This is a genomic window from Prevotella sp. lc2012, from assembly GCF_900107065.1.
Taxonomy (GTDB): Bacteria; Bacteroidota; Bacteroidia; order Bacteroidales; family Bacteroidaceae; genus Prevotella.
Genome location: NZ_FNUF01000002.1, coordinates 519044 through 576714, shown reverse-complemented (window position 1 = coordinate 576714; position 57671 = coordinate 519044). Strand labels below are relative to the sequence as shown.

Genomic DNA, 57671 nt, shown 5'->3' with positions numbered 1-57671 from the left:
ATGACCACGATCAAGGGCTATCTGTTCAATCATCTTACCCATCTTGCCGTAGCCGATCAAAGCTATTTTCATATTCCCATCTAATTAAAACGCTGCAAAGATAGTGCTTTTCGCTTACAAAACATATGAATTACGACATAAAAAAACAAAAACAGCATTAAAATCACATATCTTAAAAGCACCAAGCAGGATTTTTTCGAAAAGTCCTGCTTGGTGTATGGGAGTACAACAAAGAAAGAAGTATGCCGTGACTACACCCTTCCTTTTTCATTTCAGCAGATGATACATCCCCCCGGCAAGAGAGCGCACCACCCCTTTCATCTCTAGTTGGAATAACAGTCCTGTGAGTTGGCCGATGGAGATGCCTGTCTTCACGCTGAGAGTATTCAATTGTAAATCGTTGATTTTCTGTAGAAGGAAAACAATCTGTTGTTCCTCCGGTGATAGGTCCGGAAAGAGATTCCGTTCAATACCATCGACAGTAGCCTGTCGGCAGTGCGCCTCATCCTGCCAATCCATAGCCATGATAAAATCGTTAGCACAGGTAATCAAAGACGCACCATTATCACGGATGAGATTATTACAGCCCTCGGAACACGGTTGACCAATATTACCAGGAAAAGCAAAGACTCCACGGTTGTAGCTCTGCGCAATTTCACAAGTGATCAACCCCCCGCCTTTGGCGGCACTCTCCACAAGGATCGTCGCATCAGCCATACCTGCCACGATACGGTTACGACGGACGAAATTCGGTTTGTCGGCATTGGTTTGCGTCATGAACTCCGTGAGCAAACCACCATAATCACACATCTGTGCAGCAGTCTCCCTATGTCGGTAGGGATAAATCTGATCGAGGCCATGCGCCAATACGCCGATGGTCTCATAGCCACACTCTAATGCCTGACGATGAGCCATGATATCAATGCCATAGGCGAGTCCACTGACAATGAGCACTTGTGGACAATATCGACGCAGGTCGCTGACAAACCGACGAATAAGATCTTGTCCATAGATGGTTGCCTGCCGGGTGCCCACCATGCTGATGATCCGCATCTGGTTTAGGTCTGCACACCCTTTATAATAGAGAACAAGCGGTGCATCCGGACATTCCGTGAGTCGACGCGGGTAATCATCGTCGGCAAGGGTCAAGGCTCGGATGCCGTGCTCCTGGATCCAGGTCATCTCATGCTCCGCACGTCGCATCGGCTCGTCCCAATCTTTCAGTGCCTCTATCAGTCGAGGCGAACAGTCATCCACTACATCACCTATATCATGGCGATGTTCATAAATCTTCAAGGCACTACCAACCATCCGGTAGAGTTCCAGCGCCTGTTGGTAGTTGAAGTTTGTCAGGCGCGTCAACGCCATGGTGTAAAAAATTTCTTCTTCCATTTTTTAGGTTTATTTTCTCTTCAAATATTCATAGCCAAAGCGGCAGCGGAGACAGTCTTTCCTGTCGCAATATGCCTTCTTCAGTTGAATAAGGGCCTGTGAATCACCGGCCGTCTCAACAGGTAATCCTACTTGCTGCCACATCCGAATGATATAATTGTTCTCTGCCTTCAACTGTTCTAAAAAGTCGAAGGCACGATTACAGAGAGCCTTCTTCGAACTATGACGGCCATAGGCGAATAGCATGGGGATGGCGGTATTGATCATCAACAGATTCAGTGATCCATAGGCGAGGTGTTTCTCGTTGCGACTACTGACAGACCCAAAAGTGTAGTGTGTTTCCCAATATGGGGTGACTTGTGAGCTGAGTTGTTCCATCAGTTGTTCGACAGTCTCGCATGTTACGAGTTGCTCCAAACCTGTCTTCTGTTGGTAATAGAGGTTTGCCAACTGGGATAGGCGGATATGCGGGAAGTTTTGAGGGCGAAGCCTGAGGAAGCGCCAGAGACGGAAATCCATTGGCTGCATGGAGAATTTATGAGCCAAATAGAGATACTCATTACGCAGCTTGGAGAAATATCCCTCGTTGAGCGCTTCTTTCTGATAATAGTCGGGGATTGCCTCTAGTTCCAACAGACCTGCCTGTCCCAAAAAGATTGCCTCGATTTGAAAAAGATTATCGCAGTGATGGGCGACGGTGCCGTGTGGAATATGCTGTGCCCACCGCTCAAATACATCTCCATTGATACCAAAGCCGTAGTTTCTAGCCAAGGTCATAAAATAAGCGTCCTCCCATGAGCCGTCACACAGCTCCACACGTTGTCGTATGGCTTCCGTTTTCTGTTCCAAGCGTTCTGTCTGGAGTGCCGCCATCCACGCATGGACAGTCAATCGCGTCAGTTCTGGAATCACCTTGTAACAGGGCGGATAGCTATCGGTCTTCAGCAATTCCGTATAATGTGCCTTGACGACATCGGGAACGTCGAGTTGCATCTGTCGGACAAACTCCCCATGGGTGTTCATCACCTCCGCGTCAAGCACCCCCGCCACATGTAGAATAACATTATCGTAACGTTGATCCTTGTCGTGACCATGGACATACCAGTCGGACGACTTATCGTGGATCTCCACATTTCCCACCCATAGTGTCCGTCCTATCCTCACCTTCGCATTAAAAAAATCTGGGCCTGCGTTATGGTTGTGCAGTCCAGGGTCAATTACTTCGACGGTCTGACCGTCGCTTGTCAACAGTTCCTTCAACGGGAACAGCCTATGATTCCACACATAATGAAGCAGTTGTTCCATAGTGTCAATTTAAGATTTGTAATTAGTTGTGCAAAGATAACAAATGGAATCCGAATCTCCAAGAAAAAACGAAAAATTTGATTGTTTTACATTAATTTCATTCTTATCTGTCTAAAGCCATAAATATTTTTGTATCTTTGCAACCAAGATGAAGATTGGAAATGTGGAATTTGGTCCTCGCCCAGTGTTCTTGGCTCCTATGGAGGACGTGACGGATATCGGTTTCCGACTGTTGTGCAAGCGGTTTGGGGCTTCCATGGTATATACGGAGTTCGTGAGTGCCGAGGCACTAATCCGCGACGTAAAATCGACCATTCAGAAATTGACTATCAGTGACGAAGAACGCCCCGTAGGTATCCAAATCTACGGTCGAGATGTCGACGCCATGGTAGAAGCCGCCCAAATCGTGGAACAGGCAGGTCCCAATGTGATTGACCTGAATTTCGGTTGTCCGGTAAAGAAAGTCGCAGGCAAGGGTGCTGGGGCAGGAATGCTACAGAATATTCCGAAAATGTTGGAGATTACCCGGAAGGTGGTGGATGCCGTGAAGTTGCCCGTGACAGTGAAGACTCGGCTAGGTTGGAATCATGAACAACTGATTATCACCGAACTAGCGGAACAACTGCAGGACTGCGGTATCCAAGCGCTGACCATCCATGGTCGCACACGTTCACAAATGTATACGGGCAGTGCCGACTGGACCCTTATCGGATCCGTGAAGCGCAACCCTAGAATTCATATTCCCATTATCGGCAATGGTGATATCACCTCACCACAAGAAGCACAGAAAGCTTTTGAGGACTTTGGTGTCGATGCCATCATGATTGGCAGGGCTACTTTTGGACGCCCTTGGATCTTCAAAGAGGTACGCGACGTATTGGACAACTGCAACACCATTCCCCTTGACTTCAACCAAAAACTCGACATCCTGGAAGAATTGTTGCACATTAACGTTGAGCGTATCGACGAGAAGCGCGGCATCCTTCACACTAGAAGACATCTAGCCGCCACGCCAATCTTCAAAGGTATTCCTGACTTCCGACAGACACGTATCGCCATGTTACGCGCAGAAACGACCGACGAGTTGCTGCAGATACTTGAAGACACGAGAACCCTTCTCGGGTCAACATTATAAACCCTAAAAATGTATTATCACATGAAGAAAATTAGTTTGAAAGTAATGGCATGCCTCATGGCTGGTAGTCTTCTATCCAGTTCATGCATCGGCTCTTTCAGTTTATTCAACAAGTACGCCCACTGGCAAAAAACCATGACTAGCAACAAGTATGTGAACGCAATTGTAGGTTTCTTCCTGATGCCTATCGTAGGCGGTATCACATTATTTGTCGATGCCGTTGTCCTCAACACGATCGAGTTCTGGAGCGGTGACAACCCCATGGCCTCAAACATTGGTAAGACCCGGAATGTACTTGGTGAAGACGGCAAGTTCTATGCTGTAAAGACCTTGAAGAACGGCTATGAGGTGACGGCTCCTGATGGAGAGGTGACCCTGCTGACCTATGACAAGGCTTCCAACAGTTGGGCAATCTCCCAAAATGGCGTCACAAAAGAGTTGTTCCGCTTCAACGCCGATGGTCAGAGTATCAGTATAGACGTGAACGGGGAACAAAAGAACTTCACGCTGAATAAACAAGGTGTTTTCGAAGCACAGATGACCGCTAACGATGGTCTGTTCTTTGCTCAGCGCTAAGCGTCAAAACCAGTTCATCAATGAACTCAAAAAGGCAGTCAATTCGGCTGCCATTTTTTGATGCTGCAAGAGGCTTGGATGCCAATCGCTACCATAGCCGAGGTCACCCGTCTGCGGGGTGAAATCAAAGCGGTACAATTGCATGTCACCACTCTTTCGCGCCTCGACTGTCACCTCATCAAGTAGCTGGCGAGCAATCTCCAATTCCTTCCCGTCAAGCATAGAACCGCAAAGGAACACAATCTTAGCCTTAGGATTATGTTGTCGAACCTTTGTAAGTAGCCTATGGTAGCCCTGCTTCAGCAGCGTTGTGTCATAGTTATTAGTCGAGAGATCATTGGTACCGAGATTGATGCATATCACATCAGGACGGCAACGGGAAAAATCCCATCTTTCCCCATCAATGCCACCGTTCTTCCGTAAATCTGACTTCAACGCATAGCCGGTATACTCATACTGTACTGGCATATTTGAATCGGGCGTGCCTGCTCTTGGACCACCATAATTCCGATAGGCTCCGATACCGCTACGTGCCACCACCCAATGTTGCGCGTCAAGAGTTCGCGCCGTCAAAGAAGCATATGAATAATAATGATTCTCTGTTTCATACTCGAAATGTTCACGCTCACTCTCTCCCTCAATACCATAACCACAAGTAATTGAATTACCGATGAATTCTATCTTTCTTTCCGGTAGAGCCGGTGCCTTGAGAAGGCGGCATCCCGGATCAATCACAAAGCCCCAAAACTCAGGGTAGAGTTCGTAGCCTTCGATGGCATACATCAAACGGACGGTATGTTGAGCATTGGGCAGTGCCGTTGCCAGCGTCACTACTGAGTCTTTCTTACCCATGAACGAGACCTTGAACGGTTCCGCCTGATCGATCTGTGCCATAAAATAGCCACTGCCCGGCTTTGCCTTCATCTTCAACGACGTACCTTCAAAGGATGCCGTGATCTGAATACCAGGATAGTTGAATGCTGGACGCTCCGGATTAGCAAAACATATACGCCCCACATACTGGATATGTGGGTCAGCAGGACTCACGACTGTTTCCTGAAGAGAAGCCGTCGTAGCAATGACGCCCTGGCAGACAATAGTCAGCAGCGCCACGAATAATTGTTTTCTCATCTTTTGTATGTTTTATTAGTAATGGCTACAGTTAGGGACATGTGTATTGCGTCTGCAAATATACAAATTATAATCTTAAATCTGCATGATTCTGAAGAAGAACTTAAAAATCAGTTCGAAAAGGATTCTTTCTATCGAAAAAGCAAAGAAAAAAACGTTTTTTCTTTGCTTTTCAATCACTTCTTCGTATCTTTGCCGCCAAAGAACCATATTATTAATATTATGACAGTACTAATTATTATCATCGTTTTGGCGGTTATCGTCATTGGTTATTTTATCTCTACCCAGCGCACGCTGGTTGGTCTTGATGAATTGTGCAAAAATGCCCTCAGTCAGATTGAGGTACAACTTAACTCCCGTTTCGACGCGGTGATTGCTCTGGCAAAGACGGCAGCACAGTATGCTAAGCATGAATCGGAAACCATTATCCAAGCTGTTCAAGCCCGTGGCGGTAATAGTGGAGCAACTGCCAACACACCTGCCGCTATCAACGAACAGGCCAACTTGCTCGGAGAAATGATGGGTAAGTTGAATGTGGTATTTGAACGCTATCCAGAACTGAAAGCCAGTGACCTCTACAACGAGGCTCAGCAAGGCATGAAGCAATATGAGGAGAATGTACGTATGTCACGCATGATCTACAACGACACAGCCACAAAGATGAACCGCATGGTGCGCCAGTGGCCGTCTAGTATCGTCGCCTCCATGCTTCATTTCGACCAGAAAGAATACCTGAAAGTCGACGAAGAGCAAAAGAAGAGCTATCCTAATCTCGATGAAGCATTTAAGAAGTAAAAGAATAAAAAGGTAAAAACGTAAAGACGAAAATGAATTTCTCTCCATTATTTAAAAAGGTAATTATTGTTTTACCCTTTTACCTTTTTACCTTTTTTTCTTTAAGCGCCCGCCCTCAGCTTCACGACCTGAGCATCTGCGTGATACTGAGCAAGAACGGTGATGCCCATATCACCGAGACCCGCCAGATGAGCATCGAGTCTGAGGGGACTGAGTGTTATATCATTGTCGGTCATCTGAACGGCAGTGAGATACGTGATCTGCAGGTAACTGACGAGACCGGAGCAAAATACACTAATATAGGTGACTGGGATACCGAACAAAGCCGTAGTTGGAAAGCCGGGAAATGCGGTATTGTCACTAAACACGACGGTTACGAACTTTGTTGGGGACTCGGTGAGAGCGGCAGTCGTACCTATACGACGAGCTACACCGTCAGCCAACTGTTGAGAGGCTTCAGCGATGCCGACGGGTTTAATTATACGTTCGTGGCACAGGGAATATCACCCTATCCCAACCATGTTAAGTTGATTATACAAGCAGAAAACGGCCTGTCTTTCAGTGCCGAGAACGCAGGCATCTGGGGCTTCCGTTATCAAGGCGAAGTGCGTTTCGACAATAACCAAATCGTGGCAGAGACCAGTGAGCCATTCGGCAGTAATAGTGCAATGATTGTCATGGCACGTTTCAACAAAGGACTGTTCGAACCTGCCATCGTTAACGACGGCAGTTTTGAAGAGCTCAAGGAGCGTGCCTTCGAGGGTAGTGATTATAACAGTGATGACGAGTGGACGATGGAAGACACCATTATCTTTGTCGTCTTTGTCCTTAGTTTCTTGGTTGTGCCTATCCTCGGCGGTCTTTGGTACCTCTTTTATGTTTGGCGCGCACGCAAAAAAGCATTCAAGGATCTACTCTGGTATCGCGATATCCCCTTGAAGGGGAACCTCCAGCAAGCTAACGATATGCTGAACGCTTACCGGTATTTCGGTACCGACTACAACAACCTGCTTTCAGCCTGCATCCTGAAGCTTATCAACATGGGCGCCATCAGTATCGAACAGAGTCTGAATGCCAAAGGAAAGAGCGTTCAGAATTTCGTCATTCACGAGTTGAAGCACTACGACCAGCAACCACTCCTACTGCGGAAGGTACACCAAATCTTCAAGATGGCGGCAGGCAAAGACACAGTCCTCGAGCCGAGAGAGTTGAAATCGTTCATGAAAAGCAGCTATAACGAGAGCCTCACCGACTCGTTTATCAATACCCTGCATACGAAGACAAATATCAGAGCCTATAAAAAGCGATCTGACAAAGTACGACAAGTATTCGGACTGAAGAAATTCCTCAAGGAATTCTCACTGCTTGACGAGCGCCATGTGCAAGAGGTATCGCTGTGGAAAGACTATATGATATTTGCTACGCTCTTCGGCATTGCCGACCAGGTAATCAAAGACATGAAGAAGATCAACCCTGAATACTTCAATATGGATCAGGTGGCTGGTCAGATGGCCGACGACATGACCCTACCATTGATCTACTCAACGATGCACTCCAGTACCACCCGTGCTGCCATGAGCAAGGCCGAACGGGAGGCCCGCGCCGCGGGAGGCGGTGGTCATGCCTCATGGGGCGGAGGCGGAGGCTCTTCCGGAGGAGGTTTCGGCGGAGGCATCAGATAAACGAAGAAGTGTCAGACAGTCAGTCTGGCATTTTTCGTTCATCCCATTTCTGGAAAAGACCTGCCAGAATGGTACCGCTGACGCTATGCCAAGCACAAGAAATGGCACAGGGCAGGATGGAGAGTGGCTGTACAGCAAAGAACGTGCTGGCCAGTACCGTGGCAAGGCCAGCATTCTGCATGCCAACCTCAATGGAGATTGTCCGTTTCTTGGCTGTATTGAACTTGGCCAGGTAGCCCGAGGTCCATCCCAACAGATAACCCAATGAGTTATGGCAGAACACCACAGCAAAGGTCCATATAAAAAGTAACAGTCCGCGGGCAATCAAGGCATCGTGAACCGTAGAGATGACACCGCCGACGATACAGGCAAGACAGATAACACTCACCCCGGGCATTAGTGACTGGACGGTCGGGAAACTCTTCCGATGAGAATAGGTATAGTTCAGGAAGCAACCGATTCCAACGGGAATAATCGTCACAATTAAGATATTCAAGAACATCCCAATGGCATCAATTTCAATGATTGCTCCGGCTGTCAGCTCCATCAATAAAGGGGTCATTACCGGCGCTAATAATGTAGAGGCACAAGTCATACCTACCGAGAAAGCCACATCGCCATGACAGAGATACGACATAATATTACTCGACACCCCACCCGGACAGCAACCTACAAGTAGAATACCTAATGCTAGCGCCGGTTCCAGACGGAATACGCGCACCAACAACCATGCCACACAAGGCATAATCAGGAATTGTGCACAGGCACCGACAAGGATATCCAACGGGCGCCGGGCAAGTATCCTAAAGTCGTCGGTGGTCAGTGTCAAACCCATCGTCAGCATAATCATACCGAGGATTATCGTCTGGGTATTCCCTCTCACCCATCCAAACACACCCGGTATCAAAAAGGTGAATACAGCTACTGCAATTATGAAGAAAGAGGCATTGGAAGCCAGCCAACGACTTGTCTGCTGTAAAATCTTAAGCATATCATTCTGTATTAATTCATTTCAATAGGCAAAATTAGGAAAAGTCGGAAACATGACAAAAGAAAAGAATCTCTTTTTTGTTGAGGCAGCGTGATTTTGGCGAATCGGGAAAGTCTTTGTACATGGTATTTGTGAGCTGTATGGCATAAAGGTTATTATTTGGCGCGGTCAACCTAAAATTGTGATAACACATCCGCAAAAAACACAAGTAAAATAACATGGTTTGCGGATTATTTTGTACTTTTGCAAGCGATAGCAAGTGATTCATATGATGGACGAGGATTTTGACATACGCGAAGAACGGTTCTCCCAAGGCGAGAAAGACTTCGAGAACGCGCTGCGCCCTCTAAGTTTCTCTGACTTCAGTGGCCAGAAAAAGGTCGTGGAGAATCTGGAAGTGTTTGTCGAGGCCGCCAAATACCGTGGCGAACCCCTTGACCATACCTTGCTGCACGGCCCTCCCGGATTGGGCAAGACCACCCTCAGCAACATCATCGCCAACGAGTTAGGTGTGGGCTTCAAGATTACATCTGGTCCAGTATTGGACAAGCCAGGTGATCTCGCTGGAATTCTCACCTCTCTGGAGAAGAATGACGTACTCTTCATTGATGAGATCCACCGTTTGTCACCCGTCGTAGAGGAATACCTTTATTCAGCCATGGAGGACTACCGCATTGATATCATGATCGACAAGGGACCGTCAGCTCGTTCGATTCAAATAGATCTAAACCCTTTCACACTCGTTGGCGCCACGACTCGTAGTGGTCTGCTGACAGCTCCTCTCCGTGCCCGTTTCGGCATCAATATGCACTTGGAGTATTACGACCCAGAAACCCTACAAGCAATTATCGAACGCTCGGCTAGTATCCTTGGTGTACCCATTACAGAAGATGCGGCCCTAGAGATCGCAGGTCGCAGTCGTGGTACGCCCCGTATCGCTAACGCTCTGTTGCGCCGTGTACGGGACTTCGCCCAAGTAAAAGGAAACGGAAAGATTGACACGAAGATCTCGAAGGTGGCTCTGACGGCCTTGAATATCGACCAATACGGTCTCGATGAAATCGACAATAAGATTCTGCTTACTATCATCGATAAATTCCGTGGCGGCCCCGTCGGCATCACGACGATTGCTACAGCCATCGGTGAAGATGCAGGTACTGTCGAGGAAGTGTATGAACCATTCCTCATCATGGAAGGTTTCATCAAACGTACTCCGCGGGGGCGTATGGTGACAGAATTAGCTTACCGCCATTTCGGGCGTAATCCTTATGGTGGAAACATTATGGAACCCAATTTGTTTGAATAATTAATCGTTGACAGTGATGAAAATAGGAGTATTTGTCGGGAGTTTCGACCCGTTTACGATTGGTCACGATTCTATCGTGCGTCGGGCTTTACCGCTATTCGACCGTCTGGTCATCGGTGTGGTGGGCGACAACGTGCACAAGCCCAGTATGCGGGCAGCAGAAGAACGGATGAAGGTCATTCAAGATCTCTATGCCGACGACCAGCGTGTAGTAGTAAAGCCGTTCCACGGTCTGGCCATGGACTTTGCTAAGGCCGAAAATGCCCGTTTCATCGTGAAAGGTGTCCGTACCGTCAGCGATTTCGAGTATGAGCAGTGGCAGGCAGACTTCAACCGTAAGTTGGGAGGTATTGAGACTATTCTTCTCTATACAGAACCCGAGTTGTCCAGTGTTTCGTCAAGTGCTCTCCGAGAGTTGTCACACTTTGGTGTGGACATTAGTTCCTACCTGCCAAAGAAATAGTTTTTCACCATATTAGAATTGTACTGATATGATTACGTATAGTACTGAAGGGGTGAAGTTCCCCAATATCAAAAAACGTGAAACATCCGCATGGATTCGTCGGGTAGCAGAGTCGTATGGAAAAAAAGTCGGTGAAATCGGCTATTTATTTGTCGATGATGAGAAGATTCTAGAGGTGAACAATGAATACCTCGGTCACGACTACTACACCGACATCATCACCTTCGACTACACCGAGGGGGATACACTAAACGGTGATTTAGTCATCTCACTCGATACAGTCTTCACCAATGCCAATAAGTTTAACAAGTCCTATGATGAAGAGTTACATCGAGTGATTATTCATGGAATTCTTCACCTCTGTGGCCTTAATGACAAGGGGCCCGGCGAACGAGAAATCATGGAGGCTGCAGAAGATAAAGCGTTGGACATGCAATAAGAAATATCCCCCACAATCGTGGGGGATATTTTTCTTCTTAGGATTTATTTGACAACGAAATCGATACTCTGCAGATCCTTGTCGAGCGACGAGGTGCCATAGAGTATCTGATAACGACCAGCACGGGTGGACAGTTCGTCAATACTCTCATCATAGTACTCGAAAGCCTCACCGTCGAGCGAAATTGTTGCAGCTTTCGTCTCACCAGCCTTCAAGGACAGTTTCTGGAAACCCTTCAGAGCCTTGATGGGTGCGCCAGCATCATCGAGTGCCTTCACATAGACTTGAAGGGTCTCCGTACCCTCACGTTTACCCGTATTGGTAACGGGTACTGTCAACGTCACCTGACCGTTCTTCTTCATCGCTTTCTTCGACAGTTTTCCTTGTCCAACAACAAAGGTGGTATAGCTTAGGCCATATCCAAAGGCATACTGAGGCACACCTGTAAAGTAACGATAGGTTCGGTTTTTCATCGAGTAATCAAGGAAATCTGGAAGATCGCTATTTGAGCGATAGAACGTAACGGGCAGTTTACCGCCAGGGTTATAGTCGCCAAAGAGAATCTCAGCCAGAGCTTTCGCTCCACCCTGACCAGCATACCAGGCCTGCAACAGGGCATCGTACTCGCCTTCGACACTACCAAAGGCAATGGCAGAACCAGAGCAATTCACGAAGATTACCGGACGCCCCGTCTGATGCATTGCCTTCATGAGCATCTGTTGTACCTTTGGCAATTCTATATCCTGCTTGTCGCCGCCTTCACCCTCCATCTGAGCAGAGATACCTCCGATGATGATGATCGCATCAGCATCTTTCACCTCATTGGCCAGAGCCGTGAAGTCTACAAGGTTACGCTCGCAGATATCACCACGCAGCATCGCAAACTGCCCATTACCATGACGATATTCAATCACGATATCATAGGTCTTACCCTCTTCCACAGGGAAAGACTTGTATTCAGTGCGACGGCCGAAGAAGCCGCGGAAGCCAGCCGGTTTTGCATCTTCTATAACCTCGTCATTCACCTTCAGCAAATACCCATTGTCTGTCATCAGCGTGTATTTCATCTCACCTGTAAAGGTAGCAGTATAACGACCACTGACACGTACAGAGAGCGTGTCGCGATTGACTCCCTGCGCAAATCCCCAGGCGCCGAACGTCGAGAAGTTCAACTCATTGTAGTAATCGATCTTGGCAGGTTGCCCACTCAGATCTTTATTATTATAGAACTCTACAAGAGCGCCCTTTCCATCATTAAAATCCTGCAGATGGTGGATAGTTTCATACTCATCGTTTAGTTCACAAGCTTTCTGATAGATAACCTTGGCACCAGGAACAGCCGCCTTGATGCCAGCCAAGAGAGACTGCTTATGATTCTCAGTAGGTGTCCCACCATAGTTACCGTTTAATAGTTCTACATCATCGGCATTGGGACCTACTACGGCAATGGTCTTAATACCCTTCGACAGCGGTAGCACAGCACCCTTGTTCTCCAACAATACCATCGACTCACGAGCAGCTTGAACAGCCATATCATGATTTGCCTCACTGCTGATAATCTCAGGACCTAGTCGTGCCCAAGGCAGTCTGTCGGCAGGATCGAACATGCCGAGTTCAAAACGGCCTTTCAGTGTCTTACGCAGATGTTCGTCTAGATCACTCTCTTTGACAAGACCCTTCTTTAGGCCTTCCGTAAGCGACATAAAGACCTTACCACACTCCAGGTCCGTACCATTCAGCACGGCATCGACAGAGGCAGACAATGGGTCCTTGTGAGTCTCGTGCTGACCACGGTTATAGAAATTGTTAATGGCATCGCAATCGGTAACGACGATACCATCATAGCCCCACTTATTACGCAAGATATCTATCAACAGACGGTCACTCGTACAACAGGGTTTCCCCTCAAAACGCTGATAGGCACACATCACCTCACGCACATTTCCCTTCTTCACCAGAGCCTTAAATGCAGGCAGATAGGTTTCCCAAAGGTCACGGTTCGTAGGTTCCACGTTCATCGAGTGTCTGAGTGGTTCCGGACCACTGTGTACAGCATAATGTTTGGCACAAGCATGAGTCTTGAAATAATATGGATCATTACCTTGCATTCCCAGTACGGTCTGTACACCGAAAACGGCATTCAGATAAGGGTCCTCACCACAGGTCTCCTGACCACGTCCCCACCGCGGATCACGGAAGATATTCACATTTGGACACCAATAGGTCAGCTCAGGATTCCCCGGATAGTATGTGACCCCCATCGGTACGTTAAAGATGTTGTGATCGGAACGGTTCCAATTAGCACGAGCCTCATCACTCACCTGCGAGAACACATCATAGAACAGTTGTGCATTAAAGGCTGCCGCCATTCCGATAGGTTGCGGATAAACGGTGTAACCACCTTGGCGCACACCATGGCAGGCCTCATTCCACCAGTTGTACGACGGGATACCAAGTCGGTCGACAGAGACAGACTTATTCATCATCAGTCCAACCTTCTCCTCAGGGGTCAACATCTGCAATAAACTCTCCACACGCTGTTCAATTGGCACGTCTGGGTTCTGCCACGGATATTTCGTCTGGGCATAAACATGGGATAGCGGCAAGCAACTAGATGCCAGTCCCATCCACATAACAAAAGTAATGATTCTTTTTTTACTCATAAGTTAGATAATAAATGATTTGGATAATTATAGTTTCATATCAATAAGAGTTCGGAACTGCCAAATACCTTGATGGTTTTTATCAAGTTCTTCCACCTCTTCTAGATAGTCAAGTGCCTTGTCATGATCACCCAAGCCATAGTAGCCGAGGGCAAGCATATACTTACAGTGGATCTCGTTTCTCGCATCGAGTGAATCCTCCCAGATGAGTAGGTCGGGCAGCGATACTGCAAAATAATCCATTACCTGCTTTTCAAAGAGATGTTGCTTACCGTAGTTGACAAGCTTATAGAAACGACCATGAGCCTGATCCTCACGTCCCAACTTGCTAAGAGCTAATCCCTGATAAAAAATCTTATCTGGCTTTGCATCATTGTAATACATCGCAGCAACAGGCTGTTGTGGTCCTTGGGTTGCCTCTTCCCAACATTCACGAGCATGCTCTTTCTTCCCCATGGCATCATAGGCGACGCCAAGGAAGTAATAAATGTCGTTCTCCTGCGCCCCATAGAGTTTCCCTTCGCCAAGATGAGAGGGATAGTCGAGACATTCTTCAAGCAACCTAACAGCTTCTTCATATTGTCTTGCAACAAGCGCCTTTTTCGCAAGTTCCACACGACAAAACTGATACTGTGCAGGAACCTTACCTTCACCGCCCTCCCATGGGTGGAACTGATGTCCATCAAGCTTTGCCATAGCCTCCTTATAATGTCCCAACTGATTGAGCAAAGTAATCTCTTCGAGCATAAGGTCTTCGCGTTGACTGATTAAATGAGGGTATTTCTGTAGGAAGTCGAGGCGTTCCTGATGCGGATGTTGCAAACGCTTGTAAAGCTGATCAAGTTCCATTAGGACACGTGCATCGGCCTTGTCGAGGTGGAAGGCTTTTTCCATATACTCCACGGCCTTTTCTTTTTCGTCTTCCAAGGCAGAGTCGAAAGAAGGAATATACTGGCTCTTGTTAAAGTAGGCCAAGGCGAGGTTGCGCCACACGGTGGGAAATTTGGGATCAGCCTTTACCGACTGCTCCCAGTACTTGACAGCCAAGTCGTATTGGCGTTTATCATAGTAGAGACAACCAAGATAGTATGACATACGGGCATCCTCCCCCATCGTCAGCATCTGCATCTGTTGGAACATTTGGGCATCCTCGAGACGGTTTGGAAAGCAATAGTCTGGACTGATCTTCGAAGCCGTTCTCATGTCTTTTATACTCTCAAATATATCGTCTGAGTAGAAGGACAAATAATACCATGTGAGCGGCGATTTCTCTACCCCTTTTTCAATTGCAGTCTCCAGCACGAGACGTGTCTCGTCCTCAAGTCCTGCCTGCGCATAGTCGAGAGCTGTCTCATGATAGTTATAGATATTACCATGCATCAGTTCTACCATCCTTTCCAGAGGCTCATCACTACCTGTGAGCAGATGTTCCTCCACCATCGAAACATAGTTGAACGGATCAATCCTGTAATTCTCATGAATCCAAGCTAAGGCTTCCTGCTGACGTCCAAGTTTACGTAGAACAACTGCCTTCATGGCACGAGCCTTATGATTGTGACTATTGCTGATCAGTGAAAGCTCCAGTTCGTTGAGGGCACTCTCCCAACATTCGCCATCCATACTGATACAAGCTGCCTCGAAATAGCCTGCATCAGCCCATGCCTTATTCCATGTAGCTTTCCAAAAATATTCATATGCAGGCTCCATGTTACCTAAGAACTTATTGACGATACCCAAATAGAAAAGAGATTCACCATCATAAGGGTTTGGATTTCGCTTCTTCAACACCTTGACTGCCGTCTGCAGGTACTCTTTAGCCTTATCAATACGGGCCCGTCGTAGGTACCATAGTCCCAGCTGCGTGTTACAACGATAATCAAGCGGATCTCTGCGAAGTGCTTCCTCATAATAGTCGAGAGCGCTCCATGTCGCATGACGATATTGTTCCAGATGGAGTCCCGTCAGATAGAGTTGGTCGACGGTTTTTGTGTCCTGCGGTGAAAGGGCTGCTTCAGCAGCATCTGGAATTGGGCGAATCTCGTCATACTCGGGGTTCCATTGGAACATTGGAAGGCGGCGTGGACTGTCGGCACGGTCAATCTGAAAATAAAGGTCGACAAGCGATGACCCGCGTGTATCTACGGTCTCCTCGAATATGGCGTCGGGTGTCAACGTAACCACTTTGTCATAGAGTGTCTTATCATCTTCGTCACCAAGGAACATATGTACTTTCTGCTCACTGGTAGCCAAAATCTTGAAACATACACGTCCCTGCCCCACCTCTTCTATGTTGAACACAAAGTCTTTTGATGCCTGTTTAACGATGCCTATCTCACGATAAGGCATAAAATACTGCACGAACTGTTTCTCCTCATAGGGCATCAACCATGCGAAATCAGGCTGGTTTTCCGTATAGACACCAGCCATCAGTTCGATATATGGACGGAAACCCATACGAGTAATCTTGTATTTTTCAGCTTCCTCTGGTGTGGTCTCGTCTGTGAGATTACGGTCCCAGGCACGTCCGAAGTCGCCATTACCCCACGTCCATTGTTTCTTTCCGGGTGAGAGATAATGACTAGCCACATGTAGCATTCCGGCTCTTGTGTCGTTCTCGTAGCCCCCTTCGAAGTCGTATTTCGAATTGACAGCCATATAGGATGTCGGCACCTTGATATTCTTATAGTTCGAGATGTCGACACCAGCCGAGTAATCCATCTTATAATAGATACCTGTTGCAACAGGGAAACTGGAGACGGCCCGTTTGCCATGATCAAATACCGCGTTGACATCAGGAGGGAACACACTCTGATAGTCATCATTCACCTCGACAGCAGGGTTTGCCCACCATAGGAAGGTTTGCGGCAGGTTCGTACGGTTAAACACCCTACCCTGTATCTCCAGATAAGCACAACCAGGACGCAAGGTGAAGCCAGCCATTCCTTTCTGGTGGAACATCCGTTCCATCTCGTTCACCCAAACCGTCACACTGCCATCCTCGTTCTCTACGATTGTAGCATCGATAGGTAGATAGGTCGAAGGACGGTGATGCTGCGGCCAGTTGAACTCAATGCCACCACTAATCCAAGGACCGGTAAGTCCAACAAGTGCAGGCTTGATCACATGATTATAATATACGAAATGCCGTTGCTTGATCTTGTCATAGGCCATCTGAACACGTCCGCCTAACTCAGGAAGAATCATAATCTTAATATACTCATTCTCAAGCCATATGGCCTTCCACTGCTTATCAATCTTCTCGTCTGAGATAGACTCGATGACAGGATACGGGTAGATTACACCACTTGATCCTTGATAGACTCTCTTTTCTAGGAAGATTGGATTCTTCTCGGGCTTACCCACCTCATAGGTTGGGATCGTCACCATTTCTCTCCATGCTTTTACCATTGTTTTGGTTATTGGTTATTAACTATTGAAACATTTTTATTTAATTAACTCCTTTTCTAACGCTTCAAGACTCTTTCCTTTTGTCTCCGGACAACGGTTCCATAAAAACACAAAGGCACAAATACAGATACCACCATAGATCCAGAACGTGCCACAACTTCCCAAGACCGCATTCATAGAGGGGAACGAGAATGTCAGCGTACAGCAACCCACCCAGAGGGCAAATGTACATGTTGCCATCGCAATACCTCTCACACGATGAGGAAATATCTCAGCCAAGAGCGTCCAAGTGACTGGACCCAACGTCATCGCATAGACAGAAATCGCGGCTACTACTAGCATCACCATCAACATGCCTTTCATTCCCATGAAATAACAAGTGCCTAGCGTTAGATAGATAAGTCCTAAGCCACCTGCACCTATCAGGATCAATGTCCTGCGTCCCCATTTCTCAATAGTATATAGAGCGACAAACGTAAAAAGCACGTTGGCAATACCTGTTATTACGATATTGATAAACATGTCATCTACATCGAAACCTGCACCCACAAAAATCTCCTGAGCATAGTTGAAAATGACATTTGTGCCACACCACTGTTGGAATACAGCTATTACCAAGCCTAACAATAGTACCTTTCCATATTTTGCCTGCAGAAGTTCCCTGAGGTCTGCTTCCTTCCCTGTAGAGATTGTTTTTTGCTTCATACTCAGGAACACCGGGCTCTCTGGAATAAAGAAACTCATCACAAGGAACAATGCGGCTGGCAGCGTCTCGGCCCAGAACATCCACCGCCATCCCCACTCCGTATTCCATGATTGATTAACAGCAATAGTTGTATCACGGGCCAAAAGCATATTGACGACCTGAGCCAAAAGGATGCCAAGCACTATAGTCATTTGATTGAGGCTAACCATACGTCCACGGATTCCCGCAGGACTCACCTCTGCGATATACATCGGAGCCAACGCTGAGGCCACACCGATGCCCACACCTCCAATGAAACGGGCTATATTAAATAAGGTAAAATTGTCAAACAGTCCTGTGGCAATTGCCGATACAGTGAACAGTATTGCCGATGTTGTCAATAATGGTTTACGACCATACCTGTCGGCTGCCGAACCTGCCACCATCGCTCCCACTAGACAACCTATCAAGGCTGTCGTCATAGCCACACCTTGAAGTAGTGGGGAGTCGGTGATGCAAAAAAATATCTCGTAGAACGGTTTGGCGCCACCAATCACAACCCAGTCGTACCCAAAGAGCAACCCACCCATGGCCGATACGGCACAAATAAAGAAAAGGTATCCTTTGCTGAGACTATTCATATTTCTATTAGTTATTGGTTGATCTATTTTCTTTGTTAGTCATCACTCCCGACTGGTTATTGTCACTTGATAGACCTGTTCTCCTGGTGTGAGGTCTGCCTCACGAGGGAAGTAGATCGGCATATCCTTTTGTAAGGGAAGAATACGGAGTTCCAACCGCCGGCATCCATTTGGCAATCGCCAGAGTGCATATTGAAAAGGTCGACCATGATAAAAATTATCGTCTATCAGTTTCCCATCGGCATAGAGACGAGCCACATCCCCACGATAGTCAATATTCAGTAACAGTTCGGCTCGCTCTTGTTCCGGCAAATCGATGATATAAACAGCCGCCTGCTCGAAATCCTCGTCTGAGGGTTCTTCCGCGACTTTGTTCACACCTTTGGTGATCGTACGCCATACACTGGCCTCTCTCATCTTATTAACAATAGGAGTTTGATCGTCTACGTCTTGATGATCTTTCTCTACAAGGAATAGTCTTTCAGCCTGTCGAGATGTCAGCAGATAGATATTCTTATAGACCGGAACGTCAATCCCCTTTGCCTTTAGGTTTCTTAGCACCTTATCTCCAACGGCGATAGTGGTTGGGATTCCGTCAATCTGCTCCATATAAATCTTCCCTTCCCGCTTGGCTACCAATTGCGCCGTGGCATAACGGATACCGTCGATATTTACAGGCAGGATACATATCGTACCTGCAGGTACATCCATCTTCGGCAGTTCCACACCACAGACGGTCAATTGCACGTTGCGCTTTGCCGAAAGTTGTTGCAGTCGCTCATAGTTATTGATAAAGATAAATCCCTTACCGTCTTTCGAACGATATGCCCAACGAAGGAAAGAATCATCACCTTTAGTGATATCCTGCGCACAAGGGAAACTTGCCCCCATCGGTGCCAGAACATTTCCCCAATCCTGCATAAACAGATGAAGCTTGCGCAACATATAGTAGTGTGGATTTTTCTGTCCAAACTCATTAAGCGGAGCCTGAAAGTCGTATGTCTTCACTGGCAGGTCGTTATAATTCGTCGCAATGGTGCGCTGTGTCTCGTTCAGGCATGTCTGTCCATCGGGATTAGTTCCACCATGATACATATAATAACCCAACAAGTTTGACCCGCTACCTAACTTTACGACAGCCATCGAATAGGCATCTTCTGGATAAAGATATGGTCGTCTATGATAAGCCGTCATCATGCCGCCTCCTAATTCACAAGTGAAGTAAGGATATCCCCCTCCCGACCTCATTAAAGGAGAAGAATGCCTAACGGAGTGCTGTGATAATGAGGCATCCATAGCCCCCATATTCTCTCCCCCTTCGAGGGAGTTGGAGGGATTTCTAAAGTTAAAAGCCTTGTAATAGTTACCAGCCGTTTCTTCTAGACTACGCTCCCAGAAACCGTCAGCATAATCGCCATAAAGAGGCAGCATCTCGCCAAACGGCACAGGCGTAGCCAGTTCGGGCCACCCCGTACGCGTATAAAACGGCAGATCAAAGCCTATGGAAAGGGCGATTCTCTTCAAGGCCATCAAATATTCACCACGTCCTCGGTATTCATTGTCGAATTGTGCTGCTATCACCGGACCGCCGTCTTTCCACTGTAGCCCCTGCACCTGTGTGAAGATCTGACGATACAAACGTTCCACAAAACCGAGGAACATAGGATTGTCATCACGTGTCTTACAACCTTTCAAGAAGATCCAATCGGGAATGCCACCATTCCGTGCCTCACCATGACAGAAGGGGCCAAGACGAAGCACAACAGGCATCTGCTGTTCTTTGCATATCTCGATGAAATGGCGTAGATGACGTTGACCGTCCCATCTGAATACTCCCTCCTGCTCTTCCACATGGTTCCAGAACACATACGTGGCGATGATTGTCACACCACCATCCTTCATTTTCCGTATCTCGTCAGTCCACTCGTTGACAGGAATGCGAGAGTAATGAATCTCACCCATCACAGGACAGACCCGCTGTCCATCAATGATCAGACTATGTCGATCCCATTCCACAGACGGATTCTGCGCACGGGCACTTAGACAAGTCATCAGACCCGTAAGGAAAACCGACAATATCATGATCTTCATATCCTGTATTACATTATCTCTGTACAATCTCCAGTGCCTTCTTGACCATCTCACTATTCTCGTTGAACACGGAGAAATACTCGCTCATATCCCACAAATCACGGGCAATAAGCGCCTTCAGTTGTACCTGAAGATAAGGAATCGTCTTATTTCTCTCTTCCTCATCCCGTGGTTTAATGCCCTGCTTTTCACCCTCAATAATAATAGCATCAACCAGACTCTGAGGCACCTCATAGTTCTGTTTAAAATCTGCAAACGAGGTCCACTTTTCTTTCAGTTCCTTACGATGGCTATCGACATAGCGGAGATTCTGTTGGATAATTATACTCTTTGCAGCCAATTCACGATGGAATCGGGTATATATTGTAGTGTCAAGCGGAACGAACTCATCGGGCATAATACCGCCACCGCCATAGACCGTGCGATGCTGACGGAGTGTCTCGTATTTTAAGGAGTCAGAGAAATGAACACTATCAGCATTCGTCAGTTCCCCACTCTTCAGACGGTTCAACATGTCCATTGCATAGTCCTTGGCACCGCCTTTGGTATATGGTTTCTGAATACAACGACCAGACGGCGTATAATAATGTGCTATCGTCAGACGTATCATCGACCCGTCGGGCAAGTCGACTGGACGTTGTACAAGACCCTTTCCGAAAGTACGACGACCAACAACCGTTCCACGATCCTGATCCTGAATAGCTCCTGTAACAATCTCTGCAGCCGAGGCCGTATAACCATCGACAAGAACCACGATCTTCCCCTGTTGGAAAGATCCTTCTCCGTCAGCAGTATAATCCATACGTGGAACTTTTCTTCCCTCCGTATAAACGATCAAGTCGCCTTTTGTCAGGAACTCATTAGCGATGTCAACAGCCGCTTTCAAGTAGCCGCCGCCATTCTCTTGAAGGTCAAGCAGCAGATGGCGCATCCCCTGTTTACGTAAACTCCTCATGCTCTCAAGGAACTCTTCGTACGTCGTAGCACCAAAACCACTGATTCGGATATAACCAATACCTGGACGTATCATATAGGTGGCATCGATTGATTTCACCGGGATCTTCGCACGAACGACAGTAAATGTCAGACGGTCGCTGATCCCCTGGCGTACGACACCAAGATTAACTTTCGTTCCTTTCGGACCGCGAAGGCGTCTCATAATCTCTTCTTTCGACATCTTCACACCTGCGATGGAAGTATCATTCACAGAGACAATACGGTCACCAGCGATGATTCCTACCTTCTCAGAAGGACCATTAATAACTGGTTGGATAACCAATAGCGTGTCCTCTATCATATTGAACTGCACGCCAATTCCCTCAAAACTTCCATTGAGTGGCTCGTTAAGAGCCTTCACCTCCTTGGGAGTGAGATAGCTAGAATGAGGATCTAACTTATCAAGCATACCACGAATAGCATCCTCTACCAGTTTCTTCTCATCAACACTATCTACATAGAGGTTGTCGATGGCCAACTCTGCTAACTGCAACTTACGCAAAGGTGAGCCCTCACTATTATTGATGCGGAACTGGGCGTAGAGGCTCTGAACACACAACAAAAGCGCTAGGACAGGGAGACTGTATCGTTTATTCATTCGTAAATATCTTCTTCAGGGCGGTCTTCCTCAACCACCAGATTATCAATAATAAAGTTTTGTCGCTCCATGGTGTTCTTTCCCATGTAATATTCCAATAGTTTCTGCACCTGATCAGTTTTGTGAAGCGTCACCTGCTCCAGACGGATATCCGGACCGATAAAAGCAGCAAACTCGTCGGGTGATATTTCACCAAGTCCTTTGAAACGGGTTATCTCTGGATCTGGTCCCAGTTCAGTAATGGCAGCAAGACGTTCTTCTTCACTATAACAATAACGTGTTATAAAATCGCTTTTCTTGTCCGCCTTTGCATCAGCATCAGCAATGACCTTCTTGCTTTTAATCTTCGTACGACGATTACGTACTCGGAAAAGCGGTGTCTGCAACACATAGACATGTCCCTTCTTAATCAGCTCGGGGAAGAACTGAAGAAAGAATGTAATAATGAGCAGACGGATATGCATGCCGTCGACATCTGCATCGGTGGCCACAATCACCTTGTTATAGCGGAGCGTGTCAAGACCATCCTCAATATCAAGGGCTGCCTGTAACAGATTAAACTCCTCGTTCTCATACACGACCTTCTTTGTAAGACCGAATGAGTTCAACGGCTTGCCACGAAGAGAAAAGACAGCCTGCGTGTTCACGTCGCGGCTCTTCGTTATACTTCCACTGGCAGAATCGCCCTCGGTGATAAATATACAACTTTCTTCCTTCCTATCGTTCTTCACGTCACTGAAGTGAATACGACAGTCACGAAGCTTCCGGTTATGAAGATTCGCCTTCTTACTACGTTCACGTGCCAGTTTGGTGATACCGGCCATCGCCTTACGCTCACGTTCGCTCTCTTTGATTTTGTTCTCCAATACCTCTGCCACATCGGTATGGATATGCAGGTAGTTATCAACCTCCTGTTTGATAAAGTCACCAACGTATTTATTGATGCTCACACCATTGGGAGCCATGGTCAAAGAGCCCAACTTAATCTTTGTCTGACTCTCAAACATCGGCTCTTCCACATTGATGGCAATCGCCGCGACAATTCCCGTACGGATGTCACCATATTCGTACTTACCGAAGAATTCCTTGACAGTACGGGCGATATGCTCCTTAAAGGCACTCTGATGAGTTCCGCCCTGTGTGGTATGCTGACCGTTCACAAAGGAGTAGTATTCCTCACCATACTGATTTGAATGTGTAAAAGCGACCTCGATGTCCTCAGCCTGCAAGTGGATGATAGGATAAAGAGGTTCGTTGGTCATACGATCTTTCAACAGGTCCTCCAGTCCGCGACGAGAAAGGATGCGCCTATCATTATACATGATTGTCAGTCCCGTATTCAGGTAAGTATAATTGCGGAGCATATTCTCCACGATATCATCATGGAAGGAGTAGTTGAGAAACAAGGTGTTGTCGGGTTCGAAGAAGATATACGTTCCACTTTCGTCTTGTGACTTCTCCGTGATATCGCTCGTCATCACGCCCCGTTCAAATGTGGTTTTACGGACCATTCCACCGCGATAGCTACGTACCTCAAAGTGCGAGCTTAAGGCATTGACGGCCTTCACACCGACACCGTTCAATCCGACAGACTTCTTAAAAGCCTTGGAATCATATTTGCCACCAGTATTCAAAACCGACACTGCCTCAATCATCTTTCCTTGAGGAATACCACGACCATAGTCACGTACAGAGACGCGGAGGTTCTCGTCGATATTAACTTCGATCCGATCACCTGACTTCATCTTGAACTCATCGATGGAGTTATCGATGACCTCTTTCAATAGTACATAGATACCGTCTTCCGGCAACGAACCGTCACCCAAACGACCAATATACATACCTGGTCGGGTACGCACATGCTCCATGTCACTCAGATGACGAATGTTCTCGTCGTCATACTGCACCTGCTCGTTTTGCTGTCCGATGATGTTATCTTCTTCTATCATAAGCTTTTCTTATAGCATCTTCTACGTTTGTGCAACTCGTGCTCTAGATAGGCCCACTGTCCCTGCACCTGATTGTTTGTCTCCATCTCGACATGCGATTCTCCCCACTTGAAACCATACTTCTGATAGATGGGTATCAGATGATAGAACAACAAGGCATTAGCGCCTTTTGCGCGGTATTCAGGCAAGATACCCACCAACAACAGGTCGACAATGTCTGTTTTATGGAATTTCAACGCCCGGATGACATGCCACCATCCGAAGGGGAAAAGACGTCCTTTACGACATTTCTGGAGAGCCTTCGACAATGATGGGATTGTAACGCCCACACCTACGATAGGGTGGTCAGAAAGAGTCCAATCCTCTATCACGCACAATAGGTTCATATCAAGAGCCTTGAAATACATCTTCACATACTCATCTATCTGGCGTTGTGTCATCTGCGAATAGCCATACAGATGGCCGAAGGTCTTGTTGATTACATCAAGGACCTTCTGTCCTACCTGTTCCGGACCAAACACCTGACTGCGCTTAAGATGGGCCACATGCAGATTATAACGTTTCATCGTCATCTCCGCCACCCTTTTAAACTTGTCGGGCATTCCCTCCTTGGGTACAAAGATTTTATACTCCACATAGTCGTTATCTTTCTCCCAACCACCTATTTGCTCCATATGCTTCGGGTAGTATGGATAATTGTAGATCGTGGCCATTGTTCCTAGCTGATCAAATCCTTCGATGAGCATGCCCTCCGGATCCATGTCTGTGAATCCCAACGGACCCACGATTTCCGTCATGCCCTTTTGGCGTCCCCAGTCGGCTACAGCATCCAACAACGCCTTCGACACCTCCATGTCGTCAATGAAGTCTATCCACCCAAAACGAACAGAATTCCTTTGCCATCCTTTATTGGCTCTATGGTTGATAATAGCAGCAACACGCCCCACCAGTTTCCCTTCTTTGTAAGCCAAAAAATACTCTGCCTCACAAAACTCAAAGGCAGCATTCTGGTCCTTACTCAATGTATGGAGCTCATCGCTATACAGATTGGGCGCGTCATACGGATCTCCCTGATACAAATCATAATGAAACTCTATGAAGGTCTTAAGTCCCTCCTTGTCCGTGACTTTCCTAATTTCTACAGATGACATTACGTATAGTTTTTAAATTGCCGCCAAAGTTACGAAAAATCGAGCGCAATACAAAAGAATTCATTCTTTTTTATGCAGAGAAAGAGTAACTTTGCGATTTCTATCGCAAAGTTACGAAAAACCGAACGAAAAGCCAAATATATTTGCGCTTTTCTGAAGTGGGGGCATGTCCCGCGAAACCAAAGTCAGGAAAAAAGAACAGGAAACTGGTATCATTCAGTTTTCCGACAAACAAACAACTGATGTCCACGTCTCTCTACCGTCGTCGCAAAAAGATACACGTCGCCACCGTCCTTTAGTTTCAGTCGACGTCTAAGTTCAGCCACGGACATCGGGAAATTCCTCACGGAGATGTTTGCTCTAGAGACATCTTTCAAAGCCTTTTTCACCTCACGTTTGTTCATCGACGCGATATTGTCAATAACAAAACTACGTCCAGGAAAAGACTGCAGAGGCGTATCAGATACGAACAGATGACTGTTCTTTCCGACCTGGGTTATCCCGAATCGGTTGGCAACGAGATCAAAAGCACCGGCCTTCATGATGGAAGCATTGGGTTCATATAGATAGTGTGGAGACCGCTCTACGGATAGAAACTCTGTCGCCAGATGGTTGCCGGCCTCAAAGTCGAACACATCTGTATCGTTCACACAAAAGACATGCACAGGCGTCGCCTCTTTAGAAACGACCAACAGCAGTTCCTTACACTCGTTGTTGACCGACACGATGTGAACCTCGTTTACATTAGCCTGATGGTCTCCAATATCATCAACCGCCTTCCGCCAGTCGAGCATAGGTGAGAGTTTGATCATCACCCGAGAGGCCTTTTCTATCATCTCATCGATAATCTCCAGCACATTCGGAGAACAGTCGGCAATACCATAGGTCCGTCCACCATGTTCATCGCGCCGTGCCGGGTCTATGAACAACAAATCGGCATGATTCATCTGATGTAGATAGTCGACCCCGTCACCACATATCACCTTGACATGCTTCAATCCCAATCGGCTGAAATTCTCCGATGAAATCGCACATAACGAGGCATTCTGCTCTACAGAAACAGCATGTCTGAAGTTGGGAGATACAAACGCCATATCGACGCCAAAGCCGGCCGTAAGGTCTACGAGCAGATCGCCTGTCCCTGCAATACTGGCTTTATATCGAGCCGTCGCCTCACTCGAGCACTGTTCCATCGATAGGTGGGATGGATAAATGATACCATCCAACACGGCCCATGAGGGTAGTTTTACGCGTGCCTTCTGTCTGCCTGCAATCTGCTCAAGAGCGTACGTCAAGTCAACCTCAGGATATCTACCTCCCTGAAGTGCCAGTTGCCGCACATTGTCGTTCGCATGCTGACGAATAAAGTCAATGGTTGCTTGATTCACCTGACTGCTTATATCTTTTAAAAGCCCAACCCAAAGTTCAGTCCAATCATGGAAAGTGTTTCTTTCGTTCCATCACCATGATACTGTATATCCATCAATCCCAGATCATAGGAAAGGCCAATTGTGAAAATCAAGAGTCGGACGCTCGTTCGAAAGGAAAGACCCGCATTCCACCGCCCAAATCCATCAGTCCCAATGGCACTACCTCCAAGACCGTAGCTGACAAACGGTCCTGCGCCCAGATCCAAGACAAACAAATTGTAGAAGTTCAGACGATAGTCGGCCACCACAGGCAGATGGAGCTGTTCATAGCGAAACGCTTGAGAACGAGGAACCCAACCATGATTATCATATCGGAAAGAAGAATACGACAGTTCTGGTACTATATAGAAGTTACAATCTTCGTCAGACAGTGGGATATAACACCCTGCACCTACCCGAAATGCAGAACCAGCATCCAAATCGTCAAACTTATCGTGTAGGAGAACGGTATTGCTTCCTAACGACAGATAGGGATGAACACGCGTCTGGGCACAGAGTCCTAAAGTCCATAGGGCCAGACATGTCAAGAGAACTCTTCTCATGATAACTATTCACATTTTGATTCGTGCTGCAAAAATACAAAAAAACCAGGGAATCGCACCATTTCTGATAGAAAATGATTAACTTTGCGCCATCAACAAACCTTTACTCTTATGAAGAAATTTCTTTTTGCCGTCGTATTTGCGATAATAGCACTACCTGTCGGCGCACAGACCAATCCACCAGTCGAGACACCAAAGATGGAGTTCGTGATGCAATTGAAAGTCACTCTGGGTGAAGCCTACACCATTGGAGAGACGGCTCACGGCAAACGACTTGTCATCCCCATTACCGGTGGAACATTTGAAGGTCCGATGCTGAAAGGAACCATCCTTAATGGCGGAGCAGACTACCAGATGGCCGATACAAAAGCTAACCACACGGAACTAGAAGCCATCTACAGTATCAAGACGGATGACGGCACTTATATTCATGTGCGCAATAAAGGTATCATCTACCAAGGAAAAGACGAACAAGGGAAACCCTCATTCTATTTCAAGGCTGCCCCAAAGTTTGAAGCGCCCTACGACAGCAACTATGCATGGTTGAACCATGCCATCTATGTCTGCTCGCCTGATTTCTCTTCGTCATTCAAGGGTATCGTCCTGAATGTCTGGATGGTCAGATAACTGACACTCCGTCTTCTGACAACGACGACCGCATCCACATGCTTCGCTCCTTGTCCGACATCTTCTCTATAGCATAGCGAAGTGTCGTACGCGCCATCTCATGAGCATGCTGACGCAGGAATTCGCGTAGCAGATCCATGCTGACACGCTTGCCCATCTCACGAAGCATCCATCCCACTGCTTTGTGCATCAGGTCATGTGGGTGGTGCAGATGGATTTCCGCATAACGTAGGCACCATGAGGGATCGCCCAACTGAGATGTCTTCCATGAGCAGACCATACTCATACGCTGTTTCCATAGACATGGGCTTTTGGCTAACTCGTCGAGCAACTGACGTTTATAGTCTGTATGCAATCCCACCTCACCTCCTCCGAGAGCAGTAGGCAGCAACAGCCAGTGCCCAAGAATCTTATGTACAGACAGATCGACCAGATCCCAGTTGTTTGCCCGCTCAGCATATCGCAGATACAATTCAACGATTTCATCGCGTTTCCTGATGGCCTCAGCATTGTGTTCCAAACGCTTCGTCGATAGCTTCTCGAACTGACCGACAAGAATCAGAAAACCACATAATCTTACCTCATGCCAGGGCGACATCAACAACTCCGGCACTTCTGCCATTCCCACATTTTTTCCTACGGCTTTCACCACCTCACGAGTCTGTGGAACCTTCAATCCAAGGAACTCATCACCGAAGCCATACTCTCCTGGTCCCGTCTTAAAGAAACGCATCAGAATCTTTCGTTGCTTCTCATTCTTCAGCGACTCCATATACTCGATTATCTCTTTCGCTTTCGTCATTTCCTCTCTCCTTACAAGTAAATACCTGAATCTAAAATGTATTTGTAAATTCAATCTGAGTACCCTCCCTCGTCACTCTCATATGCACCACACAGCCTTCGACCATCGGCAGGTTCTGCTGACTGTGATGTCCTACAGGAAAATCGTAACACACGGGGATATCATAATGCTGTAGATACTCATGGAGCATCTCGTACATATCGGCAAAGTCGTTCTCCGGATACTTATATTTAGAGAAATGCCCCACGATAATCCCCTTTAACTTGGAAAGGACACCCCGTATCTCAAGCTGATGAAGCATGCGATCGACCTTGGTCATCGACTCATGCGTATCCTCCATGAACAAGATTAGTCCTTCATCGGCACGATTCAGGAAATCATAGTCAGACCCAGCCAGTCCACAGAACACAGAGAGATTGCCTCCCACCAGAATACCCTTGGCCTCGCCCTGCTGATCGTACGGATGGGAAGGAACCTCATAACGAGGCAGTCTTCCTTCAAGCAAACGACGCATGATGATGTTCACGGAGTCGCGCTCACCTCTCATGGAGATACCATCGCACATCGAACCGTGGATACTCATCCCTCCTGCCGCCACCACTGCGCTATGCAAGGCCGTTGCATCGCTAAAACCAATCAACCATTTGGGGTGCTGGGCGAACACCTCCAGAGGAATGCGTTTCAGAACCTGCACGGCACCATCGCCACCACGAGAACACATTACGGCACGAACAGACGGATCTCCTAACGCCCACAACAAATCGGCAGCCCGTTCATCAGCCGTTCCGGCAAAGCCGTGATAGCTTTTGAGAGCATGCGGTCCCACCACAGGCACATACCCCCACCCCCGTAGTGTCGCACACCCTCTTGCCACCGTCGCACTGTCGGGCGAGCTCGAGGGCGAGACAACAGCAATCGTATCACCCGCCTTCAGATATGGAGGCATCACCTGTCCCTGCTGAGCTACCACAACTCCTGTCAGGCACAGTAGTACGATAACGATAACGGTTCTTCTCATCTGCTGCAAAGATAATACAATTTCACGAGAAAAAGCGCATCATACCTCCCAAATATATGATGGTCCTTGAAAAAACACAGAAGACCTCCACCAATAGAAAAGCCTGAGCATGAGAGCCCAGGCTTTATAATAGTTATACTGAAAATTGTGCTTAGAAATTGTAGAACAATCCAAAGGTCAGGTTAGTACTGCTCAGGTCGAGGCCAAAGGATGTAATGTTGTTTTTGTCACCATCGGGATTAAAGTTGTCATAGCCAAAGAATCCCAGATGAGACACGAAACTGAGTTTGTCAGTTAGATTGACGGCCAGTCCGGGCTTAACACCAATGGTCACCTCTGTCCAGTCAGCATCAGAAGCTGTCGTGAAGCCAACGCCACCATCAAGGAAAAAGTTTACCTTACCGGTCTTCAGGAAAGTGTAACGTGCATAAGGACTGAAAGTGAATGCGCTTTCGCTCAAACCTTCCACGCCACTCCATTTGTTGTTCTCGTACCCGAAAACGGTACCAATAGCCCACTTGTCGTTCAAGTTATAGCCAATCTCAGGAAGGAGCTTGAATACGGTCTCACTTCTGTCACCTGCATTCTCGCCAGTGCTCCAAGCCGTAATATTCACACTACCACCCAGATATACCTGTGCGTTAACACTCATGGCAACAAAAGCAGTTGCCATTAACAAAAATAACTTTTTCATCTCTTTTTACCTTTATTTTGTTGTTAAACATATACCAACACCACTTATATGCAGTAGTTGGTGTTATCTGAAAAGATAGTGCAAAACTATTAAATAATTTGATACCAGCAAATTATTTTCTGCTTTTTTTGCATTTTCAAATGATATTTATGACAAGCATCGCACATAGGGTCATGGGAGGGCTTCGAGAGCCTTTTTCGCTGTCTCCTGTAGTCGGGTGTTAAGCTCACGACTATCAGAGAGCAGATTCCAGATACCGTCTTCCGAGAGAACACCTCGCTTAAGATCCTTAGGCAACAGACCCGCCTCATCATCGGCAAAGTCCTGCCGCCACTCGTCACTGCCATAATAACGACTGAGAGCCGAAATCGCCTTTTGGGCATCCTCGTACTTGTCGAGAGCTGCCGAAAGTTCCATCACGGCCGTCGAAGCGCGATCCAGATAGCGCTCCATCTTCTTAATACGTTCTGTCTGTTTCATTTATCTATTCCCAGCAAACTATTTCATGTTCTATCTCCGGCAACTGACTACGATGGAAGACGGGTTCCTTAATACCTCGCCGCTTCTGTTGACGATAATCGTCAAGCAGTCGGAATGCATAACGACCCAACAGAATGATTGCTACGAGGTTACAAGCCGTCAACAATGCCATGAAGAAATCCACGATATTCCACACCAACTCAAAACTGGCAAGGGCACCAAAGAGTACCATAAGACCACCCGAACAGAGACGATAAACAGTCATCACAGTAGCATTAGGTGTGATAAATCGGATATTTGCCTCACCATAATAATAGTTGCCGATGATACTGGAGAAGGCGAAGAGGAAGATGGCGACAGCCACGAAGATGGGACCTGCACTGCCTACCTCAGACTGAAGAGCCGACTGCGTGAGGGCGATGCCGTTCAACTCCGGTACTTGATAAAGACCGCTGATGAGGATGATAAATGCCGTACATGAACAGACCAACAGTGTATCTGTGAATACGCCAAGCGCCTGAATGAGTCCTTGCTTCACCGGATGTGTCGTTGTAGCCGTAGCTGCGACATTCGGTGCACTGCCCTCACCTGCCTCGTTGGAGAAAAGGCCACGCTTGATACCGTTCATCATAGCAGCACCAAGACCACCACCAGCAATCTGTCCAAAGCCAAAAACATTCGTCACGATAACCTTCAGCACATGCGGGACCATATCGATGTTCAACACGATAATCACCACGGCAAGCACCATATAGCCCACAGCCATGACAGGCACCAGTATCGAACTGACATGAGCGATGCGCTGGATACCGCCAAAGACAATGAACAAAGCCATCGCGGCCAAAGCACCTCCCACCCATACTGGCGACCAACCAAAAGCCTCCTGCATAGCACCACAGATCGTATTTGCCTGAATGGAGTTGTTGGAGAGTCCGAACTGGAGCGTGATAAGGACAGCAAACAAGACCGCCATCCATCGTCGATGCAGTCCACGTTGGATATAATAGGCAGGGCCGCCAATAAACGAGTTTTTGTCTTTCTGCTTATACAACTGCGCCAGCGTCGACTCTACGAAAGCCGTGGCCGAGCCAATCAGTGCGATAATCCACATCCAGAACACCGCACCTGGTCCACCGATAGCGATGGCCGTGGCCACCCCTGCAAGATTGCCCGTACCCACACGAGTGGCTACAGACACCGCAAAAGCCTGAAATGACGATATGTGTTTTGTGCCCTTAGCCGTGCTCACCGCCGACTCCGTCAGCAGTCGCAGCATCTCACCCACCATACGGAACTGCACGAAACGGGTACGCCATGTGAACCACAGTCCGCAACCCACCAGTGCAACCATCAGCACATAGCTCCATAACACATCATTCACAGATGTTATCAAGTCGTTCATATCATTTCTTCTCTTGAACAGGGACGCCATGCGAGTTCTTCACCTCCCGCATGACAAACACACTATTGAATGAACCCACGCACTCCATATTGCCTAACTTCGTACGCATGAACTCATGGTACGATTCCATGTCGCGTGCATATATCTTCAACGTGAAATCATAATCACCACTCGTGTTATAACACTCCACGATCTCCTCGATATTCTGGACAGCAGCCATAAACTCGTCCATCAGCAACTGGGAATGTCGCTTCAGACGCATGTTACATAAGACTATGATGCCCTGTCCCACCCGCTTGGCATCAAGCACAGCCTTATAGCCCTTGATAAACCCCTCGCGCTCCAGACGTTTTTGACGTTCAAATGTCGGCGAGGTGGAAAGGTTGATGGCACATGCCAGTTCCTTGACTGTCATCTGCGAATTCTGCTGTAGTAATCTTAGTATCTGACGATCGGTCTCGTCAAGCTCATCATAATTCAACATAGCTGATACAGTTTATTCATCCATAGAGAAAACATGATCTTCCCTTTTTCAATATGCAAAGATAAACATTGTTTTTGACCCACACAAATAATCAGAAACAAGTTTTGGACCGTCAAGATATTAAAAATAACGACATTATCTTTTCGAGTATTGCTAAAAAATGTTAGTAATGAGTGAATTACATGATAATTATTTGTTTTGAAAAAGAAAAAGCATATTTTTGCAGCATCATTCTAAAATAACTAACAATGGGTAAAATACGTGAAGCAGTGATCCTGGCCATTGGTATTATTGTGCTGGGATGGTTTATCAAGAGCGGTATCGACAATTTCTCGAACAAGGACCGCAAAGTGACTGTGAAAGGTCTGGCCGAGCGTGAAGTGAAGGCCGACAAAGTGACATGGAGTCTCTCGACCAACGAGATGGGTAACGACTTGCCCACCCTCTACGAAAACATCAACGTGAAGACAGGAAAGATTAAAGCCTTCCTGAAACAGAACGGTATTGAGGATGGAGAAATCACAGTGAACCCGCCGACAGTGAACGACCTCGAGTCGAACCAGTGGAGCGAGAACCGGAGGAACTTCCGTTATATCATCAACACCACCCTCACCGTCAGTACACAGAAGGTGGATCTGGTGAACAAGGCCATCTTCAAGCAGGCAGAGCTGCTGAAACAAGGCGTAGCCATCGAAGGCAGCAATCCGGAGTATGAGTACGTGTCATTCCAGCAGATGAAACCTGAGATGATGGAAGAAGCCATCAAGAACGCACAGAAGACGGCAGAACAGTTCACCAAGGCCAGCAACTCGAAGCTAGGCAACATCCAGACTGCCGGCCAAGGTCAGTTCGAGATCAATGATCGCGACCAGAACACACCTTACATCAAGAAGCTGAGAGTGGTGACGACCATCACCTACGCACTTAACAACTAATTGTCGTTGTTCCACGACTATTCGTATCGCTGTCCGATGACCTCCCAATCGATGATCGCCCATAGGGCGGCAAGGTGGTCCGGACGGCGATTCTGATAGTCTAGATAGTAGGCATGTTCCCACACGTCAAACGTCAGTAATGGCCTCAAGCCCTTCTGAACCGGATTGGCAGCATTCGTCTCTTGTGTGATGACGAGTTTGCCATCCTTATCAGCGGAGAGCCATACCCATCCGCTACCGAAAAGGGTAGCACCCTTCTTCTGGAACTCTTCCTTGAACGCCTCGAAAGAGCCGAAGTCGCGCACGATGGCCTTTGCCAGTGCACCCGTCGGCTCAGTCTTCGTGGGTCTACCAGAGAACTGGGCAAAGTAAAGTTCGTGGTTCAGGATCTGTCCTGCGTTATTCAGGACACCTCCATTGGATTTGCAGACGATCTCCTCCAACGTGGCATTCTCGAATCCACTGTCGGGCAACAATGCATTAAGATTGTTCACATAAGCAGCTAAGTGCTTCCCGTGATGGAAACCTATCGTCTCACGACTGATCACTGGCTCTAAAGCCTCTGGCGCATACGGCAATGCCATCAATTCAAACTTCCCCATATCTTGTATCTTTTAAGAATGAAACATCTTCTATTCCGGCTCCCATAGATGCCGCTTCATATCCACATGTCCATTGGACTTGAAAGCAACCCCTTCTTCCTCCAGTAACAGCCGCTGCCTGCTCCAGCCAGGAGCCATGCGCCCCTCACCGTTGACAACGCGATGACAGGGAAGAAGCTCTGCACCAGGTGTATAACGGAGGGTACGTCCCACCATCCGCGAATGACTAGGCCATCCTGCCAAGGCGGCAACATACCCGTAGGTCGTCACTCGTCCACGAGGAATCTGACTGACGATGTTCAGCACATCATCACGAAACGTCCGTGCCTGTTCTGGCGTCATCTTATCGGGATAGTCTTTCATCTACATCAGCATTCTGTATTTGTTCCGTCTGTTCAATGATGCAAATATACAAAAATAATTGAGAAACCTCCAAATAACACTGCAAAATTTACCCCCATGACACCTAACGCAGTATCATGGGGGAGCTCATGTTCAAATAATTTCTCTATGTCTTACCACTTCACAAAGAAGACACGCGGATTGATGTTGAGGGATATCCAGGCCCAGTCCTGCCATGATCCACGATTGCCGCCTTTCACGATATCCATCGACTTCGACCCTTTCATGACCGAGTAACCACCCATCAACGTCACGTCTTTCATCAGTGTCGTCGTAAACTGCAGATCGATTTCATGCCCCAGCTCTCTCTCGTCCAGACAGTCGCTCGCTGTTGTAAAGTAGTGATAGTTCAGTAACATCTTTGTCTTCTTCGAAGCCTGATAGTCGACACCAAGCTGCAAATCCCCAAGACCAGGTTCAAATCCATTCACAAAAGTATTGGCATAGAAATAGTCCATAAAACCATAGAACAGGTGGTGAGAGCCATAGAGCGGATTAAAGGTACGCGTCCTGTCGTCATAATTCTTGTACAGTGTTACGTTCCCCATACGGTCAGTAGAGCCTCCTACGTAATCCTCACCTTCCAGATAGTCTATTCCCAACGACACCTTCCACTTTGAATCGACCTGATAACCAGCCTTCACGCTGGCCATACATGTTGAGACCTTCAAGTCGGCAGCATTGTACCCCATCTGATAATAGAACGCTCCATGCAGATCCCATGCATTGGGCTTATAAGTTATATCAGTACCGAGCGTCTGCATATACTTTGTCTTACCATGTTTAGGTTCGCCCTGCTCGTAGCCTGTGTTCAAGGCCAGCAACGAGATGCCCAGCGGTGCTTTAGGCGACTGATAATGATACCATAATCCCTGCATAGCCTTGTAAGGCATCACGTGCTCGTAATAATCTCCACGTCTTACCCCATTTTGATTCAAGGCAAGTATCATGTCCAACTTATTGGCTCCTTTCTCATAGCCCAACCGCAAAGCGTCGTGCCAGTTGCCGTTGACGTTCCAGTCGGAGCTGCCGAGTATACGCTCATCGTCATAGACCAACTGCTGTCGTCCGATCTGTACGTACCAGTTTTCGCCAATGTTCAGTTTTGCCCATGCCTCATTCATCGTCATACGGCCATTAGCCGTGTTCATGCCATCCTGTCCCCAGAATCCTGTATGCTGTGCCGAGACCTTCAGTTCCATGGCACCACGCTGATAATCCATGGAGATCCGTGCACGCTCGTTGATAAATGTGGCAGGCGACTGCCCCTCGCTACGAGGATAGCCTGCTCCATTATTATATTCGCCACGAGTGCGAAGTTGTGCATCAATCGTAAACTGGTTCTCTTCTTGGGCCACTGTCGACATCGCGGACATGAGTATACCCAGAGTCATCATCATTTTCTTCATCTTCTCAATTTTTAAAACGAGGTGCAAAGGTACTACTTTCTAAACACAAATTACAAGCCTATACGTTTTTTCTTTGTCAGAATTTGTAATTATTCCTAAAAAACACGTATCTTTGCACCTGCATTATAGAGATGCAAATATTAATCAATCAAAAACACTAAAACTTATGAAGAGTATTTCCAAGACCATTAAGGTCGGAGCATTGGTAGCAGCTTTACCTTTGTTCCTCACGTCGTGTGCAACCATCGTTTCAGGCGGCGATCCCAGCATTACTATTAACGGAACCGTGACAGAACCTGTTACCATCACAACAGAGAAACAGACGTATCCAAACGTCACTCTGCCCGCTGTAGTAAAAGTTAATCGTCACCACTTAGACGGACAGCATGTCAAAATCACATCAGAGAACTTCCTTTTCAACGATATCATTCTGGAAAAGAAAGTTAATCCCTGGGCTTTTGGAAACATCATCTTGGGTGGTTTGATTGGTTGGGGTGTTGACCTTGGTACAAACTGTGTCAGCCAACCATTGCAAAAACAGTTTACTGTTATTCCTCTGCCCAAACAGTCGAATGAAGCCGTGAAAGAAGAGGAAAACGCCAAGTAATTGCATTTTATAAGAATACTGGGATGCTAAGCAAGAAACTCGCTTGGCATCCTTTTTTTTATTGATTATCTGCGAAAAGGCATCACAGCGACATTTCCGTAATAAATGTCTGGTTATTAGCTTGATACCTATATGACACTTCATTGGAAGGTATCATTTCCAACGTATACCCTATCACCTCTAATAGTAAAACAACTTGTTTTACCTTTAAAGGAGGCATCTCTATCACACGTAAACCCTATCTCCATGAAAGTAAAACAAGTTGTTTTACTTCTTTGATAGACGTCTGCTTCACCCGTTACCCCCGTTTCTTAGAAGTACTCGACCTTAATACACGATCAACACTACCCGCTTCTAACAGACAGCGCTCCGCCTCTTCATAGGAGAGGCCAAGCGAGTCCTGAATCATCCGCACGCCCCGATCCACAAGCTTCGCATTGGTCAGTTGCATCTTCACCATACGGTTACCTTCGACACGACCAAGACGAATCATCAGTGAAGTGGAAATCATGTTGAGTACCATCTTCTGCGCTGTTCCGCTCTTCATACGACTGGAGCCCGTCACGAACTCAGGACCCACAATGGTCTCGATGGCATGATCGGCCGCAGCTGCCAACGGACTACCGGGGTTACTGGTGATACAACCCGTCAGCAATCCATGTTTCCTGGCCTCGCTGACCGCTCCAATGACATAGGGTGTCGTACCTGACGCCGCAATACCTATCACTGTATCATCGGCAGTAGGCTGGTATGCCTCAAGGTCTCGCCAGCCCTGTTCCGGGATGTCCTCGGCCTTCTCGACAGCATGACGCAAGGCCTCATCACCACCAGCGATGATGCCCACGACCCACTGCTCTGGAACGCCATACGTAGGCGGCAGTTCACTGGCGTCGAGCACACCAAGTCGGCCACTAGTACCTGCTCCGACATAGAAGAGTCTTCCCCCTCGTTTCAGCCGCGGCTCAATGGCCTCTACCAATACCTCTATCTGAGGAATTGCCTTTTTCACTGCCTCCGCCACTAGCGCATCCTCCTCGTTGATATGCGCCAGCAACTCGCCTATCGACATCTGTTCCAGATGATCATAGCGCGACGACTGTTCTGTAATTGTCTCCATCTATCCTTCTAAATCCGTTCGATGGTGCAAATATAGCAACTTTTTATCATGTTTCACAAGATTATCTGAGAAAAAACAGACTAACTCCAAGAACAGAAATGACAGCACCGAGTACTGCCCGCCATGTGATTTTCTCGTGAAAGAGCCAATAAGAGGGCAAAAGAATGATTATAGGCGTCATCGCCATGAGCGTGGAAGCGATACCTGCTGCCGTATATTGCACAGCCATCAGCGAAAAACCGACACCAACAAAAGGACCGAAGATGGTGGTAGCCGTCGCAACAGAAAGTCCTTTCCTATCACGCATCGCCTCCCGTAAAGGAGCCATTCCATCACGGAAATAAAGCAGCAATGAAAAACCAATAATACCAGCGATACAGCGATAGAAATTGGCACTGAAAGGCACAAGCCATTCTGGCACACTCGCTACCGTCTCGTAGTGATCCATTCCGATTTTGCTCAATACGAGCCCTACACCTTGACACACAGCGGCTCCAACAGCAAAGAGCACGCCATTAAGGGGCAGTTTCAACGACACCTTATGATGTTCTCCACGTCCAAGCACAGAGATCGCTATACCCAAAAGAGTCACCAACATGGCTCCGACGCTCATTGCTGTCATCTGCTGACCCAGTGTCACCCATGCCATCAAGGCTGCAGACAACGGAGCAAGCGTCATAAAGAGCTGTCCATAACGCGAGCCGATAATGATATAACACTGAAACAGGCAGAAGTCACCTATCACATATCCTACAAGTCCTGACAACAGCATCCAGACAGATGCCTCTGCTGATGCACCTGGTGGCAGCACACTGCCTGTCACCACGCCAAAGAGCACAAGCGAAAAAAGAAGCGCCAGTCCCATACGTAGCACATTCAGCGTCAGATTACCCAGCCGCTTTGATCCAAACTCACTTAACAACGCGGTAGCCGTCCACGAAAACGCCACGCCAATAGATATCAATTCGCCAATATAAGCCATTATCTATTATTCTGAAAACTACTGATGATTGTGCAAAGGTACAAAGTTTTTTCATGATTTCTTTGTAAATACGCATAGAAAGTTGCAGAAATATCATACCTTTGCACCTGTCAATACAATATAACTATTATCAAGCACAAAAATGAAAGAGATCTACTTAGCAGGAGGATGCTTCTGGGGCACAGAGCATTACTTCAAACAGATTCATGGCGTCGTCAACACGGAAGTAGGATTCGCTAACGGAGAAACAGAGAATCCCACCTACAAAGAGGTATATACGGACCAAACGGGTTATGCCGAGACCGTACATGTCATATACGACGAGCAGATCGTTGATCTGGAGTTCCTTCTTAATATGTTCTTCAAAGCGATTGATCCTGTAAGCCTTAACAAACAAGGGCATGACGAGGGTACCCGCTATCGCACTGGCGTCTATTATATTACTGACGATCAGTTGCCGATTATAAACAAAGTGTTTGCTGAGCAACAGGCACAACTCTCCCAGCCCATCGCTGTAGAGTGCCAACCGCTGAAAAACTTCTACACCGCCGAAGAATACCATCAAGACTATCTCGACAAGAATCCTAACGGCTACTGTCATCTGCCAACCGCTCTCTTCGAGTTTGCACGACAGGCCAGATCTTGATCCTTATTTCAGTTTCTTACCATAGTAGTAGACACTGAACGATGTCTTATGATACCCTCTGTGCGGCTCTTGGATGTTTCTATCCATGTTAGCATGCCCGTGATGATCCCTAGATTCCTTCAGCCGAAATGATGAAGGATCAATATATTCGAGTATTCGTCCGTTCATATACACGAACATAGTCGATCTCATAGCGCATCGGGAAAGCCCCATCGTCAATCACACCACCATTGTCGCCACCCAGGGCGAGGTTCAGCAGGATGTACTGAGGACTGTTAAAAGGGTTCTTGTAATGCCCTATCGACCCATTGACCGTGGAAGCGAGAGGCACCTCGTTAAGCAACTCATCGTCCAGATAGAGCCGGATATAAGTCTCGTCCCAATCCATGCGCCACACATGGAAGTGTTGCGCCCAGTTGGGATCACGTTCGATGAAATGGGCATAATCCACACGTTTGCTGTTCCACACAGCCTGATAACGCTGATCGTTGCCCCAAGCCACATTTGCCAGGATATGGGGGACCCCCTTGATACGATAATACTCCATAAGGTCGATCTCGCCACACGACGGCCATTCCATCCCGCTGCCCAGCGTCCAGATGGCAGGCCACGCGCCGCCAGCCGTAGGGATGCGTGCGCACACCTCCAAACGACCATAGAGGAACGCATACTTCCCCTTCGTTGTGAGACAGGCCGAGGTATAGTCGATGGTCTGACGCTGCTGGCCCCAGTGAGTCGCATCAGGACGATAGGTGGGATTGGGGCGCTCTTCGCGCCGCGCCTCGATGACGAGGACCCCATCCTGCAGGTAGGCGTTCTGCCACTGATACCACTGTGCCTCATGGTTACGCACGAAGCCCTGCTCATAGTTCCATGTCGTAGAGTCGGGGCGACCGTTGCCATCGAACTCATCGCTCCACGCCAGTCGCCACTCCTGCGCTGATAGCTGGGTGGCACAAAGCAATACCGATAAAATCGTAGTTTTTCTCAATCTTTATAGTTATTTCCCTTCGTCTTAAACGATTTCGTGACAAAGGTACGTCGTTTTTCTGACATGCCCAAATTAATGGCCGTTTTTCGTTCTACTTGACGGGCATCGCCTTTCCCCCGTCAAGTCACTGCCCTTGACTACTTCTGCAGGATCTGCTCAGCGTGCTCTTTGGTCTTCACCTGCTTACCAGCGAAGATCTGTTCGATGATGCCCTCCTCGTTGATCACGAAGGTGGTACGGATAGTGCCCATCGTCTTCTTGCCGTACATCGTCTTCTCGCCCCAGGCACCCATCGCCTCCATCAGCCTTCTGTCAACATCAGCAATCAGGGGAAAGGGCAACGAGTGCTTCTCCTTGAACTTCACATGCGAGGCAGCAGAATCCTTGCTCACGCCAACGATCTCATATCCCTGAGCCTGTAGATCGCCATAATGGTCTCTCAGACTACAAGCCTCGGCCGTACAGCCGCTGGTATTATCCTTCGGATAGAAATACAGCACCAGCTTACGACCGCGATAATCACTCAGACGGATATCCCGTCCCTGTTCGTCCTTGCCCAGAATCTCGGGCGCCTTGTCTCCAATAGTCATGATTGTCTGTAATGAGGATTATTCGTTTATTATATATTATTCGTTTCCATATATCTCCTCTACTGATTTCTTTGCAGATTGATGACTTATATACACTGCCATAAAAGCAATCATAACCACATTCTGTGATGTTTCTCTTATCACGATAATGACTGGCCTATTGTATCAATTACAAAGAAGTGACATCCAAACATACTTATTTTGTTTACATCTCATCCATGGGAACAAATTCTGTAGAGTTATCCTCGGCATGGTATATAATGTACCCATCTAAAGCTGTACTCAGAATGTGATTTTCTTTTAATCCGCCCCTGTAAAGTAAGAAATTACATACATCTGTAGGAGTGATATAAGGGTTATCACGAAGATGGCTATGAACTACGGATTTAATTTGTTGTCCTTCAACATCCACCGTCTTAATAGCTATCAGTGAATTGTGGTATTTTCTGAAACACAATGCATTACCATTATTATCAAAATCAATAGAGTAATCATTTCCAAAAGGAATTGTGTTTGGCTGTACAGTGCCTTGAAGTATATAGAGTCGTATTAGATTATCATTGATACGTACGAAGTCAAAATTCGGATTACCACATTTTTCGTTATACTTTATTTCACCTCCATAGTTCTCGAAGGCGTTTTTTATCATGATATTTTTAATCCTAGCTTGAGCCCGTTCCGTTTCTGTTATTGGACGTTTTTCGTACGATATAGTATTTGTTCTATTGACATGGTTATATTTCAACTCAAAGACGCAATTCTTAATGTCCTTATCAAAGAAAGTGGCACTCCATGTACTATCTGTGGGTTGCCAGATAAGATTCTCGCCCAGATCGTCACGACTATAGTGAGCCAAGACAGAATCTGTTGACATCCAGTTAATCGTTTCTGCAATGTAAAGATTATACCCTTCTGCGCATATACTATCGTTTGTAGCTTGAATGATTTCTGCTTCTGGGCGTTTTATTTTTTTCTTTTTCTTGTCTTTCTTTTTTTGATCAGCACGCTCAGTTTTCTTTTCTTTTTCCACATACTTCTTTACATACTCTACGAAGTTATGTTCGGTGACAGTGTCCTTGAACCAGCCAAAGTTGAGATGACTCATATCGCTACTAACACCACAAAACATCCAAGGTTTGTCGCTGCTTCTGCCAGAAACATCTATACTCAGTTCCAGCGTGAAATATTGCACCGTGCGCTGCTTGCGGTCTATCACAGCTGCAGCATATTTACATAGCGGAGGTCTCTGAGGTTCAGGCATCCTATAAACAATGATATCAATATCATTAGGTTGAGGATACACCTGTGCCGACACCTCAGCCCAATCCCATTCATAATGGCTGATAAACATTCCACCCAAATACAACTTCCATTCAGTTATATCTGTTAACATTGTGTCGTCGTATTCGCCTTTTTTCCAATCAAAAAGTATCCTAGGTATCCAGCGGAACTGGAACTCATAAGTTTGCATCGTGTCACCGCGCTCTATGATATCACTGTAATATGAAGCCGCCTCGCCCAGTTCTTTATTATCCTTCAGACTATTTAAAAGACGTAACGCTTCTGCTTTGTTTTGCTCCGTACCCCAGCCATTAAAGTAGTATTTAGCAAGTATAAACCTTGCACCTTCGTGCTGTTGGGCTGCTAGTGATACCCATTCGAATGCTTTCTTTATGTCTTGCTCTACTCCATGACCATGTTCATAGAGTATTCCCATATTCAGTTGCGCCACAGGATAGCCGCCTTCGGCAGACTTTTGGTAGTAAGCCACCGCCTTCTTCAAATCAGCAGCCACACCATATCCATACTCATAAGCTTGTCCGACACGCTCCATCGCAGAAATGTTACCTTGTTCGGCCGAACGCATAAACCAGCGGAATGACTCGTCCTGGTTCTTTTCTACACTGATGCCAGCTTCATAGCACACACCGAGCATCAACTGTCCGTAACGATTGCCCTTTTCAGCAGCATCACGAATCATTGAGTAGGCCTTTGTATAGTCTACTTCAACCCTTTCTCCACTAATGTATTCTATGGCCAAATCTACCTGAACATTCAGATTTCCCAGTGCCATAGAATCTTCCATCTCCTTAATAGTCATTTTCTGCTGACTATAAGAGGACTGTGCAATCATACACGTAAAAAGAAAGACAAACAGCCTATTCAAACTATTCAACCTCTTTAATCCATTCAAGATTTTTCTTGTCATCATAATCGTTGGTTTATTGATTCTGTTACAAAGTTATCTATTTATTTGAAATCCTCCATATATAATACACGAAAATGGTATAAATGATTATGCTTTGCAATCCTTATCTCATCCATCCTTCAACACGGTACACCTTCTCCAGAAGTTTCCGTTCCTGTTTTGTTGTACCGTTCCTGTACCACACCTCAACCCGAGCAGCATAATAATCTCCCCAATCGCCTTCGTAGATATGGAATTCTTTTTTTTCTACCAGTCTCGTGAACGATTTCGTTGAATCTATACAAACTTTGCTACTTTCTTCTAGTTCGTCTTCCGATAATGGGATGTTTTCTGTTACCTCGAAACATCGAAGAAAAACTTCTCCTGCTGGTAATGGACCATAATAAAAATCATACTTATATACTCCACCTTGAAAACTATTCCATACAACTAGATAGTTATTGGTATCTATACTGTCTATAGGTGCCGTTGAACACGAATCATCCACAAGGGGCAAGTTGCATTCTAATCCATCAGGAATCGGATGGTCTTTTCCGAATCCATCAGGACTTTCCATTGCTAAGAATGAAAGAGGGAACCCCAGAACACATACGACCAAAATGGTCGCCAAGAAGGAAAAGAAGGACCTCTTCCATTGCTTATTGATAAGTAGAATGACCCATGATATCGGCAGTGCTATCAGTACGATAAGTATAAGAACGCTTACTGTGCTTTCAATTACCATCGATGATTTCATAGATTGTATCATCAACATATACATTAAGCAAGCCACAATCATTAAGCACGCTAGCAGGATAGGTAATATATACCAATATTTTAATAGTCTTTTCATATATTACAATTATTCTTTTCTTACAATGACATTGCAAATATATGACTTTTATTTTTATTAATTGTCTTGTAAAGGAAAAAAATGGTTTACTTCTTCTAGAAATGGACGGGAATCTCGGGCGCCTTGTCTCCAATAGTCATGATTGTCTTTTTATTAGTTATTGATTACGCCAATGCTTGAGCATCGATAGATGAGAGTCATAAAGACTGCGACGTTCTGATTCGGACTGATTGTCGGGGTTGGGCATATGACTGACGAGAAAGTCGAGCAATGAGTCCTTGTCCTTATAAACAAAGTTGCCATCTGCATAGCACCATTTACAATAGTCTTCGTTGAAACTACCATCCACCTCATGGCTAATCATTGCGTCATCCGACAAAGGCATTCCGCAGCATTGGCAGTACAATGTCTGAGGTGAGCCGAGCAGCGTATTGATTGATATCCCAAACTCTCTTGACAATGTCTTCAACTGTTCTGTATCCGGCTGCGTCTCTCCATTTTCCCACCGGCTTACGGCTTGGCGACTTACATAGATCCGTTCAGCTAACTGTTCTTGTGTCAGGTTGTTCTTCTCTCGAATGTTTCTTATAATCTCTTTTGTCTCCATAAAAACTGTTTAATTGATTTGACGGTGCAAAGATACAACAAAGAACAATGCCTGTCAAGAAACAGAAAGTTGCATATTCTTAATTCATGTTAAGTTAGAGATCATATCTGTTGATTAGCGGTCAAAGGCCCATGGCTTGTCAACAAAAAGAGCGCCGCAGTTGTCTGTTCTGCGGCGCTCTTTATATAAAGGTTACCGAAGCCGAGCTCGTCCTTCTTGGATTGATTCCTATCTCAGTTTCTTACCTCTATAATAGGTGTTGAGGCTGTCTTCTGCATAACCGTTACTTGTATATCTGAACGTTGAGGCAAAAGCTCCTTCCACCTTCTCACCATAGTAGTAGACACTGAAGGCATCTTTGGCATAACCTCCTCCCAACACTTCGAAGCTAGAACATGTGGCACCTTTTATCTTTTCACCAAGAAAGAATACACTGAAGGAATCCTTGGCATAACCATAGTCCAATTCGACAAACTGGCTGGACACAGCATCGATTTTCTTATCGCCGTAATAGACACTGAATGATGTTTTATGATACCCTTTGTACGGCTCTTGGATGTCTCTATCCGTGTTAGCATGCCCGTGCCGATGCCTAGATTCCTTCAGTCGGAATGATGAAGGATCAACATACTCGAGTATTCGCCCGTTCATATACACGTGATGACGATCCTTGGCATAGCCGAATCCTAGATCAACAAAACTACGGATATCTGCATGTATCACCATCTCGCCGCCAAAATACACACGGTCTCGGTCAACCTCATACCGTTGGGCATAGCTCGTTAAAGTCCATCCCATCATTGCCATCACAAGACAAATCCTGAATAAAAAATTTACCTGTTTCATCATCTATAAGAGTTATATGATTTATTCACTGATCTTTCTTCTGCATTTCAAATTCTATGACCTCATCATCATATTTGCATATTTTGCCAGTAGCTGCATCTACAATGAACCCAGGCCAGAAGAGAATATTAAGAAGCGAAACAAAATTGAATGTAGGCACAACACTTACATATGTTCTCTCATAGCCATCTTTCTTTATATACAGATGTTTAGAATTCAGGCCTTTCCTTAGCTTAATAGTTGCCATCCCGTCTGCGTCTAACTTCCCTAATTTCCTTGACCCATCATAGATAGTGGCATCACTTTCGCCTGCAAATACAACATCTTGATGAGAAGAAGTAAAAATCGTAGCGCAAGAAGAGAAGCATAATGCTGATGTTAAGACTAAAGAGATTGATATAAGTTTTTCTTTCATAATTGTGAATAATTGAATGATTTATGATAGCACAAAGATAAGTAATATCTGAACAAATAAAAAAGGGAAAACCCTAATATTTCATAGGAATTCCCTATAAGTCATCGAAAGACTTCATCAGATTCTAAATGAAAGCCCCTACAGAGCGTCTGACACTCCGTAGGGGCTTGTCGTATAGAATATTAATCAGCTAACTTTGCCTTGATCATCTCGCGGTTCAGGCGAGCGATATTGGCGATGGTCTCGTTCTTCGGGCAGACAGCCTCGCAGGCGCGAGTGTTGGTGCAGTTACCGAAGCCGAGCTCGTCCATCTTGGCGATCATGTTCTTCACACGACGGGCAGCCTCTACGCGACCCTGTGGAAGCAGGGCGAGCTGAGATACCTTAGACGACACGAAGAGCATGGCAGAGCCGTTCTTACAAGCAGCGACGCAGGCGCCACAGCCGATGCAAGAAGCACAGTCCATGGCCTCGTCGGCATCCTCCTTAGGAATGAGGATAGCGTTGGCATCCTGAGCCTGTCCTGTGCGGATGGTGGTGTAACCACCAGCCTGGATGATCTTATCGAAGGCGTTGCGGTCTACCATACAGTCCTTGATCACGGGGAAAGCCGCCGAGCGCCAAGGCTCTACAGTGATAACATCGCCGTCGTTGAAGCGGCGCATGTAGAGCTGACAGGTGGTGGCACCACGCTCAGTGAGTCCGTGAGGTGTACCGTTGATATAGAGCGAGCACATACCGCAGATACCCTCGCGGCAGTCGTGGTCGAACACGAAAGGCTCCTTGCCTTCGTTGATGAGCTCCTCGTTCAGGATGTCAAGCATCTCGAGGAAAGAGGTGTCATCGGGGATATCGTGCATCTCGTGGGTGTCGAAATGTCCCTGGTCCTTGGGGCCGTTCTGGCGCCAGAACTTTATTGTAAATGAAATATTCTTTGCCATAATTTCAAATCCTTACTTAGTTCTTATAGTTACGGGTTTGTACCTTGATTGCCTCATACTCCAGCGGCTCCTTAGAGAGCTCAGGCTCCACGCCCTTGCCTTTATACTCCCAGCAGCCTACATAGAAGTAGTTCTCGTCGTCGCGCTTAGCCTCGCCTTCCTCGGTCTGGTACTCCTCGCGGAAGTGACCACCGCAGGACTCGTTACGAGAGAGAGCGTCGAAGGCCACAAGCTGACCCATGGTGAAGAAGTCGCGCAGGTGGATAGCCTTGTCGAGCTCGACATTCAGGCCTTCCTTCGTGCCAGGAACAAAGAGGTTGGTATCGAACTCCTTCTCGAGCTCGTGCATCTTCTTCAGACCTTCCTTCAGGCCCTCAGCGGTGCGACCCATACCTACATACTCCCACATGATGTGACCCAGCTCCTTGTGGATAGAGTCGACAGAGCGCTTACCCTTGATGTTCATCAGACGGTCGATCTCGGCAGCAACGCCCTTCTCGGCCTCCTCGAACTCAGGCAGATCGGTAGAAACCTTGCCCCAGATAGACTGGTCGGCCAGGTAGTTCTGGATGGTGTAAGGCAGCACGAAGTAACCATCGGCCAGACCCTGCATCAGCGCAGAAGCACCCAGACGGTTAGCACCGTGGTCAGAGAAGTTACACTCACCGATAGCGAACAGGCCCGGGATGGTGGTCTGCAGCTCGTAGTCTACCCAGATACCACCCATGGTGTAGTGGATAGCGGGATAGATCATCATCGGCTTGTAGTACTTCACACCGTTAATCTCGTTGGCCACATCGCCAGGGAACACGTCGGTGATCTCCTCATACATCTCGAAGAGGTTACCATAACGCTGCATGATCACGTCGATACCCAGACGGTTGATAGACTCAGAGAAGTCGAGGAACACAGCCAGACCCGTGTTGTTCACGCCGAAGCCCTTGTCACAGCGCTCCTTAGCAGCACGAGAGGCCACGTCGCGAGGTACGAGGTTTCCGAAGGCAGGATAACGGCGCTCCAGATAGTAATCGCGGTCCTCCTCAGGAATCTCCCAACCCTGCTTGGTACCAGCCTGCAGAGCCTTGGCATCCTCAATATTCTTCGGCACCCAGATACGACCGTCATTACGCAGCGACTCAGACATCAGCGTCAGCTTAGACTGCTTGTCACCATGGACGGGGATACAGGTGGGGTGAATCTGAACATATGAAGGGTTGGCGAACATGGCACCCTTACGATAGCACTGAACGGCAGCGGTGCAGTTACAACCCATAGCGTTGGTAGAGAGGAAGTAGGTGTTTCCGTAACCACCAGTAGCGATAACGACGGCATTGGCGCTGAAACGCTCCAGCTCACCAGTAACGAGGTTCTTGGCGATGATACCACGGGCACGGCCGTCGACAATCACCACATCCTCCATCTCGTAACGGGTGTAGAGCTTCACCTTACCAGCCTGAACCTGACAGCTCAGTGAAGAGTAGGCGCCCAACAGCAGCTGCTGACCCGTCTGACCCTTGGCATAGAATGTACGAGACACCTGAGCACCACCAAATGAACGGTTGGCCAGCATACCACCGTACTCACGAGCGAAGGGAACACCCTGAGCCACGCACTGGTCGATAATATTGTTTGAAACCTCAGCCAGACGATACACGTTGGCCTCGCGAGCACGATAGTCACCACCCTTCACGGTGTCGTAGAACAGACGATAGACAGAGTCACCATCGTTCTGATAGCACTTGGCGGCGTTGATACCACCCTGGGCAGCGATTGAGTGAGCGCGACGGGGAGAGTCCTGGATACATAGGTTAATCACATTGAAGCCCATCTCACCGAGTGAAGCGGCTGCAGAGGCACCAGCCAGACCGGTACCAACCACGATCACGTCGAGCTTCAGCTTATTCTTCGGGTTGACGAGACGCTGATGAGCCTTATATTCCTTCCATTTCTCAGGTACTGGACCTGCGGGAATCTTAGAATCTAATACTTTTGCCATAATCTTTTTCAAAATTTAAGATTGAAAAAATAAATAATTAAAGTTTAGCAGAGGCTCGGAGCGCACTTGAATGCGAAAGCCAGAACAACAATCAGGAAACAGATCATCAGCAGGGTCACATAGATGAAGCCGATCACCTTCCAACGGCAGAGCCATGTCTTACCACTCCATCCAAGTGTCTGAAGGGCTGACCAGAAGCCGTGTGTGAGGTGGAACCAGATTGCCACGAACCAAACGATGTACAGAACTACAAATACAGGATTAGCGAATGTCTCCTTAATCCATGCAAAACCATCGGCAGGATCGATCTGCTGGTATGTGCCCACCAGCTCGGCGAACATCATGTTGTACCAGAAGTTGTACAGGTGCAGCAGCAGGCCAATCACGATGATCAGACCCAACACGAGCATGTTCTTGGAAGCCCACTCCACCTTACCTGCATTCACTGTTGTTGCCACTTCATAGCGATTGTCTCCGCGGGCCTTACGGTTCTGCGCCGTCAGGATGAAAGCGTAGACAATGTGAATCACTGCCAGAGCAGCCAGACCAAGCGTTGCTACAACAGCATACCAGTTGGCACCCAGGAATTCGCAAATCATGTTGTATCCCTCTTCCGAGAACAGCGCTACCACGTTCATGCAACCATGGAAGGTCAAAAACAGGATGAGCGCAATGCCCGTCACAGACATTACAACTTTTCTACCAATTGATGAATTGATTAACCACATAAGTTGTTGAAATTTAATAATTTATTAAAATTGTATTTTTTCTTGATAATTTACATTATAATCTCAGTCTCTTATGTCAAGAAGGTCTTCTTATACCTTATTATAGGTATTTCGTTTTTACTTTAGAGCGCAAAGTTACTATAATTTAATGATAATTCAAAGTTTTTTCGGGTAAAAATGCACCAAAAATCCGATTTTTATGCTTACTTTTGCGGAAAATTAGGAAACAGCAAATGAAATTCAAGTATGATGTTCTGGTGATTGGAGGAGGACATGCAGGCTGCGAGGCGGCCTGTGCCAGTGCCAACATGGGGGCCAAGACCTGTCTGATAACCATGGACATGAACAAGATTGCACAGATGTCGTGCAACCCTGCCATCGGCGGTATTGCCAAAGGCCAGATCGTGCGCGAGATCGATGCACTCGGCGGACAGATGGGACTGGTGACAGATGCCACCTCCATCCAGTTCCGTATGCTCAACGTAGGAAAGGGACCCGCCATGTGGAGCCCCCGTGCCCAGTGCGACCGTGGGAAGTTCATCTGGGAATGGCGCAGACATCTCGATGAAACCGAAAATCTCGACGTCTGGCAAGACCAAGCCGATGAACTGCTTGTAGAAGAGACAGGACAACTTGACGATAACGGTCACGTTACTGTCAGGGCCATCGGCGTGCGCACCATCTGGGGCGCAGAACTCTATGCAAGATGTGTGGTGATCACTGCTGGCACCTTCCTCAACGGGCTGATGCACATTGGACGGAAGATGGTGGCTGGAGGTCGTGTTGCAGAACCTGCCGTGCCCCACTTCACGGAGAGCATCACCCGCCACGGCGTCACGACTGCCCGCATGAAGACAGGAACCCCAGTACGTATCGACAAGCGCTCTGTTCACTTCGATGAAATGGAGATTCAACCAGGCGAAAACAAACCCTATCAGTTCAGTTATATGAACAAGGGCGGTGCCTTGAAACAACTACCTTGCTGGACTTGCAACACGAACGCAGAGGTACATGAGGTGTTGCGCAGCGGACTGGCAGACTCTCCGCTCTATAACGGACAGATCCAATCGATAGGTCCGCGCTACTGCCCTTCCATCGAGACCAAGCTCATGACCTTCCCAGATCGCGAGAAGCACCCGTTGTTTCTCGAGCCGGAGGGAGAAGACACCAACGAGATGTATCTGAACGGTTTCTCCTCGTCATTGCCGATGGACGTACAGATCCAAGCACTGAAGAAGATTCCTGCTTTCAGAGACCTGAAGGTGTATCGCCCTGGTTATGCCATCGAATACGATTTCTTCGACCCCACCCAACTCAATCACTCGCTGGAATCGAAGATTATCGAGAACCTGTTCTTCGCTGGACAGGTCAATGGTACAACAGGCTATGAAGAGGCTGGAGGTCAGGGAACACTGGCAGGAGCTAACGCTGCGCTGAAGGCAGGAGCAGCAGAGTGTCGTGGCGCAGCAACAAGCACGACACAGTTCGTACTTCATCGCGACGAAGCTTATATCGGCGTTCTCATCGACGACCTGGTGACAAAAGGTGTCGACGAGCCCTATCGTATGTTCACGTCGAGGGCCGAATACAGAATCCTGCTGAGACAAGACGACGCCGATGCCCGTCTGACAGAAAAGGCCTACGAGCTGGGGCTCGCCAAAAGAGAACGTTACGATTGGTGGATGGAGAAAAAACAGGCTATCGAAGAAATCGAAGAATTCTGTCAGTCCTTCGCGATTAAACCGAAACTCATCAATTCGGCCCTCGAGGCGCTTGGCACCACCCCACTCCAGTACGGCTGTAAGCTGATTGACCTTGTGGGGCGCCCCCAGCTCAACCTCTCCAATCTGTCGGACATTATCCCACAACTAAAGGAAGTCCTGAATCGACCAATCAATCGAAAAGAAGAGATCGCAGAGGCCGCAGAGGTACGAATGAAATATAAAGGATATATCGAACGCGAGCGAATGGTAGCAGAGAAAATGCATCGCTTGGAGAATATCAAGATTAAAGGCCATTTCAACTACGAGGACATACAGTCGCTCTCGACAGAGGCTCGTCAGAAGTTGACGCGCATCCAACCTGAGACATTGGCACAGGCCAGTCGTATTCCTGGCGTCTCCCCAAGCGACATCAACGTCTTACTTGTGCTCATGGGGAGGTAATTCTCTTGCCTATCACACCCGTGTTTCACGTGAAACAAAAGCAAAAAGAAACAAATATAACATACTGATTATGAACAACAAAGTTTTGATTGACAATTTGCGATGTATACCCGACTTCCCAAAGAAGGGTATCAATTTCCGCGACGTGACCACCCTTTATAAGAGTGCCGAGTGCGTACAGATTATGCTCAACGAGATGGAGGAGCTCTACAAGGACAAAGGCATCACCAAGATCGTAGGCATCGAGAGTCGTGGTTTCGTGATGGCATCTGCCCTGGCCGCCAGATTGGGTTGCGGCATTGTCTTGGCACGCAAGCCAGGCAAATTACCTGCTACAGCGATCAAAGAGTCGTTTTCCAAGGAATACGGTGTCGATACCATCGAGATGCACATCGACTCCATCGACGAGAACGACGTTGTACTCATTCACGACGACCTGTTGGCCACAGGAGGAACAGCCATGGCAGCTTACAGACTTGTGCAGCACTTCCACCCTAAGAAGGTCTATGTGAACTTCATCATTGAGATCACAGACGAGGGACTGCATGGGCGCGACCTCTTCAAAGGCATCGACCTTACAACCCTCGTGACACTCTAACGTGTTTCACGTGAAACAAAATCTTCCAAAGTATTCATAAACAGGCGCCAGCGAGATGACGAAAGAAGAGAACGAGAAACGGTTAGCCCACCTGAAGAGTATTGTCAGCAGACTGCCTGACAAGCCTGGCAGCTACCAGTTCTATGACGATACAAAGACCATCATCTATGTGGGGAAGGCGAAGAACCTCAAAGCAAGGGTCTCGTCTTACTTCCACACGGAGGTGGACCGCTTCAAGACCAAGGTACTCGTCTCTAAGATCCATGACATCAGCTATACGGTCGTAAATACAGAGGAGGACGCCCTTCTCTTGGAGAACTCGCTCATCAAGAAATATAACCCGAGATACAATGTGTTGCTGAAGGACGGCAAGACCTACCCCAGTATCTGTGTCACCAACGAGCATTTCCCCCGTATCTTCAAGACACGCACCATCAACAAAAAATGGGGCACTTACTACGGTCCTTACTCTCATGTCGCAAGCATGTATGCCATCCTTGACCTCATCAAGGAACTATACCACCCACGTACCTGTCGTCAGCCCATCACCAAAGAGGGTGTAGAGACAGGCAAATACAAGGTATGTCTCGACTACCACATCAAGAGATGTATGGGGCCATGCATAGGAAAGCAGTCGTATGAGGACTACCAGAGAGGCATCCAACAGGCACGCGAAATCCTCAAGGGTAACACCCGCCAGATGCTCAAAGAGCTCAGAGACGAGATGCTGCAACTCTCCGACGAACTCCGTTTCGAGGAGGCGGAGGAGGTGAAACGGAAATACATCGCCCTCGACACCTTCGTCAGCAAGAGCGAGGTGGTCAGTCATACCATCGACAACGTCGACGTCTTCTCCATCACCAGCGACGAAAAGATGGCCTTCATCAACTATATCCACGTATCAAACGGCAGCATCAACCAGAGCTTTACCATCGAATACAAGAAGAAACTCAACGAGACAGACAATGAACTGCTGCAGTTGGGTATCGTTGAACTGCGCGAGCGTTTCAAGAGCCATTCAAAGGAGATCATCGTTCCTCAAGAGCTCGACATGGTGCTCGAAGGTATCACCTTCACCATCCCTCAGCGTGGCGACAAGAAGACCTTGCTCGACCTCTCCATCATGAACGGCAAACAGTATAAGTTCGACCGTCTGAAACAAGCCGAGAAACTCAATCCGGAACAGAAACAGACGCGTCTGATGAAGGAACTCCAGGACAAACTCCACCTACCAAAACTACCCTTCCAGATAGAGTGCTTCGACAACTCCAATATCTCTGGTACAGACGCTGTGGCAGCCTGTGTGGTTTTCAAGAAGATGAAACCCTCGAAGCGCGACTATAAACACTATAACATCAAGACCGTCACAGGACCTGACGACTATGCCTCGATGAAAGAAGTGGTTCATCGTCGCTACACACGACTGATGGAGGAAGAACAACCCCTACCCGACCTCATCATCGCTGATGGCGGAAAAGGGCAGATGGAGGTCATCAGACAGGTGATACAAGACGAGCTGGATCTCGATATCCCCATTGCAGGACTGGCCAAGAACGACCGTCACCGTACCAACGAACTGCTCTACGGCTTCCCGCCGCTCAGCGTGGCCCTAAAAACAGACAGCGAACTCTTCCACGTACTCACACAGATACAAGACGAGGTGCATCGCTTCGCCATCCAGTTCCATCGAGACAAGCGTTCTAAGCGCGCCTTACAGTCTGAGCTGGACAACATCAAGGGTATCGGTCCGAAAACGCGTGACGAGCTTCTAAATAGCCTTAAATCAGTCAAGAAGATACGCGAGGCCAGTCTCGATAGTCTCTCGGCCATCATTGGGCCCTCAAAAGCACAGACGATCTACGACTATTTCCACCAAAGATAATTATAGTACGGAAAAACCTTGTATCTACTTGTCTATCGTCTATTCGGCAACCCTGTTCATCTAATACGGCACGAGGTAATATATCAAAATATCCTGACAAAACACTATATTTAAGGAACAACAATACATATACCTTCCTATAAAGTCTCAGTCTGTCCGGAGGAAAGTGAGAGTTTCCTCGGAGGAAAGTCAGGCTTTCCCTGGAGGAAACCCCAAGTGCACTAAAAGTGCCTAAAACAAGGGGCAATTACAACACACGAATGTATGATTAAAATTATTTACTCCAGAGAACAGAATCTGCTGATTAGATATTAAGTTTGATAAGGCCCGATAAGGCCTTATAAGGTTGATTTACATCGATGTAAATTTGGTTTTATCGATATTATTTCGTAACTTTGCGCTCTATGAGAGCAGTTATACAGAGAGTCAGTCAGGCAAGTGTCACGATCGACGGTGAGGTCAAATCGGCCATCGGATGGGGATTGCTCATCCTGATAGGCATCTGCGACGACGACGAGAGGGACGATGTAGACTGGCTGGTGAAGAAAATCGCCAACCTGCGTGTGTTTGATGATGAAAACGGAGTGATGAACCGCTCTGTCCTCGATATCGGGGGTGAGGCACTCGTCGTGAGTCAGTTCACGCTTTTCGCTAGTTACAAGAAAGGCAATCGTCCCAGTTGGTTCCGCGCCGGCTCCCACGAACACTCTATCCCACTCTACGAGGCCTTCTGCGCACAACTCTCCGAAGCGATAGGCAAGCCCGTTGGCACAGGTGAGTTCGGAGCAGACATGAAGGTGGAACTGCTCAACGATGGACCAGTCACTATCTGTATGGATACCAAAAACAAAGAATAAGTCATGAGAAAATATCTGAGAGAAATAGAGATTTCAGGAGTCGTCCTAGCCGCCATTGGCGTTGGACTATCCTATATCAAAGGCATCCAATATGGTGTATGGCCGTGTGGATTAGGACTGCTACTGCTACTCGCCATCTTCCTCTACAAAGCCTTCCACTGGAAGGAATACGAGCGTGAGAATAAGCAGTATATCTGGATTATACTTCTTACAATATTGATACTATTCTTCCAAATGCTGAGAACAAGATGACTATCAAAGAGGCGCAGGAACTGGTGGATCGCTGGATCAAGGAATATGGAGTTCGTTATTTCTCGGAACTGACGAATATGGCAGTGCTGACGGAGGAAGTGGGCGAACTGGCCCGTGTGATAGCCCGCAAATACGGTGACCAGAGCTTCAAAGAGGGTGAGAAAGACAACCTCGGCGAGGAGATGGCCGATGTACTTTGGGTACTCATCTGCCTGGCCAACCAAACGGGTGTAGACCTCACAGAAGAACTGAAGAAATCGATAGACAAGAAGACGCAACGTGACTCACTACGACATATACATAACAAAAAATTAATGGCATAGACTATGGCAGAACAACATCATGACCATGCGCATCACCACCACGTGGAGATGCCACAGAAGAGCCAGATCGAAGAGGCTCTGAGCAAGTATAACCTCAACGTCTCCGATGAGGAGGTGCGTGCCGCCGTGAAACAGATCATCACGGAGAAGGTACACGAGAACGATACCCCCGAGGTGAAACAATTCCTGATGGGAAGCGTGGAACTGACAACCCTGAAGACCACCGACTCCGATGAGAGTGTGCTGGCATTCACAGAACGTGTGAACCAGTTCGATGAGCAATACCCTAACCTACCCCACGTGGCCACCATCTGCGTGTATCCGCGCTTTGCCAAGGTGGTATCGGAGACCCTCGAAGTCGACGGTGTGGAAATCGCCTGCGTCAGCGGCTCTTTCCCTTCATCTCAGGCCCTTATCGAGGTGAAGACGATAGAGACCAGTCTGGCCGTGAAAGATGGCGCCACAGAGATAGATATGGTGCTCTCCGTGGGTTCTTTCCTCTCTGGCGACTACGAGACTGTCTGCGACGAGATACAGCAGATGAAGGAGGCCTGTGGCGACAAGAAGATGAAGGTGATCCTCGAGACAGGCTGTCTGAAGACGGCTACGAACATCAAGACCGCCTCAATCCTTGCTATGTATAGCGGTGCCGACTATATCAAGACCTCGACAGGCAAGCTCGAGCCTGCTGCCACCCCTGAGGCAGCCTACGTGATGTGTCAAGCCATCAAAGAATACTACGATGAAACGGGCATTCAGATCGGTTTTAAGCCTGCTGGCGGCCTTAACTCCGTGATGGATGCACTGATCTACTACACGATTGTGAAAGAGGTTCTGGGCGAGAAATGGCTCACCAACCAGTGGTTCCGTATGGGCACATCACGCCTGGCCAACCTGTTGCTAAGCGAGGTAATCGGTGAGGAAACGAAATTCTTCTAGGAAAAGACAGCAACGACCTCTTACAAAGGTGCTTATAAAGATAAAAGGAGGGACTCAACCCTCCTTTTATTGTATCTAATTATTGTATCTAAAGCTTTCGTTGGATCGCATAATCCAGATAGGCCGTATAGGCATCCTTCAGAGATGGGGCCTTCACATGTCTATCGATATATACCCTAACCTCCTGCGCAATCTCTTCCATCTTGCGCTGGGCATAGTCGATACCACCATATTCTTTCGTGAACTCCACGAGAACAGCAATCTCCTCTGCATTGATCGTACCAGCCTTTACCTTCATGGCCAGAGGCATCATCGACTCGTAAGGCGAATGCTGGAGCGCATAGATCACAGGCAGCGTGAGCTTGCCCTCAGCCATATCCGTGCTTGTCGGCTTACCTATCTCATCAGAATCGAAATAATCGAAGATATCATCACGAATCTGGAAGATCATACCCAGATTCCTGCCAAATTTCTTGGCCGCCACCACATCTTCTTCGGAAGCACCTACAGATAAGGCACCGATGCCAGAACAAGCTTCGAAGAGCGAAGCTGTCTTTTGTTCAATTACCTGATAATAAGCTTCTTCCGAGATATCCTTATTATTAATATTCTGCAACTGAAGAATCTCGCCAGCAGCAAGGGTACGACCAAGATTCGACAGACTTTGTATGATTTTCTGATTGCCAGTAAAGGATGCATTCAATAAACAAGTGGAGAGGATATAGTCACCTACTAAGACAGACACTTTATTATTATAAGCGGCATTCAAGGAAGGTTGGCCGCGACGTTCGTCACTCTCGTCGACCACATCATCATGGGTAAGACTCGCCGTATGAAGCAACTCTAACGCGACAGCAGAACGAAGCGTGACATCAGTTATCTCGCCATAGTTCTTTGCCGAAAGAAGCGTAATCATCGGACGCA

54 protein-coding genes (2 of these 54 running past the window's edge) are annotated in these 57671 nt (G+C 47.3%); 18 read left to right on the top strand and 36 right to left on the bottom strand.

All coding sequences use genetic code 11. The features are described from left to right. From dapB to BLU99_RS06330, 3 genes are all read right to left on the bottom strand, one after another. On the bottom strand, window positions 1–72 hold the 5' portion of the coding sequence (gene dapB, locus BLU99_RS06340; RefSeq protein ID WP_091900338.1) for a 4-hydroxy-tetrahydrodipicolinate reductase. The gene continues 642 nt to the left of window position 1, outside the view; the window shows 72 of its 714 coding nt (coding positions 1–72); its start codon is at window positions 70–72; its stop codon lies off the left edge, out of view. 195 nt (window positions 73–267) lie between these two features. Beyond that, on the bottom strand, window positions 268–1392 hold the full coding sequence (gene dprA / locus BLU99_RS06335) for a DNA-processing protein DprA (RefSeq protein WP_091900337.1): 1125 nt from the start codon (window positions 1390–1392) through the stop codon (window positions 268–270). A gap of 9 nt (window positions 1393–1401) precedes the next feature. Next, window positions 1402–2697, bottom strand: coding sequence for a DUF2851 family protein (locus BLU99_RS06330; protein ID WP_091900336.1), 1296 nt, complete (start codon window positions 2695–2697; stop codon window positions 1402–1404). A gap of 148 nt (window positions 2698–2845) precedes the next feature. On the opposite strand from BLU99_RS06330, the gene dusB reads away from it, so the two are divergent. After that, window positions 2846–3832, top strand: a complete 987-nt coding sequence (dusB, locus tag BLU99_RS06325; RefSeq protein ID WP_091900335.1) for a tRNA dihydrouridine synthase DusB — start codon at window positions 2846–2848, stop codon at window positions 3830–3832. 21 nt (window positions 3833–3853) lie between these two features. Further along, window positions 3854–4408 (top strand): DUF3332 domain-containing protein, encoded by a 555-nt coding sequence (locus BLU99_RS06320; protein WP_091900334.1) that lies wholly within the window; start codon window positions 3854–3856, stop codon window positions 4406–4408. A 3-nt stretch (window positions 4409–4411) separates the two neighbouring features. Here BLU99_RS06320 and BLU99_RS06315 read toward each other — a convergent pair whose 3' ends face one another. Continuing rightward, window positions 4412–5539, bottom strand: a complete 1128-nt coding sequence (locus BLU99_RS06315; RefSeq protein WP_091900333.1) for an SGNH/GDSL hydrolase family protein — start codon at window positions 5537–5539, stop codon at window positions 4412–4414. Between the two features lie 222 nt (window positions 5540–5761). Between BLU99_RS06315 and BLU99_RS06310 the strand changes: the two genes are divergently transcribed. Both BLU99_RS06310 and BLU99_RS06305 read left to right on the top strand, forming a co-directional pair. Further along, window positions 5762–6334, top strand: coding sequence for a LemA family protein (locus BLU99_RS06310; RefSeq protein ID WP_176771066.1), 573 nt, complete (start codon window positions 5762–5764; stop codon window positions 6332–6334). A gap of 140 nt (window positions 6335–6474) precedes the next feature. Next, complete coding sequence (locus BLU99_RS06305) at window positions 6475–8016, top strand: DUF2207 family protein (RefSeq protein WP_176771065.1); 1542 nt, start codon at window positions 6475–6477, stop codon at window positions 8014–8016. Between the two features lie 19 nt (window positions 8017–8035). Here BLU99_RS06305 and BLU99_RS06300 read toward each other — a convergent pair whose 3' ends face one another. Beyond that, entirely contained in the window at window positions 8036–9007 is a 972-nt protein-coding gene (locus BLU99_RS06300) for a bile acid:sodium symporter family protein (RefSeq protein WP_091900330.1), read from the bottom strand. Between the two features lie 271 nt (window positions 9008–9278). On the opposite strand from BLU99_RS06300, the gene ruvB reads away from it, so the two are divergent. From ruvB to ybeY, 3 genes are read left to right on the top strand one after another with little or no spacing between them, the layout of a single operon-like run. Continuing rightward, complete coding sequence (ruvB, locus tag BLU99_RS06295) at window positions 9279–10313, top strand: Holliday junction branch migration DNA helicase RuvB (RefSeq protein ID WP_091900413.1); 1035 nt, start codon at window positions 9279–9281, stop codon at window positions 10311–10313. Between the two features lie 16 nt (window positions 10314–10329). Then, on the top strand, window positions 10330–10776 hold the full coding sequence (gene coaD / locus BLU99_RS06290; RefSeq protein ID WP_091900329.1) for a pantetheine-phosphate adenylyltransferase: 447 nt from the start codon (window positions 10330–10332) through the stop codon (window positions 10774–10776). A gap of 28 nt (window positions 10777–10804) precedes the next feature. Next, window positions 10805–11215: an rRNA maturation RNase YbeY gene (gene ybeY / locus BLU99_RS06285; RefSeq protein ID WP_091900328.1), complete on the top strand. Its 411-nt coding sequence runs from the start codon at window positions 10805–10807 to the stop codon at window positions 11213–11215. A 44-nt stretch (window positions 11216–11259) separates the two neighbouring features. Here the strand turns inward: ybeY and BLU99_RS06280 are convergent, their stop codons facing one another. From BLU99_RS06280 to BLU99_RS06240, 9 genes are all read right to left on the bottom strand, one after another. Next, a complete protein-coding gene (locus BLU99_RS06280; protein WP_091900327.1) occupies window positions 11260–13878 on the bottom strand; it encodes a glycoside hydrolase family 3 C-terminal domain-containing protein in 2619 nt (872 codons plus the stop codon). A gap of 27 nt (window positions 13879–13905) precedes the next feature. Beyond that, complete coding sequence (locus BLU99_RS06275; RefSeq protein ID WP_091900326.1) at window positions 13906–17286, bottom strand: DUF5107 domain-containing protein; 3381 nt, start codon at window positions 17284–17286, stop codon at window positions 13906–13908. Window positions 17287–17322: 36 nt separating this feature from the next. After that, a complete protein-coding gene (locus tag BLU99_RS06270; protein ID WP_091900325.1) occupies window positions 17323–18612 on the bottom strand; it encodes a sugar porter family MFS transporter in 1290 nt (429 codons plus the stop codon). 42 nt (window positions 18613–18654) lie between these two features. After that, a complete protein-coding gene (locus BLU99_RS06265; RefSeq protein WP_091900324.1) occupies window positions 18655–20703 on the bottom strand; it encodes a beta-galactosidase in 2049 nt (682 codons plus the stop codon). Between the two features lie 13 nt (window positions 20704–20716). Next, complete coding sequence (locus BLU99_RS06260; RefSeq protein WP_091900323.1) at window positions 20717–22297, bottom strand: S41 family peptidase; 1581 nt, start codon at window positions 22295–22297, stop codon at window positions 20717–20719. Next, the gene (locus BLU99_RS06255) at window positions 22294–24246 is read right to left on the bottom strand and encodes a DNA topoisomerase IV subunit B (RefSeq protein ID WP_091900322.1); all 1953 of its coding nucleotides are present in this window, start codon (window positions 24244–24246) and stop codon (window positions 22294–22296) included. The genes BLU99_RS06260 and BLU99_RS06255 overlap by 4 nt, the downstream gene beginning before the upstream one ends. After that, a complete protein-coding gene (locus tag BLU99_RS06250; RefSeq protein ID WP_091900321.1) occupies window positions 24243–25397 on the bottom strand; it encodes an N-acetyltransferase in 1155 nt (384 codons plus the stop codon). Before BLU99_RS06250 ends, BLU99_RS06255 begins: the two co-directional genes overlap by 4 nt. A gap of 212 nt (window positions 25398–25609) precedes the next feature. Beyond that, window positions 25610–26785, bottom strand: coding sequence for a THUMP-like domain-containing protein (locus BLU99_RS06245; protein WP_091900320.1), 1176 nt, complete (start codon window positions 26783–26785; stop codon window positions 25610–25612). 17 nt (window positions 26786–26802) lie between these two features. Next, the gene (locus BLU99_RS06240; protein WP_091900319.1) at window positions 26803–27369 is read right to left on the bottom strand and encodes an outer membrane beta-barrel protein; all 567 of its coding nucleotides are present in this window, start codon (window positions 27367–27369) and stop codon (window positions 26803–26805) included. Window positions 27370–27480: 111 nt separating this feature from the next. Here BLU99_RS06240 and BLU99_RS06235 point away from each other — a divergent pair, with 111 nt between their 5' ends. Further along, window positions 27481–27996, top strand: a complete 516-nt coding sequence (locus BLU99_RS06235; protein WP_091900318.1) for a DUF3237 domain-containing protein — start codon at window positions 27481–27483, stop codon at window positions 27994–27996. Here the strand turns inward: BLU99_RS06235 and BLU99_RS06230 are convergent. The 6 genes from BLU99_RS06230 to BLU99_RS06205 form a co-directional block, all read right to left on the bottom strand. Then, the gene (locus BLU99_RS06230) at window positions 27989–28798 is read right to left on the bottom strand and encodes a DNA alkylation repair protein (RefSeq protein WP_255397472.1); all 810 of its coding nucleotides are present in this window, start codon (window positions 28796–28798) and stop codon (window positions 27989–27991) included. The genes BLU99_RS06235 and BLU99_RS06230 overlap by 8 nt on opposite strands. Before the next feature lie 31 nt (window positions 28799–28829). Beyond that, entirely contained in the window at window positions 28830–29816 is a 987-nt protein-coding gene (locus BLU99_RS06225; RefSeq protein WP_091900317.1) for a S66 peptidase family protein, read from the bottom strand. Window positions 29817–29967: 151 nt separating this feature from the next. Continuing rightward, complete coding sequence (locus BLU99_RS06220; protein ID WP_091900316.1) at window positions 29968–30510, bottom strand: porin family protein; 543 nt, start codon at window positions 30508–30510, stop codon at window positions 29968–29970. A gap of 171 nt (window positions 30511–30681) precedes the next feature. Then, window positions 30682–30990, bottom strand: a complete 309-nt coding sequence (locus BLU99_RS06215) for a DUF4298 domain-containing protein (RefSeq protein ID WP_091900315.1) — start codon at window positions 30988–30990, stop codon at window positions 30682–30684. Between the two features lie 4 nt (window positions 30991–30994). After that, window positions 30995–32392 carry an alanine/glycine:cation symporter family protein gene (locus tag BLU99_RS06210; protein ID WP_091900411.1) on the bottom strand — a complete coding sequence of 466 codons (1398 nt, stop codon included), beginning with the start codon at window positions 32390–32392 and terminating at the stop codon, window positions 30995–30997. A gap of 1 nt (window position 32393) precedes the next feature. After that, window positions 32394–32876 (bottom strand): Lrp/AsnC family transcriptional regulator, encoded by a 483-nt coding sequence (locus BLU99_RS06205; RefSeq protein WP_091900314.1) that lies wholly within the window; start codon window positions 32874–32876, stop codon window positions 32394–32396. Window positions 32877–33124: 248 nt separating this feature from the next. On the opposite strand from BLU99_RS06205, the gene BLU99_RS06200 reads away from it, so the two are divergent. Continuing rightward, window positions 33125–33811, top strand: a complete 687-nt coding sequence (locus tag BLU99_RS06200) for an SIMPL domain-containing protein (RefSeq protein ID WP_091900313.1) — start codon at window positions 33125–33127, stop codon at window positions 33809–33811. Window positions 33812–33828: 17 nt separating this feature from the next. Here BLU99_RS06200 and BLU99_RS06195 read toward each other — a convergent pair whose 3' ends face one another. The 3 genes from BLU99_RS06195 to BLU99_RS06185 all read right to left on the bottom strand — a co-directional run bounded on the left by BLU99_RS06195 (window position 33829) and on the right by BLU99_RS06185 (window position 36224). Next, window positions 33829–34413 carry a superoxide dismutase gene (locus BLU99_RS06195; protein WP_091900312.1) on the bottom strand — a complete coding sequence of 195 codons (585 nt, stop codon included), beginning with the start codon at window positions 34411–34413 and terminating at the stop codon, window positions 33829–33831. A 30-nt stretch (window positions 34414–34443) separates the two neighbouring features. Further along, window positions 34444–34776: an MGMT family protein gene (locus tag BLU99_RS06190; protein WP_091900311.1), complete on the bottom strand. Its 333-nt coding sequence runs from the start codon at window positions 34774–34776 to the stop codon at window positions 34444–34446. Window positions 34777–34928: 152 nt separating this feature from the next. Next, window positions 34929–36224, bottom strand: a complete 1296-nt coding sequence (locus BLU99_RS06185; protein WP_091900310.1) for an alginate export family protein — start codon at window positions 36222–36224, stop codon at window positions 34929–34931. 166 nt (window positions 36225–36390) lie between these two features. Between BLU99_RS06185 and BLU99_RS06180 the strand changes: the two genes are divergently transcribed. Next, the gene (locus BLU99_RS06180) at window positions 36391–36831 is read left to right on the top strand and encodes a hypothetical protein (protein WP_143065722.1); all 441 of its coding nucleotides are present in this window, start codon (window positions 36391–36393) and stop codon (window positions 36829–36831) included. A gap of 298 nt (window positions 36832–37129) precedes the next feature. Here the strand turns inward: BLU99_RS06180 and murQ are convergent, their stop codons facing one another. Both murQ and BLU99_RS06170 read right to left on the bottom strand, forming a co-directional pair. Further along, window positions 37130–37948 (bottom strand): N-acetylmuramic acid 6-phosphate etherase, encoded by an 819-nt coding sequence (murQ, locus tag BLU99_RS06175; protein WP_091900308.1) that lies wholly within the window; start codon window positions 37946–37948, stop codon window positions 37130–37132. Between the two features lie 61 nt (window positions 37949–38009). Further along, window positions 38010–38930: a DMT family transporter gene (locus BLU99_RS06170; RefSeq protein WP_091900307.1), complete on the bottom strand. Its 921-nt coding sequence runs from the start codon at window positions 38928–38930 to the stop codon at window positions 38010–38012. Between the two features lie 142 nt (window positions 38931–39072). Between BLU99_RS06170 and msrA the strand changes: the two genes are divergently transcribed. Then, window positions 39073–39576, top strand: a complete 504-nt coding sequence (msrA, locus tag BLU99_RS06165; protein WP_091900306.1) for a peptide-methionine (S)-S-oxide reductase MsrA — start codon at window positions 39073–39075, stop codon at window positions 39574–39576. A 139-nt stretch (window positions 39577–39715) separates the two neighbouring features. On the opposite strand, the gene BLU99_RS06160 is transcribed toward msrA, so the two are convergent. The 10 genes from BLU99_RS06160 to BLU99_RS06115 all read right to left on the bottom strand — a co-directional run bounded on the left by BLU99_RS06160 (window position 39716) and on the right by BLU99_RS06115 (window position 49731). Further along, window positions 39716–40567 (bottom strand): glycoside hydrolase family 16 protein, encoded by an 852-nt coding sequence (locus BLU99_RS06160; RefSeq protein WP_091900305.1) that lies wholly within the window; start codon window positions 40565–40567, stop codon window positions 39716–39718. A gap of 137 nt (window positions 40568–40704) precedes the next feature. Further along, complete coding sequence (gene bcp / locus BLU99_RS06155; RefSeq protein WP_091900304.1) at window positions 40705–41157, bottom strand: thioredoxin-dependent thiol peroxidase; 453 nt, start codon at window positions 41155–41157, stop codon at window positions 40705–40707. A 205-nt stretch (window positions 41158–41362) separates the two neighbouring features. Continuing rightward, on the bottom strand, window positions 41363–43369 hold the full coding sequence (locus BLU99_RS06150) for a tetratricopeptide repeat protein (RefSeq protein ID WP_091900303.1): 2007 nt from the start codon (window positions 43367–43369) through the stop codon (window positions 41363–41365). Window positions 43370–43469: 100 nt separating this feature from the next. After that, window positions 43470–44198 carry a hypothetical protein gene (locus BLU99_RS06145; protein ID WP_091900302.1) on the bottom strand — a complete coding sequence of 243 codons (729 nt, stop codon included), beginning with the start codon at window positions 44196–44198 and terminating at the stop codon, window positions 43470–43472. 157 nt (window positions 44199–44355) lie between these two features. Then, complete coding sequence (locus BLU99_RS06140; RefSeq protein WP_091900301.1) at window positions 44356–44805, bottom strand: zinc ribbon domain-containing protein; 450 nt, start codon at window positions 44803–44805, stop codon at window positions 44356–44358. A 228-nt stretch (window positions 44806–45033) separates the two neighbouring features. Further along, entirely contained in the window at window positions 45034–45651 is a 618-nt protein-coding gene (locus tag BLU99_RS06135) for a DKNYY domain-containing protein (protein ID WP_255397470.1), read from the bottom strand. Window positions 45652–45676: 25 nt separating this feature from the next. Further along, window positions 45677–46066, bottom strand: a complete 390-nt coding sequence (locus tag BLU99_RS06130) for a hypothetical protein (RefSeq protein WP_091900299.1) — start codon at window positions 46064–46066, stop codon at window positions 45677–45679. 182 nt (window positions 46067–46248) lie between these two features. Then, entirely contained in the window at window positions 46249–47007 is a 759-nt protein-coding gene (locus tag BLU99_RS06125) for a succinate dehydrogenase/fumarate reductase iron-sulfur subunit (protein ID WP_091841399.1), read from the bottom strand. Between the two features lie 16 nt (window positions 47008–47023). After that, on the bottom strand, window positions 47024–49003 hold the full coding sequence (locus tag BLU99_RS06120; protein ID WP_091900298.1) for a fumarate reductase/succinate dehydrogenase flavoprotein subunit: 1980 nt from the start codon (window positions 49001–49003) through the stop codon (window positions 47024–47026). Between the two features lie 44 nt (window positions 49004–49047). Beyond that, on the bottom strand, window positions 49048–49731 hold the full coding sequence (locus tag BLU99_RS06115; RefSeq protein WP_091900297.1) for a succinate dehydrogenase cytochrome b subunit: 684 nt from the start codon (window positions 49729–49731) through the stop codon (window positions 49048–49050). A gap of 233 nt (window positions 49732–49964) precedes the next feature. Between BLU99_RS06115 and mnmG the strand changes: the two genes are divergently transcribed. The 7 genes from mnmG to deoC all read left to right on the top strand — a co-directional run bounded on the left by mnmG (window position 49965) and on the right by deoC (window position 56747). Beyond that, window positions 49965–51896, top strand: coding sequence for a tRNA uridine-5-carboxymethylaminomethyl(34) synthesis enzyme MnmG (gene mnmG, locus BLU99_RS06110; RefSeq protein WP_091900296.1), 1932 nt, complete (start codon window positions 49965–49967; stop codon window positions 51894–51896). A 70-nt stretch (window positions 51897–51966) separates the two neighbouring features. Next, window positions 51967–52494, top strand: coding sequence for an adenine phosphoribosyltransferase (locus tag BLU99_RS06105; protein WP_091900295.1), 528 nt, complete (start codon window positions 51967–51969; stop codon window positions 52492–52494). Between the two features lie 55 nt (window positions 52495–52549). After that, entirely contained in the window at window positions 52550–54376 is a 1827-nt protein-coding gene (gene uvrC / locus BLU99_RS06100) for an excinuclease ABC subunit UvrC (RefSeq protein WP_091900294.1), read from the top strand. Between the two features lie 404 nt (window positions 54377–54780). Beyond that, complete coding sequence (gene dtd, locus BLU99_RS06095) at window positions 54781–55233, top strand: D-aminoacyl-tRNA deacylase (RefSeq protein ID WP_091900293.1); 453 nt, start codon at window positions 54781–54783, stop codon at window positions 55231–55233. A 3-nt stretch (window positions 55234–55236) separates the two neighbouring features. Next, window positions 55237–55485, top strand: a complete 249-nt coding sequence (locus tag BLU99_RS06090; protein ID WP_091900292.1) for a hypothetical protein — start codon at window positions 55237–55239, stop codon at window positions 55483–55485. Next, the gene (locus BLU99_RS06085; protein ID WP_091900291.1) at window positions 55482–55808 is read left to right on the top strand and encodes a nucleotide pyrophosphohydrolase; all 327 of its coding nucleotides are present in this window, start codon (window positions 55482–55484) and stop codon (window positions 55806–55808) included. Before BLU99_RS06090 ends, BLU99_RS06085 begins: the two co-directional genes overlap by 4 nt. Before the next feature lie 3 nt (window positions 55809–55811). Beyond that, a complete protein-coding gene (gene deoC / locus BLU99_RS06080; RefSeq protein ID WP_091900290.1) occupies window positions 55812–56747 on the top strand; it encodes a deoxyribose-phosphate aldolase in 936 nt (311 codons plus the stop codon). An 88-nt stretch (window positions 56748–56835) separates the two neighbouring features. Here deoC and BLU99_RS06075 read toward each other — a convergent pair whose 3' ends face one another. Continuing rightward, window positions 56836–57671, bottom strand: the 3' portion of a protein-coding gene (locus tag BLU99_RS06075; protein WP_091900289.1) for a polyprenyl synthetase family protein. Its footprint extends 142 nt past the window's final position; the window shows 836 of its 978 coding nt (coding positions 143–978); its start codon lies off the right edge, out of view; the stop codon is at window positions 56836–56838.

What these genes read in the sequence shown, in the direction of transcription:
- dprA (WP_091900337.1), bottom strand. Translation starts at nt 1,392, where the DNA reads ATGGAAGAAGAAATTTTTTACACCATGGCGTTGACGCGCCTGACAAAC.
- BLU99_RS06330 (WP_091900336.1), bottom strand. Translation starts at nt 2,697, where the DNA reads ATGGAACAACTGCTTCATTATGTGTGGAATCATAGGCTGTTCCCGTTG.
- dusB (WP_091900335.1), top strand. Translation starts at nt 2,846, where the DNA reads ATGAAGATTGGAAATGTGGAATTTGGTCCTCGCCCAGTGTTCTTGGCT.
- BLU99_RS06320 (WP_091900334.1), top strand. Translation starts at nt 3,854, where the DNA reads ATGAAGAAAATTAGTTTGAAAGTAATGGCATGCCTCATGGCTGGTAGT.
- BLU99_RS06315 (WP_091900333.1), bottom strand. Translation starts at nt 5,539, where the DNA reads ATGAGAAAACAATTATTCGTGGCGCTGCTGACTATTGTCTGCCAGGGC.
- BLU99_RS06310 (WP_176771066.1), top strand. Translation starts at nt 5,762, where the DNA reads ATGACAGTACTAATTATTATCATCGTTTTGGCGGTTATCGTCATTGGT.
- BLU99_RS06300 (WP_091900330.1), bottom strand. Translation starts at nt 9,007, where the DNA reads ATGCTTAAGATTTTACAGCAGACAAGTCGTTGGCTGGCTTCCAATGCC.
- ruvB (WP_091900413.1), top strand. Translation starts at nt 9,279, where the DNA reads ATGGACGAGGATTTTGACATACGCGAAGAACGGTTCTCCCAAGGCGAG.
- coaD (WP_091900329.1), top strand. Translation starts at nt 10,330, where the DNA reads ATGAAAATAGGAGTATTTGTCGGGAGTTTCGACCCGTTTACGATTGGT.
- ybeY (WP_091900328.1), top strand. Translation starts at nt 10,805, where the DNA reads ATGATTACGTATAGTACTGAAGGGGTGAAGTTCCCCAATATCAAAAAA.
- BLU99_RS06280 (WP_091900327.1), bottom strand. Translation starts at nt 13,878, where the DNA reads ATGAGTAAAAAAAGAATCATTACTTTTGTTATGTGGATGGGACTGGCA.
- BLU99_RS06275 (WP_091900326.1), bottom strand. Translation starts at nt 17,286, where the DNA reads ATGGTAAAAGCATGGAGAGAAATGGTGACGATCCCAACCTATGAGGTG.
- BLU99_RS06270 (WP_091900325.1), bottom strand. Translation starts at nt 18,612, where the DNA reads ATGAATAGTCTCAGCAAAGGATACCTTTTCTTTATTTGTGCCGTATCG.
- BLU99_RS06265 (WP_091900324.1), bottom strand. Translation starts at nt 20,703, where the DNA reads ATGAAGATCATGATATTGTCGGTTTTCCTTACGGGTCTGATGACTTGT.
- BLU99_RS06260 (WP_091900323.1), bottom strand. Translation starts at nt 22,297, where the DNA reads ATGAATAAACGATACAGTCTCCCTGTCCTAGCGCTTTTGTTGTGTGTT.
- BLU99_RS06255 (WP_091900322.1), bottom strand. Translation starts at nt 24,246, where the DNA reads ATGATAGAAGAAGATAACATCATCGGACAGCAAAACGAGCAGGTGCAG.
- BLU99_RS06250 (WP_091900321.1), bottom strand. Translation starts at nt 25,397, where the DNA reads ATGTCATCTGTAGAAATTAGGAAAGTCACGGACAAGGAGGGACTTAAG.
- BLU99_RS06240 (WP_091900319.1), bottom strand. Translation starts at nt 27,369, where the DNA reads ATGAGAAGAGTTCTCTTGACATGTCTGGCCCTATGGACTTTAGGACTC.
- BLU99_RS06235 (WP_091900318.1), top strand. Translation starts at nt 27,481, where the DNA reads ATGAAGAAATTTCTTTTTGCCGTCGTATTTGCGATAATAGCACTACCT.
- BLU99_RS06230 (WP_255397472.1), bottom strand. Translation starts at nt 28,798, where the DNA reads ATGACGAAAGCGAAAGAGATAATCGAGTATATGGAGTCGCTGAAGAAT.
- BLU99_RS06225 (WP_091900317.1), bottom strand. Translation starts at nt 29,816, where the DNA reads ATGAGAAGAACCGTTATCGTTATCGTACTACTGTGCCTGACAGGAGTT.
- BLU99_RS06220 (WP_091900316.1), bottom strand. Translation starts at nt 30,510, where the DNA reads ATGAAAAAGTTATTTTTGTTAATGGCAACTGCTTTTGTTGCCATGAGT.
- BLU99_RS06215 (WP_091900315.1), bottom strand. Translation starts at nt 30,990, where the DNA reads ATGAAACAGACAGAACGTATTAAGAAGATGGAGCGCTATCTGGATCGC.
- BLU99_RS06210 (WP_091900411.1), bottom strand. Translation starts at nt 32,392, where the DNA reads ATGAACGACTTGATAACATCTGTGAATGATGTGTTATGGAGCTATGTG.
- BLU99_RS06205 (WP_091900314.1), bottom strand. Translation starts at nt 32,876, where the DNA reads ATGTTGAATTATGATGAGCTTGACGAGACCGATCGTCAGATACTAAGA.
- BLU99_RS06200 (WP_091900313.1), top strand. Translation starts at nt 33,125, where the DNA reads ATGGGTAAAATACGTGAAGCAGTGATCCTGGCCATTGGTATTATTGTG.
- BLU99_RS06195 (WP_091900312.1), bottom strand. Translation starts at nt 34,413, where the DNA reads ATGGGGAAGTTTGAATTGATGGCATTGCCGTATGCGCCAGAGGCTTTA.
- BLU99_RS06190 (WP_091900311.1), bottom strand. Translation starts at nt 34,776, where the DNA reads ATGAAAGACTATCCCGATAAGATGACGCCAGAACAGGCACGGACGTTT.
- BLU99_RS06185 (WP_091900310.1), bottom strand. Translation starts at nt 36,224, where the DNA reads ATGAAGAAAATGATGATGACTCTGGGTATACTCATGTCCGCGATGTCG.
- BLU99_RS06180 (WP_143065722.1), top strand. Translation starts at nt 36,391, where the DNA reads ATGAAGAGTATTTCCAAGACCATTAAGGTCGGAGCATTGGTAGCAGCT.
- murQ (WP_091900308.1), bottom strand. Translation starts at nt 37,948, where the DNA reads ATGGAGACAATTACAGAACAGTCGTCGCGCTATGATCATCTGGAACAG.
- BLU99_RS06170 (WP_091900307.1), bottom strand. Translation starts at nt 38,930, where the DNA reads ATGGCTTATATTGGCGAATTGATATCTATTGGCGTGGCGTTTTCGTGG.
- msrA (WP_091900306.1), top strand. Translation starts at nt 39,073, where the DNA reads ATGAAAGAGATCTACTTAGCAGGAGGATGCTTCTGGGGCACAGAGCAT.
- bcp (WP_091900304.1), bottom strand. Translation starts at nt 41,157, where the DNA reads ATGACTATTGGAGACAAGGCGCCCGAGATTCTGGGCAAGGACGAACAG.
- BLU99_RS06150 (WP_091900303.1), bottom strand. Translation starts at nt 43,369, where the DNA reads ATGATGACAAGAAAAATCTTGAATGGATTAAAGAGGTTGAATAGTTTG.
- BLU99_RS06145 (WP_091900302.1), bottom strand. Translation starts at nt 44,198, where the DNA reads ATGAAAAGACTATTAAAATATTGGTATATATTACCTATCCTGCTAGCG.
- BLU99_RS06140 (WP_091900301.1), bottom strand. Translation starts at nt 44,805, where the DNA reads ATGGAGACAAAAGAGATTATAAGAAACATTCGAGAGAAGAACAACCTG.
- BLU99_RS06135 (WP_255397470.1), bottom strand. Translation starts at nt 45,651, where the DNA reads ATGAAACAGGTAAATTTTTTATTCAGGATTTGTCTTGTGATGGCAATG.
- BLU99_RS06130 (WP_091900299.1), bottom strand. Translation starts at nt 46,066, where the DNA reads ATGAAAGAAAAACTTATATCAATCTCTTTAGTCTTAACATCAGCATTA.
- BLU99_RS06125 (WP_091841399.1), bottom strand. Translation starts at nt 47,007, where the DNA reads ATGGCAAAGAATATTTCATTTACAATAAAGTTCTGGCGCCAGAACGGC.
- BLU99_RS06120 (WP_091900298.1), bottom strand. Translation starts at nt 49,003, where the DNA reads ATGGCAAAAGTATTAGATTCTAAGATTCCCGCAGGTCCAGTACCTGAG.
- BLU99_RS06115 (WP_091900297.1), bottom strand. Translation starts at nt 49,731, where the DNA reads ATGTGGTTAATCAATTCATCAATTGGTAGAAAAGTTGTAATGTCTGTG.
- mnmG (WP_091900296.1), top strand. Translation starts at nt 49,965, where the DNA reads ATGAAATTCAAGTATGATGTTCTGGTGATTGGAGGAGGACATGCAGGC.
- BLU99_RS06105 (WP_091900295.1), top strand. Translation starts at nt 51,967, where the DNA reads ATGAACAACAAAGTTTTGATTGACAATTTGCGATGTATACCCGACTTC.
- uvrC (WP_091900294.1), top strand. Translation starts at nt 52,550, where the DNA reads ATGACGAAAGAAGAGAACGAGAAACGGTTAGCCCACCTGAAGAGTATT.
- dtd (WP_091900293.1), top strand. Translation starts at nt 54,781, where the DNA reads ATGAGAGCAGTTATACAGAGAGTCAGTCAGGCAAGTGTCACGATCGAC.
- BLU99_RS06090 (WP_091900292.1), top strand. Translation starts at nt 55,237, where the DNA reads ATGAGAAAATATCTGAGAGAAATAGAGATTTCAGGAGTCGTCCTAGCC.
- BLU99_RS06085 (WP_091900291.1), top strand. Translation starts at nt 55,482, where the DNA reads ATGACTATCAAAGAGGCGCAGGAACTGGTGGATCGCTGGATCAAGGAA.
- deoC (WP_091900290.1), top strand. Translation starts at nt 55,812, where the DNA reads ATGGCAGAACAACATCATGACCATGCGCATCACCACCACGTGGAGATG.